Source organism: Duganella sp. BJB1802 (assembly GCF_013369445.1).
Lineage (GTDB): Bacteria > Pseudomonadota > Gammaproteobacteria > Burkholderiales > Burkholderiaceae_D > Rugamonas > Rugamonas vulcania_A.
The window spans coordinates 1-54,616 of record NZ_JABWEF010000026.1 but is presented as its reverse complement, the minus strand read 5'-3'; the positions used below and the strand labels follow the sequence as shown (position 1 = coordinate 54,616).

Here is a 54,616-nt window from a genome sequence, read left to right as displayed (position 1 = left end):
CAGCCGGTCGAAATATGGCGGCACTACGAAGTCGCCCCAAAGGTCAGCGCCCATCTCTTCAGCACGATTACGGGAAAAAGCTTTGACAAGGCTACTCATACTTATCGATCCAGAAGGGTTGTCCAGTTTTCGGTTTCATACCAATAAATCGGTAGCGTATTGTTGGGCGTGCTATGTTCAAATGCATAACACACTCCTTGCTGCTTATAGCCGAAGGGATGAACCTTTCCATTTAGAGGCATCCCAGCTTTTCTAAGCAACTCCAAATATTGTTCTTTCAATTGTGCGGCTACATTCGTCCGATAGCGCGAGTTGAGCCTGGTTCCGTCAAATAGGTGAAAATCGTCCGTAAGCACATCGCCGCAGATGATTTCGACAAACGAGAAATCTCGACGAAGTATGTCGATTCCCGATTGATGTGCGGCTGCGACCAGATAAACTATCCTCAACTCTGGTCGATCCTTGTGCAATTGGCTCAGGTTACTGAGACTGACGAAATCCGAGAACTGGTCGCCGGAACCAAGGAAATCGTCGACGACGATCAGGGTCTTGACGCTCTTCGGTATTTCCGCGAATCGCTGTGGCCAGGCCAGCCAGTCGTCTTTAATGCGATACATGCGCTGCAGCAGTCGTAGCACGTAAAATCCACTCTTTGTGGGCGGCTGCTCCAGTGAAATGGCCGGCGCTAGCCGTACCCCGGGATCTTTTGACCTACTTAAAATCCCAACAAGCTCGCGGTCGTGTTGCATGTCGACGCACAATTCGGCGCATGTCATCAACGTCGACAGCATTGCCTTGAATTGTGGTTTTGATTTGAGGATCAGATTGTCCAGCAGGACCGCTCCAAGCAACTCAGCATCGTATTGTTCGAACTGGCGAATCCAGTTTGTGAGTCTTGCCTCTTCTACACTTTGCCAGATGCCTGACTGAATGAAATGATGCGCGCGATTGTGTACCTGCGAAATAAATAAGCTCGAATCCTGTAACACACTCATGCACTTCCTCGCATTGGTTTCCGACGGCGTTGTTTGCTTGATTATCTTAGCGTCAAATAGAACGGATACATATTGAACGAATTATGCTGCTGAAAATGCGTAAAATGTAACAACTATGTGCGTATCGCAATTTTTTGCATAAGCGATAGTTCTTGTTGTCCTGTTAGAACCTCAATCATCTAGCGGGTTAGCTAGAGTCCTTCAACTCTGCCTCCACCTGGCGCAGGATTTCTGAAGGATCTGTACCAAGTGCAGCAGCCAGCTTGAAGATCATCCTCAGCGCCGGTTGGTTGATGCCTCGCTCGATCAGGCTGACATAGTTCCGCTCGATCCCGGCCGCAAGAGCAAGTTGCTCCTGTGTTAACCCAGCTTCCTTGCGAAGCTGGCGAAGAACCCGACCGAATAAGACCAATGGATCCAAAATTTCTCCCAATATATTGGGAGAAATGGTGGCCTCACAGTATCATTAAGTCTTCACAGTATATTGTGAATTTTTAAGGAAAATACAATGACGGCAAGCGATTGGGTTTGGTACTTCGTGATGTATGGAGGCGGGGGAGCGCTAGTTTTATGGATTATTTGGGCGTTTATCCGGCATGATCTGGCGCAGCGGCGCCTCCTTGCAGAGCTCCTTGCTGGTGGTTTTAGGGTTGATCATCGAGTCGGCAGCACAACCGTCGTGGTTTTTGATGACACCCTCCGTGAGATGGCGATCATCGTCGGGCCAATGTTGCACCGTTACTCTTATGCCCAGATCGATGGCTGGACTTATGAGTACCTCGACCGAAACGGTAGACAGATTCGAAACAAGCTCGTGATCACCGTGCTCGACACCCAACATCCCCGGCATGAAATTGACGTCTCCGCAACAGAGGCCAAGTTGTGGCTTGCCAAGATGCGCGCTATTCTGGTCCAGTAATTCTACGTACCTGATCGGTCTCGTCATCATGCGCCTACTCATTCTCTCTGACCTACATCGCGAATTCTGGAAGAAGTACCAGGTTACATTCGCACTCGCCGAAAGCTCGCCGGACGTCGTTATCCTGGCTGGCGATATCGATACAAGTGGTGTGCGGGCGGTGCAATGGGCGGCTGAGGCGTTCCATGGTACTCCTGTTATCTACGTACATGGCAATCATGAGGGTTACGGCCATAACCTCGATGACGAAATTGAGAAGATCAGGGCAGCTGGTGTCGCCACCGACAATGTCAAGTTTCTCGATTGCGATGAGCATGTCGTCGGCAATGTACGCTTTCTGGGCGCCGCCCTATGGACGGACTTCAAGTTATTCGGTGATGACCGGCGATACTTTGCCATGACAAAGTCGGAAGAAGTGATGACGGACTACCGCCGCATCAGACTTGCCAGCAAAGGGTATGGCAAGCTGCGAGCGAAGGATACGGCGTTTTTTCACGAGAAGCATAAAAGGTGGATCGCTGAGAAGCTTGACGAGTCGCACGCAGGACCAACTGTGGTAGTCACCCACATGGCGCCCTCCATGCAATCGGTACCAGGCCAGTACGCGAACGATCTAACTTCGTCTGCTTACGCATCGAACCTGGACGATGTGGCCTCGAAGGCGAATCTATGGGTGCATGGGCATATGCACGAATCTTTCGACTATAGGATTGGCCAGTGCCGCGTAGTGTGCAATCCCTTCGGATACATGGCTAAGGATGGAAGCCCAGAAAATGAAAGCTTTAACGCGAGCCTTATTGTTGAAATTTGACGATCGTCGGTAAGCAGAGAGATCGTCACCGATTTCTAATCAGCCTTAGCTTCCGTAGTTGAATCCTATTTCGCGTCCTACTGATCCCGGCGGTATCCGACCAGAGAACGCCTTCGCCAAAATTGTCGGAGTGATTGAAAAGCTCTAAGCCTAGGTCGAAAACGAGCGGACCGACTGGCGCGACTGCAGCCACCGTCGTGTGCAACGGGCATCGGTTCTATTGGGAACACCTGGGTATGCTGGACAGGCGGGACTAAGCTTCTGACTGGCGTCGACGCGTGGCAGGGTATCGTGCGGACGGTCTTGCAGGAGTGCTGATTACCACCGATGACCTCGGGGGGGCTGAGCAATTCGCGTATCAGTTCGGTTATCGACGACCTTGTGAAGGGAACGCTTCAGGGCGACGGTGGCACCGAATTCTCTGACCATCACTATCGTCTGTGATGGCCGAGGTTTCACAGGTATCGTAGGCCAACTGCCCAGACCCGTGGAAGTGGCTAGCCCACGATAGTCAGTGGTAGGTTTTGGTTCCGATACTTTTTTCTGATGGACATGAGAAGATCCAGCTTCGCGCGACGATAAAGGCGCTGCCGGAGTGCTTCAGGGATATGCTTATGCCAGCCTGGAATGGGAATCATCTGTTCGATGGTTTTTTTGTCGAACCGGATGGCAATCATCCGTAGCATATTGGGTTGCGAGCCGCCTCGTATAAAGCACCGCCAGGGGAATTGATTATGGAGCTGGTTGGCGGATAAAGGTGGGGGCGTACTCGGATTGGTTGCTACCACCGGTCCGGCCCATTCTAAGATGAGCCTTGCTCCGCGGTTTTCGATGTTCTGCCCCAAGTTAAAGCCTGGCTGAAAGGCGAAACAATTTAGTCCATTGTCTAGATTTAATGGATTGATGGATGCCGGTCTAAATTGACCTGAATCCATGATGCATTTTGCGAAAAACGGTCCAGTGATGTGATATATCCGCATGTTCCCAACTATTGCTCGATTGCGATCAGGGCTAAATAGTCCCCCTGTTACCAATTTTATTATTGTAACATTGCTTAAACGTTGGGCTCTTGGAAAAATCGTTCATCAGAAGCTGAACTTACCCACGTTTGGATAGCCATTGCCCAGAATGTTGAAGTGTTGCTCAGCAGCGGGCTGGCTGCTGACTACTCGTGATATTTAGCAGGAATTGCCAAATCAGTTCAACCATTATGGGGGCAATTGCGAATGAAGCTGCACAACAAAGCGCCACAAAAGTTCAGTGCAACGGAGGGTACCGGAGCCAACAAGACGCTCCCCAGCAAATTGTTTTGTTTGACTACCAGATGACCCGAGGTGGAGAACATCCGCGCCGGTTCCTTAAGATCGGACAGGATGGGCACTCTCGGGATACATCCACGTGGACGGCTATGCTGGTTACAACGGACTGGATGGCACCGTTCGGGTAGGCTGTATGGCGCACGTCCGCCGGAAGTTTGCTGAAGTCATCAAGTTGCTGCCAGTAGGTATCACGGGAAGCCCGACCCAGATCGCAAATGACCTCATCGGCAAGCTCTACGAAGTTGAGCGCCGGATCAAGGGACTGGACCACCATGTCCGACACAAGGTGCGGACGGAAGAAAGCGTACCGATCCTGCAAAAGCTCAAGGGCTGGTTGGACAAGACATATCCGACAGTGGCTCCGAAATCGGCGCTTGGCCGGGCTATGAGCTATGCATTGGATCAGTGGACGGAAGTCAGCCGGCTTGTTGAGGACGGCCGCCTGTCCATCGATAACAATATCGCGGAGCGCGATATCAAATCAGTCGCCATCGGTCGGAAAAACTGGATGTTCGCGGACAGTATGGAAGGCATGCGCGCCAGCGCAACCATGTACAGCCTCGTTGCGACAGCAAAGGCCAATGGGCTCAACCCGTTTGAGTATCTGCGATATGTGTTCGAGACGATGCCGAAGCTGAAGACTGCCGACGAACCTGAATCGCTGTTACCATGGAATATGCCGCGATAGGGTTGATGAACCCCGTATAAACCGGATTAAGGGCGATGATGTTTGAACTGACACGTCAGGAATGGTTGTCACTGGCAGGCCCCAGCTTAGCGGCAGTTGTCGCTGTAGTCGGATGGCTGATTGCCCACCGGCTTACTGTTTCACGAGACCTATCCAATAAGAGACGCGATCTAATCGCTGCGTTCTTGCTGGAGGCATATCGCCGCTTGGAAGCAGCATCAAACCGCGAGGATAAGACCGAAGACCAAGCAATAGCTTTTGAGTCTGCCATCGCAGATATCCAACTTCTGGGTACGGTCGGTGAGATAGAGGCTATTTCTAGCTGGCTTGATGCGCACCTCGAAAAGAGCATCGATCAGATTTTGAAGCAGCAGCGTGACGACTTGCGGCAAGAGCTGGGGCTCCAACCTATCAATTCAGCTCCGCGATTCTTCCGTTTCACGCGCGAGTATGGTAGTGGTGATTGGCAAGGTTATCCCGTTGCCCGGACAGCGACAGTCCGAGTGGACTGAAACTAAAATCGTCGGAAAGAAAGCGACGACATGGACCAAAAATGAATGAGCTCGACCTGATCAAATCCATTCCACCGGAGGTTGCCAAAGCAGCCTACCATGACGCCGTATCACCGGCTCTAAAGGAAACGGGGAAAATAGGTGAGGACTTAGTGAAGACGGTTCGTCTAGTCCTCTTTCCCTTACAATATGCCGCAACTCTTCAAGATCGGCTGGCAAGGCATTTTCAGAAGTCCATCGAGCGGGTTCCAGAGGAGCGACGGGTCGCGCCAGTGGAGTCACTAGCGCTGCCGATTACCGAGCAGCTCAGATTTCACGACGAAAAGAGCGTTGTCGGAGATATGTTCGTTAGCCTTCTGGCACGGGCAATGGATAAGGAACGCGTCGGCGAAGCGCACCCGGCGTTTGTACAGATCGTTAGCCAGCTTGCCCCCGATGAAGCCGTACTGATCCGGCAAATTGCTGGAGCCCAGCCGTCTGCATATATGCGACCACAGAAGAAGGGAGTCGCCGTTCTTTTAACGGACGAACGAGAGGCGCTGATTGGCGCTTCTGGTATGTCGGAAGATCAGAAGCGCTACCTGCAATCCGTGACGGTGCGTCCGGAAGTATTAGCGCAACCTGAATTGGTCTACACGTATATCGAGCATTTGGTGTCCTTGGGAATTGTCTCTTACACCAACGAGCCTTGGGATGCCGAGTTCAAAAACGCAAACGCATCCGGCTTTGATTTTTGGTTCGTCGCCCTAAATGGTCTTGGCGAGCTGTTTCATCGCGCCTGCCTGTCTGACGATAAAGAAACCATAGCACCAACCCTATAGAAATAAATCGGAAAAAATGGCATTTCAAAGACAAGACGCCGAAGCATTAGAGATCGGTCGGGAACGCGGCCTCGTCCACACGAGCATCAGCAGCACTCAGCATGGATGGAACGAAACTATCTACAAAGTCGAGTTCGGGCCTCATATCAAGCCTGATCTGACTGGTGGCGAGTTCAAAGCGATGCTGGAGGCGCTACTGCGGTTCAGTGGTTCACATTTAACAGTGATATGGATCGACATAACGACAGAAGTAGTGCATGAAGTTGTGATCGAAGCGATCGAGCGACTATGGCATTGCGAGCCGAAGCTCTACGTCACCATGGGGGAGCGGGCATTACATGCTCCGGCGAATCCATTGCCAGATCGATTGCAAGCTGCGGTCGAAAAGTCGGCATCCAACGGTAACATGTGGCACCCGGCATTACAGACCCAAGTCGACGGAAAACCTTCATATGGTCGTTGAGAGTCGGTGGCGGCGGCCGTGATAAGCAGATGGGGAAAATTATGTCATCAAACAGTCAATTCACTATCGGACATGTTGAGCACATCGTGCAGAAAAGCAAGGAGATTGGTAGCGACGCCCTTACCGTTGTCGGCGTTCGGTCCGCCGAGATTTCCTGCGCTTGTGGTCACCATTGGATGGCCAGCGATGGGAACGGTTTGCGCAATGGCGTGATGGGTGGGCCTGTGGTCACGTGCCCATCGTGTGGCGCGTCAGAGCAGGTGCACATCCGACTGTTCCGTGTACCTTAGGAAGAGTGCCTATTAGCTGATCAGAAAACAGGCAGGAAATGACTGCGCTGAAGATAGCAGAACAGCGGCTAAAGCTGGCGGATGAATATCTCGCTGCTGCTAGTACCCTAATGGAAGCTGGCGGCTCGACAATGAATTCTCTTCCAGTGATGTTCCTGCTCGCACATACCCTTGAACTGCTGCTGAAGGCTTACGTCAAGCTAGTGGCACCTAACGATAATAAGAAGTACCGTCACGACTTGAGCCAGCTGTGGAAGCGATCAAAGGCACTTGGTTTGCTGCGCGCGAAGACTGGTGCGCAGGCTGAAGTCGGCGTCATCGTAAACTATTTGAAGGAAGGTCATGAGGGATACCAGTTTAGGTATTCTGAAAAGTCTCTTTCTCATTCCGGGCCTGTCATGACCTTGGACGCAATCCGAAAAGTACGCGAGGCTGTGTGGGCCGAGATCGCTGTTCGCCGTCAGCAGCAAATAGAGGATGCAGAAAGACAAGGGATGCGTATCGTATGGGTCCCCAGCGGGGTTCGAATTTCTATTGAGCGTGATTAGGGAAGGCAAATCATGCGACTACTCACCGTGGCTTTGGCATTGAGTGGCTTCGTTGTTGGCCTCCTGGCCTCGCTCGACTGGTTTCGCGCGAGTCAGATTGACGTTGAGCCAGTATGGGGTGATCGAGAGCCCGTTGATCAGGTGCTGTCGCAGGCTGGTTGGATTGCTGGCATTCTGACTGCAGCATCAGAATCTGGCAGATTGAATCGCAGGGCGGCGCTTTTGACAGGTGTGGCAGTTATCCTGACCACGGGCTCAGGGCTAACGGGCCTATTTGTAAGCTGAAAGAAGAAACTTTAGTTTTAGGGTAGAGGAATCTTGAGCATGGCGGTAAGCAAAATGACTGTCGCAACCGAGTATTTAAATCGCGCGATCGAGTTGTATTTTCGTGGCGACTCAGATTTCTCGGCGCTTCACCTTGCAGGTGCGGCGCAAGAGCTTCTTGGAAAATTTGTTGGGCGTGCTGGCAGGCAGTCCGCTCATAGCCAGCTTGTTGATGGCGCACTTCGCATCGCCAATGTCTTGCCCCCTACAGGCAAGCCTGCGACGGAAAAAGGCATTAAAGGGGTAATTAGCTTTGCAAAAAATCGAGTAAAGCACATGGATGAAACAGGTGACGACATGATTGAATACGACGTTCGCAAGGCGGCGGCGGACATGCTGGATATTGCAATAGCGGAGTTCTACGAGCTATTTGACAGCGGTGCTGAGATTTCCATTTCGCCCGAGATCGAACGCTACAACCATCACAAAGCAGCGTCGGCATAGGAGCCCAAGGTATGAAGAACTGGATCAAAGTCGCCGCCCCTATTCTGACTGGGGCCATTCTCTGGCTGTTGGCGTTGGCATTCTTCAGTCTCGCTATCTGGTTGCTGATCGCGGACAAAACGGCGTCGGCGGGAACCAGCGCAGGGTTTTGAACCATCATCCTTTTTCTGGCGAACTTGGACCGCATCGAATCCTTCAAAGGATTCGGGCTTGAAGCAAAAACCCGTGACCTTCGCGAAGCGATCGATGACGCTGAGAGCACCTTGGCGCGCCTTGAAAAAATGAGTGACGAGGTTACGTCGTTGGCCGAGGCCGTCAGCACAGTGCATGACCAACTCGATGAAACGAGGACGCTGGCAAAGCGAGCACAAGCAATGGCTTTTATGGTCCAGTAATTGTCACTCGCCGCATTAAGAATGCCCTGAGGGAGACTGATCATGACGGTTCCGGTTCTTGATTTCAGCAAATCCGAGGTGGTGATCGGTGAACTGTTTGATCCCGATGAGAGCGTCCGAACAGAATTTCGTAATCGATTTTCAGGTCAGGCTATCGCGTTTACTGAAGCCATATCGCCTGCATTTGCGCGATTCCAACAATTTTCCAGTGATGGACAACACTGTGTCCAAACGGCCCTAGTATGTGGCTTTGTCCATGGCGTGCTTGATGACCTGGTGACGTCAATGAAGCTTCTGCTCACGGGAAAGTTAGCGGCTTCCGGTAATTTGTTTAGGCGGGCAATTGAAGGCATCTGTATGGCGGTCATGTGCGCATCTCAGGGTACACTTTCAATTGGGGACAAGGAGGGCACTTATTGGCAGATGATTGCGGATGAAAAAAAGGAGGTTGAGGGCAATTTGGCGGCTAGGCAGTTCGTTAAAAATTTTGACCGACTGGGCTTAAATATTGAAGGCGCGGAGCAGCTAAAGGCGACCTCGAATACCGGCTGAAGTCCTGCCGGCGTATGTGAAGCACTGACAAACCTTATCGCCGGGCAGTTGAAGTTTGTATGGTCTCGACAGTAAATTTACAAGGACGGTTCGGAAATGGCCATTTTGATTCCTGCCAAACGGCTTTATTATTTGCCGAAAGAAGTGCGCCTAGCGCACGAGTATTGCTTCTTCGTCCATGACGAGTTTGTCAGGATGCTTGCTGAATACGAGGCAGCTGAAGCGCACATCGTTTCATTTGAGTTTGAGAACAAAGCCCAGAGTAAGAGGTTCACAACTCTCGCTAAGAATCGCGATGCTGTGAGCGCGTTGAGAGAGTTGGGACTACATCATCAAGCCCGTAGAGTCGTGCTCAACACTATAACCATGGCTATGGTCGCGGACTGCGGTCACCACATCTATGAATCTCTTCGCTGTTTCGAGAAGCGAAAGATTGTTCCCGCCTTCAATCTTCTGCGCAAGCCGTTGATTGATAACTTGATGTATCTCTCGTGGATGGTCGCGGACGAGGATGGGTTTTACAACGCGTTTTCTTCAGGTGATCCAACAAAGATTACGCAGAAGATTATGGGGAATCGCCGCAAGGAGATACTTGCTAAAGCGATCAGCGAAACAGAACTTGTAGACGTCGTAACCGCTGATGAGATCCTCTCAATCGTTTTCGAGCCTAGCAATAGCTATGGACTCTACGGGTTTTTCCAGCATGCCGTGCATCTGGTTACCACCGACCGAATTGAAATTAGAACTTCGCCTGAAAATTTTAATTTTATATTCAAAGATCCCGCAGACGATGACGTTTATGCGTTGTTATACACCTCGTTACCCACGATGTTGTTGTACATGGCCCATCTGATTTTGGCCTTGTATGAACGAATAAAGCCCATGGATCAGGGTGGAAAAAAAGCTTTCGCATTTCGATCTGTACATGGCCACGGGCTATTGAAATCGGAAAGTTACTTTGATGCTCTCGCCAAAGGCATGAGCAATGCTCTTGGTACTCGCATAAAATGTCCAACCTGTCATACGCCTTTAAAGTCTACTCGACATAATGCCGCGCGGTTACTGCTGAGTGAATCATTTCGATGCACTCGCTGCCGGCGAGTTCAGCCTTTCCCCTTTTCTTGGATAATTTAATTGCGCCAACTTGTCCGGTTTCGCGATGGGTTCTTCAGCGCGAAGATGGGTATAGCGCTGCAGGATTTGCACCGACTTGTGCGTGTTGATAGCAGCTACAGGCTCTACATGGGGAGAAGTGAGGCTAGCCATGGGCTCTATTTTTCTTCCGCCTTCTTACTTCAACATCGCAGCTTCAAATTCCATGCTTCGCGGGGGATTAGTAATACGCTGGCCGTTGGAATGTCTCGATTCATGTTGTCTGCCGACTCTTTTGGGGCGTAGGCCTTCAGCGGCAAATCCAGTACGGCCACGCCTAGATGATGCTGCATCACATTGACAAGCAATGTCGCATCTAGCGGATCTGAAAGTGACAATTCGTGAATTTTTCCTTTACGCAAGATGCTATTCTTCTTATGTTTACGCAACCAACTGTCAATCTCATGACCAATCGGCCTCAATATCTCCAGGGGATAGATCTCGAAGCAACCGTTCGGAAGCTAATCGCGAAGCACGAAGAACTGTTTTGGGCCGTAGCCTGGGGCTCAATGAGTTCGTTGGCAAAGCATCTGCTCAAGCATCAATCGAAGGTCAAACGCTTTGCTGTTGGCACACACTTTCATCAAACAGATCCAGACTTGCTTGAAGCACTGCAAGACGTTCCAGGGGCAAGGGTAGTGCCAAACAGTAGTGCGGGAACTTTTCATCCGAAGATTTATCTGTTTAAGTCTGGCAACGAGTTTTCGCTAGTGCTTGGTAGCCCCAATTTTACGCGTGCCGCGTTTAGTGTGAATCACGAAGCAGCGCTGTTCATTGAGGGCGTAACGTCAGATCAGCTGTTCATTGATGTTCGGGAGAGTATTGAGTCGATTTGGGATGAGGCTAAACCTATCCTCGATGGGTTCTTGCGTGCATATCGGTTAAAGTACAATGCAACACGATCAATGCGGAAAGATCTGGAGGAAGACCTTCCAATCAATTTGCCATCTCCGAATTCAGAGTACAAAAATCTACTCGACGACAACTGGGCCGCATTTGTAGCGCGCGTCAAAGCTGACACCATTCATAACATTGAGGGGCGAGTGGCCATCATGGATCAGGCTAGAGTTTGGTTCTCGCAGATATCTCATTTTGCCGACATGACGGAAGGCCAACGTAAGGCCATCGCCGGCACTTATGCGCGTAATGAAATTAAGCCATCAGAGGCTGGTAACCTCGATTGGGCTTGGTTCGGCTCTATGGTGGGAGCTGGCGTGTTTAAAGGATTGGTTAAGTCGAGTCCCGATAAAATAAGCGCTGCGTTGGATATGATTCCCCGCACAGGTATTGTCAACGAAACGGACTTCGAGGCATTCAAAATTAAATTCATTAATGCGTTCGAAGATTCCGAGCGTGGCGGAGGAGTTGCTACAGCTAGCCGTCTCTTAGCACTGAAGCGCCCCGACTATTTCGTGTGCGTGGACAGCGCCAACAAAAGCAAGTTGTCTGAAGCAATCGGAATCAAGATGAGCCACATAAACCTTGAGTCCTACTGGTCTCATATCATTCGCCCTTTGCTATGTAGCCCGTGGTGGAACTCTGCGCGTCCGAGTGGTGACTTAGACGGCCGAGTATGGGATTCGCGAATGGCCTGCATTGACGCTTTCTGTTACGAGCGATAGTGACGTTAGGAAGACCCGCGGCGCTAGGTCGCGCGTGCACAGCCGCCCTGTGGCCGGCGCGGTGGTGATCAGGCCAATACGGTAGGAGGTGGCGTTGCTAGTACCGTCTGGAGTTTGGTTAACATCCGCCGACTTTCAGGAGAAAACCTCCAAGTGTAAAGCCACTCGGATGCACCACCAGCATCTTGCAAGATGGCGCACGGCGTGGCTCGAACACAGCTCTTGGATCAAAGTGTACTTTATCGTGACAATCAGAGAGAGTTTCAAGATATGTATCGGGTAAGATGCTGTAGATGTACTGGCAGCAACGACGATATACCGCTGTCTCCTTGATATTGGCATTGACGTCACAGGTTCCATCGCACGGACAGCACTTAAAATGCCGCCTTAATTCGATGAATAGACGATTAGCTACGCATCCATCACACGAAGGCGGGCTCCGCAGATTGCCTTGATAGAAAGTGTGGCATGTACAATCTGATCAATTTCTCTCGAACTCGCGCCTTTACTGACTTTATGCGCGGTCTTGATAGTCAAGAAGGCGCAGCACGCTTAGTACACGGCGTCTTCATTGAATACCATCCTATATGGAGAGGGCTGGCGGATATCTATAAAGCTACCGGAATAGTATCGCCCATCCCCCCATGGAATCTTCGTCGAGACTACAACACGCTTCTCATTCAAGGACAACGTCACCAGGGACCTTACGACATCGCCTTTCTTCCGTCGACGTGGACCAATGTTTGCGAGGATTCCAATAAGTCCAGTTCGCCCTTCCTCGTCAAGGTATACGTCGATCCGACTACGGCCGTTAGCAGGTCGCTGCGTCGAGACCTGGAACAATATGTCAGAACAGCGAGCTTGTTCGTAGTTCTAATTGATGCGCCGGTCGGCACACTGACGGCGCAGATCACGGGCGGGGAAGAAATAGTCGTGCCCAGCCAAACTAGCCCAAGCCAAGGCACAGTTGGCGGCTACCTTCAAGACCAACATGGTGACCGCTGGGGAGTCACTTGCGGGCACGTCGCGCAGCAAAAGCAAACAACGATCACGCTCAACGACGTCAAGGGTGCAGTATTGGCCAATGCAGGTACCGTCATTCACACGAACTATGCCGATATCATCGCTCAGGGGGCCAACGGTCCTTGTAACGGCAATGTCCCTGCAATCGCTAACACCTTGAATGTGGATGCGGCGCTGTTTTCACCTGCTAGCGCGCACTCACCGTCTTCGATTGTGCATTCGCTAGGAACTGTTGACCAAATTTATGACAAAGCCGACTTGAACAGTGGCGACCCGGTCTCTATGAGCGCGGCCATCTCCGGCCGCGCTGACTACGTTATCGGCGGCTATGGATTTAGAGCCAGCCTGAAAATGCCGACGACAAACGACCGCTACTGCTTTTCAGATTTGTTTGATTTTTACGATCCGGGAGAATCAGATTTTTGGTCGGCTAAGCTATACCAACTCAAACTGACTTGGCCCTTACCTGGTGACTCGGGAGCGTGGGTGTGCCACCGCCATAGTGCCCAGCAATACGGATATTACGGTACCTTGATAGCTACGCGAGGTCCATCCGGTATTGCAATGTTTGCTGAATCCATGCGCCAATGGGCAGCCAATCAGGGACTGCAGCTTTCTCCCCTTTAATGAAGCGGAAAGCAAATGAAGTCAGTGCGTAAGAAAATAGATCGATGGCTGCTGCGTAGATTCGGCGGCGCAGGAAGCCTCGGCATGTCCATGGCCAGCACATCGGGAAACCCGCCATCGCGCCGCGTTGAAATAGCGTGGCTTGGGGTATTGATCATCGTTGCCATTGTTTCCGTGGCGGTAGTGAGTACAATGCCGCCTTTGGGCGCAGAATGGCTACTTGCAATGGTTTGGGGTATTTTTATAGGCGGAACCCTACTCGTATTCCTGCCATCGAAAGTGCTTATCACTATAGTTGGCGGCCTGTTCGGCGTCGGCGTAGTCGATCTAACCGGCGCTGCGAAGATCGTAGAGAGCTTTGCCAAAGCCGTGGCCAACATCATCAAAACGATAAATTCGGCATTGGCCGGTGAGGTTGTACTGCACGCAGCGCCAGTATGGGTCTTTTTTGTATTCGTGTTCGTGTGCTGCCTGCCGGCATATCGAAGCGAACAATGAGCCGCGACTGCCGGCGATACTTTCAAAAATACCGATTTTGTCCTCGCGCAGCCAGCAAATTTTCCTTCACTCAGGAGAGCGTGCAGTGCGGGATGTTCAGCTTCTTCGCCGTCTCCCTGACCGGATGGCCTGCTGCCACAAGCTCCCGTGCCGTCTCCACCCAGCCCGGCGGCATTGAGCTGCGCCGTCCGCCCATCCTTCAGCGGCCGCTGTCCGCAGCCAGGCCGGCGCGCGCGCCCTGGGCAGGTCGCGCTCCATTTCCCCATTTACGCCATGATGCTGAAAAAGAACCCGCTGGCAGCTGCGTCATCGCGGCCTGACTATGATCGCTTCGAAAAATAATAGGCTCGCCCTTCACTGGCCTCATAACGATCTGTCGTCTTTTCAATTAAAATAACGGGATCGATTTTGCGAACAGCCCCACGACCGCAGCGATCCAACAACGATTTCCCACTTTTTTAGAAGAACAAATGACACAAAAAGACGGCATTACCATTCCAATATTTCATGGAATTTTCAATGGCCACGAGTCGATTACTCATTTCATACACGACTTCGACCCTGCGCTATACGAACTGCTCCCCAATCTTTATGCGACCTGCATTGCGGACAACGGGAGATCACCACGAAAAATTGTCGCGGGGTTTTTTGTGAAAACGTCATACCATCACGACGACGCCGAGTTCAGCGGAGCCCTACATGCCGCGATGATGACCATTCCAGCGCTCACATCCTTTGTCAATACACAATTCAGCCTACTGCCGGCAAGGCTAGAAGTTATTGGCAGCGAGCCGCTATCCGAACAAGAAATGCTTCGCACTCTCTTATCGCAGTCGCTAAAGCACAGCACTTTCGGGCACGCATAGGTATCGTGTAGGTCCGTTCCCACCATTCTATTGGCTGAAGCGCTACACGATGTGATATGTCTGTTGAATCCAATCCTGTGATAGATCGCTGTGCCAGTCTCGCTTTGACGTTTAGCCGTGCGCGGCAATTGGCAATGGAACATGACCCAGACGACCCCAACTCATTGGCGCGAGTGCTTGGTCTGGACATCAATACACATCAGCCAATTAGATCTCGTCGTTGGGTTTGGATGGCTGCCCAGGGAGCCAGTGTCAGTTATCGAGATGCGATGGATGAGCGCGACTTGATCGACGCGTTATCGAGTGGTCACATCGAACGCCGGTACTTTGCACACATTTGCGCCTTCCTTGATGAGGTCCCGCTTCCTATTACGATCATGGCATGCGGCCAGGTCGCACAACTCAGCCAAACCGCAATGACTATGATTTGGAAAAATGTCGCGGTACTGGCGCACCTAGTTGGGAGTCGTCGAGCGACATTCTGGGACTTGGACAACTACTAACCGGTGCTATCGAAACGCATCCCTAGATAAATTTCTCAGGGATGCGTCTCAAAATCTCAGGTTGGGTTCTGCTACAGCCATGCGCGATTGTAAAGTCCCCGGCGTCCGGCGGTTGGGTTCACACAGAACTGGGATTTCCACAGTGCGGCATTACCGCATCCGCCGTATAGCGTTATCAAATTTCTCAAAATTCTCTATTCATACGCAATTATCGGCCCATAGTTGACAAAATTACTCCGGTAATCACCAATGGCTATTGAAAATTCGATACCACATCGCCACTTCAAATTTGTAACAGGCAGTAACCAGCCAAAAGGAAATTGGGCCGTCGAGATTATCACATAACAAGGATAAAAATGACCACACTGGGGAATTCAGCCATACCGGCAGCACCGCCATCCAGCGCCTTGTTGGTGTCGACCGTCGATTTATCGGTGCGTCTGCTGCATCCTGGTGTTTTGATCACGGACGTACTCAAGACTGGCCACGGCCTGCAAGTCCATCCCTGCCCAGCTGGTACGCTCTACTATCACACAACGCAACAGGAGCCGCCTGACTGGGCGAATTTCCTTGAACGCGGTGCACCAGGCATCAAGGCACAGCTGAATAGCCAACACTCGTCCGCGGTGCTGCTGCTCGAAGCCGGCCCGGCGAATGCCAAGCGTTTGTTTGCCTTCTGCTTTGGCCAAGGCCACCATGCTGTGGAACAGGACTTCATCGAACGTCAGTTTGGCATGCGAGTCGTGCTCAACAGTGTCTCGCGTAAGGACCTGCGAGTGCTAGACAGTGCCAGCCTCGACTCGACCGTGATGCAGCGTCGCACCCAGGCTAGCCGTGAAAGCGATCTCAAGGATTTTGGCCTCGACACCCACCGTGAACTACTGCGGCTGGCATCGGGCACGCCCTCGGATACCAGTATCGCAAAGGCTGTTTCCGGCAAGGACGCGCTGCAAATCCGCAAGAAGCTTGCCTTCAACGATCTGCCCGTGTTGTGCGATATGTTGTTAGACCTGTATAACGCGACTGACTATCTAAACGATTTCAAATTTATCGACCAGATCACCCCGGTCTACCGTGGGCAACTGACCGACGCACTCGATGATCTCGTGTTTGCCGAGCTGGAGCGCATGGTTGCTGGCGATGAATCTGAGCTGCACCTCGCTGTTCCCGACATTCTTCCTGCCGGCCCCGGCTCGGTGTTATCGTATTTTGGCGCCAATCTGCCGAGGAAGAAACAGCAATTCGAGGGTTTGTCGATCGCCGACTATGTCACCGAGCTGCAGGCTGGTGACTTTGAGTCAATTCTCAGCTTCGACGATATCCGGAATTCTCACCAGGTTAAGAGCAATAACGATGATGCTGATGCACCGTTCGGGCAATTGAAGGTGTACGACTGCATGGTGTATGAGACCAGCTACCAAAACCAGCAGTATGTCCTGTTTGACGGGCAGTGGTATAAGGTCAGTGACGATTATCACCGGGAGATCGAGCAGTACTATCAAGAGCTTCTTAAGCCGGCATTTCTGGTCGCGTCGAGCGCAGCAAATGAGCAGGAACTGATTGCCGAATTAAGCCAGCCGTCCCATGCCGACCTGCTGTGTATCGACAAGACCAAGGTCAATCCCAGTGGTGTCACGGGGGCCAACCTAGAAGTCTGCGATTTCCTCTCACGTACTAGGCAGTTAATCCATCTGAAGGACTCCGAAACGTCTTCGCCGTTGAGCCACTTATGGAACCAGGGTTTGATTTCGGCAGAAACGCTGAAGCGCGACAGCGTTTTTCGCGCCGGTTTTCGGAGGGTTGCTGGCCGGCGCGAACGCGAGTTCGGTGTCACTGGATTTGTCGAATTGCTGCCGACGATGGGCCGCATCGTTCCTTCGGACTACACCGTGGTGTATGGCGTACTGAAGAAAAAAGGCACCCGCTCCGGTGCGCTCGACATCCCTTTTTTCAGCAAAGTGGCACTGCGAGCGGCGGCAGACCGCATCAGCCTGATGGGTTATCAGGTCGAACTGCATCTGATCGAAAAGCTGTGACGTCGCGTACCCTGACTTCGGCATTTACTGAATGACGAGCACGCCATCACCGCTGTGGTGGCCGCAAGCGTCGGTACAAATTTGTGTTCTCAATCAAAGAAAATCCTAATCATGAACACTACATTACATATTGCAGCAGCCACCTTCGTGGTCTGCATTTTTATGAGTTACTGCGCTTACCAACTTGCTGGGGGATTGATGTATCGTAATCCAGGCTGGCTATTCGGTACCGGATGCGTGGTCGCAGCGCTAGGGGTTGTCACAAAAGCCCTTCCCCTCTTAGCGCAGGAAGGCTGGGTTGGTCCCGGTGCCAAAGGGCTCGATATTGCGGCTGCGGCTGTTGACCCTACCCTCATGGCATTGGCAAGTGGTCTGATCGGCGCTGCATTCGTGCTCAACGTTCAATGGCAGTACGAACACGAACGTGAGAACTTGCTGGAGACGCTGAAAATGGTGGAGGACAATTTGCAGGAAGAATTGCGGCGTGGTTCCATGGGTGAGGAATATCGCGACTCGTGGCACGAGTCAATCGCACTGCGTACTAAACATTTGCGTCAACTCCGTAAGCGTCTCAAGCGGCTGAACGGCGGGCAAAAAGTGAATACTGATTCGTCTCAGAACGTATCCGTGAACATTCCTGCTTGCCGTTGCAATCATGATCGTTCGCAGTGGTCGGATTGATCCGGCATCTGTTCTTACGTTAAGCCCATAATGACCAACCACGTACAGTTCTCGGTTCGTAGCAAAAGCAAGCCCCCTTTCTAGGCAGTTCGATCATTGTTCGAAGATTGCTGCATGCCGTTATGTCTAGGCCAGCCGCCGGATCGACAAAGAGGACTGCACCAAGACCAGGCAGGTCTGGACCGAAATTATCCAGGTTGTCCTCGATTACTATCCAGTGCTCGTTGGTTCTTCAGTGACATTGCTTTGGGAAGTTATATCAAGCCATGCCTTGTACACGTGCACACTGCAATGATCGCAAGTTCCAAGTTGCCTGAGGCAACGAATTCGCGAATACGATCCGCAACCTGTTTCTGTAAATCCTTACTCAGCCGTGATTCAAGGTAGCCGTGGCATTCGCTCATGATGTACTGCACTTGTACCAAGTGCGCCTCCAGCTCCACTCGCTGAGTGAGGTACGCCAAGTAATTGTTGCCATCGAATTGTACGTATTTTGACTCCTCTTCGGCCGTTGTGTGCTGCAAAAAATGCACGCATTCGTGGATGATCGGATCATCGCGCCCCTGTGCTCTGAAACGCTCAGGAATCGTAATCCGATATGCGTCCCAGGCGACTGACTGTCTCCCTGGTATGGAGTAGTTTTTTTTCGCGCCAACGTTGGCATAGCCTGAGGTATCCTCCCAGCCTATAGTGAAAAGCCGTCTTCCGCCGTAAGTGTTCCCATTGCTGTAGTAGTCGTCGAAATTATCTGTCTCCGAGTATGTGTCGCGAACGCGAATTCCCAGTTCGGACATCAGAGCGAGCGTTTTCTTCAGGTAGTGGTCTTCCATTTAGGTCTTGTGAGTTGAGTATTCCCGTGCGGCTAAGTGATCTGACATGGCCCGTCTGCTCTCATGCAAAAGCTCCAACGCGGTCGCGGCAAGGTGACACTCGAATTCCTCACCACGAAGCTCGAAGTGAACAGTAGGACTGCATGAAAGTCAAAAGCCACCCGATGGTGGCTTTTGACTCTATACCAAAGTGGCATCACCGACTTTAGGTCCCTGCAATAAGTAGGGGCGGGAGAGGGATCACGATGGGCTACAGTTTCATTATACAGGTAGCAGGCTGTCCCACTCAGAGCTATCGAGACGCATCTTTGGATGAAAATCTCAACGGATGCGTCCCAAAATCTCAGGTTATGGCTCCTGCTACAAATGACTTAGACGTCGATATTGCCAGCACGCAGCGCATTGTTCTCAATGAACGCCCGGCGCGGCTCCACATCATCACCCATCAATGTAGTGAAGATCTGATCCGCAGCAATCGCATCCTCAATCTGCACCTTCAGCAAACGACGAACCGTCGGATCCATGGTGGTCTCCCACAGCTGATCCGGATTCATCTCACCCAGACCTTTGTAGCGCTGCTTGGACACCACACGCTCCGCCTCATCCCGCAGCCACTGCATCGCCTGGTGGAAGTCGACCACGGCCGATTCCTTGGTGCGCTCGCCTTCGCCGCGGCGCACGTAGGCGCCTTCGCCGATCAGGCCCTTGAACGTGGCTGCCGCGCTGGCCAGCACGCTGTAATCCGCGCCCTGCACGAAGTCCGCGTCGATCGCGCTGACCTTCACGTTACCGTGATGCATACGCTCGATGCGCAGCGCGTGTTTCTCGGACAGCTCATCCGATATCACCGTCACCTTCACGCTGATGTCGCTGATCTCCGACGCCAGTGCGCGCGCCGATGCTTCGGCCTGCTCTTGCGTATCCAGGTTCAGGGTCACGCCGGTCATGATGGCCGTCAGCGCGGCGCGGTCGATCACGCGCGTCAGACGCATCATGATGACGTTGGCCAGGTTGAACTGGCGCACCAGCTCGGCCAGCGGCTCGCCGACGATAGGATCGGCGCCTTCGCGCGGCATCAGCGCGGCGGTGTTCAGCGCCACGTTCATCATGTAGCTCGCTTCTTCCGCGTCATCCTTAAGGTAGCGCTCGTCGCGGCCGGCCTTGACCTTGTACAGCGGCGGTTGCGCGATGTAGATGTGGCCGCGCTCGACCAGCTGCGGCATCTGGCGATAGAACAAGGTCAGCAGCAGCGTGCGGATGTGGGCGCCGTCGACGTCCGCATCGGTCATGATGATGATGCGGTGGTAGCGCAGCTTCTCGACGTTGAATTCGTCCGGGCCGATCGACGTGCCCAGCGTGGCGATCAGCGTGGTGATCTGTTCCGACGACAGCATCTTCTCGAAGCGCGCCTTCTCCACGTTCAGCACCTTGCCGCGCAGCGGCAAAATCGCCTGGAACTTGCGGTCGCGGCCCTGCTTGGCGGAGCCGCCTGCGGAGTCACCCTCGACGATGTACAGTTCGCACAGCGCCGGATCCTTTTCCTGGCAGTCGGCCAGCTTGGCCGACAGGCCCAGGCCGTCCATCACGCCCTTGCGGCGGGTCAGGTCGCGGGCCTTGCGGGCCGCTTCGCGCGCGCGCGCCGCTTCGACGATCTTGCCGCAGATGATCTTGGCGTCGTTCGGTTTTTCCTGCAGGTAGTCCGACAGCGTCTTGGCGACGATCTCTTCGACCGGGCCGCGCACTTCGGACGAGACCAGCTTGTCCTTGGTCTGCGACGAGAACTTCGGCTCTGGCACCTTGACCGACAGCACGCAGGTCAGGCCTTCGCGCATGTCGTCGCCGGAGATTTCCACCTTGGCCTTCTTGGCGAATTCCTGCTCGTCGATGTACTTGTTGATCACGCGCGTCATCGCGGCGCGCAGGCCGGTCAGGTGGGTGCCGCCGTCGCGCTGCGGGATGTTGTTGGTGAAGCACAGCACCTGCTCGTTATAGGCGTCGTTCCACTGCATCGACACGTCCACCGAGATGTTGGTGCCCTGGTCCGACATGCGCTCGCCGGTGGCCTGGAACACGGTCGGGTGCAGCACGGTCTTGGCCTTGTTGATGTACTCGACGAAGCCGCGCGTGCCGCCCTCGAACGCGAAGATCTCTTCCTTGCCGGTGCGCTGGTCGGTCAGCTTGATGTTGACGCCGTTATTCAGGAACGACAGTTCGCGGATGCGCTTGGCCAAAATCTCGTAGTGGAATTCGACGTGGGTGAAGATTTCCTCGTCGGCCCAGAAGTGCACGTCGGTGCCGCGCTTGTCGGTTTCGCCGATGACCTTGATCGGCGAGACGGCGAAGCCGTCCTTCTCTTCCAGTTCGCGGTTCTGCGGCACGCCGCGCACGAACTCCATGTAGTGCACCTTGCCGTCGCGGCGGATGGTCAGCTTGAGCAGCTTGGACAGCGCGTTCACGCACGAGACACCCACGCCGTGCAAACCGCCCGACACCTTGTACGAGTTCTGGTCGAACTTGCCGCCGGCGTGCAGCTCGGTCATGACGATCTCGGCGGCGGAGCGCTTCGGATCGTGCTTGTCGTCCATCTTCAGGCCGGTCGGCACGCCGCGGCCGTTGTCGGTGATCGAGATCGAGTTGTCCGAGTGGATGGTGACGTGGATTTCCGTGCAGTGGCCGGCCAGCGATTCGTCGATCGAGTTGTCCAGCACTTCGAACACCAGGTGGTGCAGGCCGGTGCCGTCCGAGGTGTCGCCGATGTACATGCCCGGTCGTTTGCGTACTGCTTCCAGACCTTCGAGGATCTGGATCGATGAGGCGCCGTATTCTTCGGTTTTGGCCGGTACTGGTACTGGATTCTCTTCTGGGATGGCGGACATGTGCTGCTTTCTCTGTTATCGATTACTGGTGTTCTGACGGCGGCTACAAAAAACTTAGATACGCATCGGCATGACGACGTACTTGAAGTCGGCATTGTCCGGGATCGAGATCAGCGCGGACGAGTTCGAATCGCCCAGCGCGACGTTGACCTGGTCGCACTTCAGGTTGTTCAACACGTCCAGCAGATAGGTCACGTTGAAGCCGATGTCGACGCTGTCGCCGCCGTAGTCGATTTCCAGTTCTTCCACGGCCTCTTCCTGGTCCGCGTTGGTCGAGCTGATCTTCATGCTGCCCGGCGTGATGATGCAGCGCACGCCCTTGAACTTATCGCTGGTCATGATGGCGGCGCGTTGCAGCGAGCGCAGCAGCTCATCGCGGCCGATCGTGAACTCGTTCTTGTAGCCCTTCGGGATCACGCGCGTGTAGTCGGGGAACTTGCCCTCGACCAGCTTGGAGATCAGCTCGATGTCGGCGAAGGTCAGCTTGACCTGGTTGGCGGCGATGTCCAGCTGCACGGTCTCGTCGTTCTCTTCCAGCAGGCGCTGCAGTTCGATGATGGTCTTGCGCGGGATGATCACTTCCTGGCGCTCGAACGATTGCTCGGTCTCGACCTGGCAGAACGCCAGGCGGTGGCCATCGGTGGCCACGGCGATCACGTTCTTGCCGTCCAGGACCAGCAGCAGGCCGTTCAGGTAGTAGCGGATGTCCTGCTGGGCCATCGAGAAGTGCACCATGTTGAACAGGTGCTTCAGGGTCTTTTGCGGCAGGGTGACGGAGGCGCTGTAGCTCTCGGCCTGCTGCACGGTCGGGAATTCCTCGGCGGCCAGGGTCTGCAGCGCGAAGCGCGATTTGCCGGTCTGGACCGTCAGGCGCTTGTTCAGCAGCGTCATCGTCACGTCGCCCGATTCAGGCAGCGCGCGCAGGATGTCGAGCAGCTTGCGCGCGGCCACGGTGGTGCCGGTCACTTCGCTGCCGGAGCCGATCTCGGCGTTGGTGGTGATCTGGACTTCCGTGTCGGTCGACAGGAAGGATACGCTCTCGCCCTCTTTGCGGATGAGGATATTGGCCAGAATCGGCATAGTGTGCCGACGCTCGACAATACCGCTCACGATCTGCAGTGGCCGGAGAAGGGTATCTCGGGTGGTTTTGACCAATTGCATAGATTATCCTCAATAGTAAAGATTAAACGATATTTTTATAACTATATTGCCTTGTGAGCAGCCGTGCTTTTTTGCCTAGATCATAAAGGCATTCCTACCGTCCGGCTAGCCTTTCAGCGTTTGCTCCAGCACGTGCAGCTCGTGGTTGCATTCCGGGTTCTTGGTGCGGTCCAGCGCGATCTTGCGCACGGCGTGCAGCACGGTCGTATGGTCGCGGCCGCCGAACAGTTCGCCGATCTCCGGCAGGCTCTTCTGCGTCAGCTCCTTGGCCAGGTACATCGCGATCTGGCGCGGCCGCGCGATGTTGGCCGGGCGACGCTTGGAGTACATGTCGGCCACCTTGATGTTGAAGAAGTCCGCCACCGTCTTCTGGATGTTCTCCACCGAGATCTGGCGGTTCTGCACCGACAGCAAATCCTTCAGCGCTTCCTTGACGATGTCGATCGTGATGTCCTTGCCGTGGAAGCGCGAGTACGCCAGGATCTTGCGCAGCGCGCCTTCCAGCTCGCGCACGTTGGAGCGCAGGTGCTTGGCCACGAAGAAGGCGACGTCGTCCGAGAACGTGACCCCTTCCTGCTTGGCTTTTTTCAGCAGAATCGCCACGCGCATCTCCAGCTCGGGCGGCTCGATCGCCACCGTCAGGCCGGAATCGAAGCGCGAGATCAGGCGGTCGTCCATGCCGGTGATTTCCTTCGGATAGGTATCCGAGGTGATGATGATCTGCTTCTTGGCCGCGATCAGCGCTTCGAACGCATAGAAGAACTCTTCCTGCGTGCGGCTCTTCCCGCCGAAGAACTGGATATCATCGATCAGCAGCATGTCGAGCGAGTGATAGTAGTGCTTGAAGTCGTCGAAGCCCTTGCGCTGGTAGGCCGTCACCACGTCGCGCACGTACTGCTCGGCGTGGATGTAGCGGATCTTGGCGCCCGGCTGGTCGGCCATCACCTGGTTGCCGATCGCGTGGATCAAGTGGGTCTTACCCAGGCCCACGCCGCCGTAGAAGAACAGCGGGTTGTACGACACGCCCGGGTTGTTGGCCACTTGAATAGCGGCGGCGCGCGCCAGCTGGTTGGCCTTACCGGTGACGAAGCTGTCGAAGGTGAGGTCGGTGTTGATGCGGCTCTGCTCGCGGCGCGGCGCGGCCGAGGCCGGCAGCTCGGGCACCGACGGCACCGGGTCGTTCGCGCGGGCGTTGCCGTTCGGCGCGCCGTCGTTGTAGTCGGGGGCGGGCATCACGGTGGCCGGCTTTTTCGGCAGCGCCAGGCGCGGGTCGAGCACGAACTGCACCTCGGTCGGCGCTTCCCAGTACTGGCACGCCAGCGCGGTGATGCGGCTGGCGAACTGGGTCTTCACCCAGTCCAGCTTGAACCGGTTGGGCGCGGCCACACGCAGCTTGCCCGCCTCGTAGTCGAGGGGGATGAGCGGTTTTATCCACGCGCTGAACTGTTGCGGCGTCAGCTCCAGCTCCAGCTGGGCGGAGCAGGTCTGCCAAAAATTTTCCATGAATCTTTATCTATTCTTTACTGCTGATCAGGGTGTCGGTGAACCTGGGTTCGCCACACGTAACGCGCTATTCTACTCTCGCCGGCGCAAGTTATCCACAGGCACGACGCTTATTTTCGCAGTCCCGGCGGCCGAAGCGCGGCGGCCGGAGGCCATCAGTTGTTGACAAGCGGGAGCTAAATGTTGATAATTCAGGGTTCCCCGCCCGTATTCCTAGTTTATTCACATGAACGTCAATATGGAGTAAGCGTGGATTTAGCGGGCGATGAGATGGACCCAGCTTGTGCCGGTAGCGTTGGCATGGGTGCGCGAAGTGTCATTGGCACCAAAAACTGACGGGGCCACAACCCGATTTTGCATTTTTTTCTGCTTTTAGCGAGACCAACATGAAACGTACTTACCAACCTTCCGTTGTACGCCGTAAGCGTACCCACGGCTTCCGCGCACGTATGGCTACCCGTGGTGGCCGTCAAGTGCTCAACGCACGTCGCGCCAAAGGCCGCAAGCGTCTGGCTGTATAAGCCAACTGCTTGTTAGCTGATCGCGTGGAAAGCTGTATTTCAAGCGGCTCGACAGGCGAAGGTTCACACGACTTCGCGCGCGTTCGGCGTATCGTTAAAACGGATGAATTTTCATCCGTTTTTCGTTTGCGCCCTACCCAAAAAAGCGCGCACTTTGTGCTTTACACCCGTCTGAATGAATTGCCGCATGCGCGGCTGGGCGTCGTTGTGGCCAAGCGGTTTGCGCCGCGCGCCGTCACGCGCAACACGATCAAGCGCGTCACCCGCGAACTGTTCCGCCAGACCAGCCTGCCGGCGATCGATTGCCTGATCCGCCTGTCCAAGCCGGTCAACAGCAAGGACGGGCCGGCCACCACCGCCAAGCTGAAAGCGGCTTTGCGGGTGGAGCTGGCACGCCTGTTCGCGCAGGCCAAGACGGCCAAGCCGCCCAAACCGGCCTTGCCTTCGGCGCCGCCGCCTCCATCTGAGGCCCCATGAAAACTCTGCTACGCTTGCTGCTGCGCTTTTACCAGTTGGCCATCAGCCCGCTGATGGCGCCGAGTTGCCGCTTTCATCCAAGCTGCTCGAACTACGCGCTGGAAGCGTTGCAGGTGCATGGCGCCGCGAAGGGCAGCCTGCTGGCGGTCAAGCGCGTGTGCCGCTGCCATCCGTGGAATCCGGGCGGGCATGATCCCGTCCCTCCTGCGGACGGCAAAACGAATTCCTCTACGACCGCTTGCGGTTGCAACCACTCCTGACAAATAGCCTAATGGATATCAATAAACGTACCATCCTGTGGATCGTGTTTGCCGTGTCGCTGGTAGTTCTCTGGAACAACTGGATGGTCTCGACAGGCAAGCCTTCCATGTTTGCTCCCGCCCCGGCGCAGACCGCCAAGGCCCCGGAAGCGAAGAAATCCGAACTGCCGGCCGCCTCCGCGACCGCGGCTGCCGGCGCCGCCGCACTGCCGGGCGCGCCCGCCGCGGCCGAGCCGTTCAAGAGTGAGCGCATCACCGTCACCACCGATCTGTTCCGTGTCGACGTCGACACGCTGGGCGGCACCATCAAGCGCCTGGAACTGCTGAAGTTCAAGGACGGCGTGGACCCGACCAAGAACCAGGTGCTGTTCGATGTGGACGCCGGCACCGGCAAGACCTATCTGGCCCAAACCGGCCTGATCGGCGCGCCCGGCCTGCCGAACCACCAGACCGGCTTCGTGGCCAAGCCAGGCCCGCGCATGCTGGGCGACGGCAACCAGGTGCAACTGGTGCTGGAAGCGGAATCGGCCGGCGTCAAGCTGACCAAGACCTACACCTTCAAGCGCGGCGACTACGTGATCGATGTGCGCCACGACGTGACCAACGTCGGCGCCGCCCCGGTCAAGCCTGAGCTGTACCTGCAGCTGGTCCACGACGGCAACAAGCCGGCCGGCGACTCCTACTTCAACAGCAGCTACACCGGCCCGACGCTGTACACCGCCGAAGACCACTACAAGAAGCTGAAGTTCGACACGCTGGAAAAAGAAGCCGCCGAAGCCGCCAAGACCGGCAAGGACGCCGTGCAGGATCACCCGACCAAGGCCGATAACGGCTGGTTCGCGATCTCGCAGCACTTCTTCGTCTCGGCCTTCGTCCCGCAGGACAAGCTGGCGCGCACCATCTTCACCAAGAAAGTGACGACCAACCAGTACGCGATCGGCACCATCCAGCAGCTGGGCACGCTGGCGCCGGGCGCCACCGTGAGCAACGAGGCCAAGCTGTACTCCGGCCCGCAGCAAGCCAAGCTGCTGGAGCAGGTCACCCCTGGCCTGGAACTGGTCAAGGACTACGGCTGGCTGACCATCATCGCCAAGCCTATCTTCTGGGTCATGGACCACATCCACCAGGTGCTGGGCAACTGGGGCTGGACCATCATCGCCTTCACCATCCTGATCAAGCTGGCGTTCTTCCCGCTGTCGGCCGCCGGCTACCGCAGCATGGCCAAGGTCAAGCTGGTCACGCCGAAGATGCAGGCCATCCGCGAGCGCTACAAAGGCGATCCGGCCAAGATGAACCAGGCCACCATGGAACTGTACAAGGCCGAGAAGATCAACCCGCTGGGCGGCTGCCTGCCTATCCTGGTGCAGATGCCGGTCTTCATCGCCCTGTACTGGGTGCTGCAGGCGTCGGTCGAGATTCGCGGCGCGCCGTGGATCGGCTGGATCACCAACCTGGCCGCGCCGGATCCTTGGTACATCCTGCCGGTGCTGTACGCGATCTCGATGTTCATCACCACCAAGCTGAACCCGGCTCCTGCCGATCCGATGCAAGCGAAGATGATGCTGTTCATGCCGCTGGCGTTCTCGGTCATGTTCTTCTTCTTCCCGTCCGGCCTGGTGCTGTACTGGGTCGTGAACAACGTGCTGTCGATCGGTCAGCAGTACGTGATCTCCAAGAAGTTCGCGCCGCCTGCGGCCGCCAACTCCTGATCACCAGCTGATGTTGCAGAAAAGCCCGTGTTAATCGCGGGCTTTTTTTTACCTTACAATTCCCCCTATGAATATCGACTCTTCCCCCATCGCCGCCATCGCCACCGCACCTGGGCGCGGCGGCATCGGCGTGGTGCGCGCCTCCGGCAAGAACCTGCAGCCCTTGATCGCCGCGCTGTTCGGCGCCACCGCCCTGCAGCCGCGCCACGCCACCTACATCCCGTTCAAGCAGGCCGACGGCGCGCTGATCGACCAGGGCATCGCCATCTGGTTCAAGGGCCCGCATTCCTACACCGGGGAAGACGTGCTGGAACTGCAGGGCCACGGCGGCCCCGTCGTGCTGCAGCTGCTGTTGGCGCGCGTGCTGGAGGCGGGCGCCGACATGGGCCTGCGCCTGGCCGAGCCGGGCGAGTTCACGCGCCGCGCCTACCTCAACGACAAGCTCGACCTGGCGCAGGCCGAGGCCGTGGCCGACCTGATCGACGCCTCCACCGAAGCGGCGGCCAAGTCGGCGTCGCAATCGCTGTCGGGCGCGTTCTCGAAGACGGTCAACGCGTTGGTGGACGGCGTGACCGGCCTGCGCATGCTGGTCGAAGCCACGCTGGACTTCCCGGAAGAGGAGATCGACTTCCTGGAAAAATCCGACGCGCGCGGCCAGCTGGCCGGCATCGTCGAGGCGCTGGAGCAGGTGTTCAAGCAGGCCTCGCAAGGCGCGCTGCTGCGCGAGGGCTTGAACGTGGTACTGGTCGGCCAGCCCAACGTCGGCAAATCGTCGCTGCTGAACGCGCTGGCGGGCACGGACGTCGCCATCGTCACGCCGATCGCCGGCACCACGCGCGACAAAGTCACCGAGACCATCCAGATTGAAGGTATACCTCTAAACATCATCGACACCGCCGGCATCCGCGCGATCGACGACGGTGTGGACGTGGTCGAGCGCATCGGCATCGAACGCACCTGGGGCGAGGTCGGCAAGGCCGACGTCATCCTGCACCTGCTCGACGCGGACCACGGCCCGTCGCGCGCGGACGAGGGCATCGTCGCCGCCTTCCCGGCCGGCGTGCCGGTGCTGCGCATCTGGAACAAGATCGATTTGTCGGGCCACAAGCCGGGCGTCGATCCGATGGAGGATGCCACGCACGTCTACCTGTCCGCGCACGAGCACATCGGCATCGACCTGCTGCGCGCCGAGCTGTTGCGCATCGCCGGCTGGCAGCAGACCGGCGAATCGCTGTACCTGGCGCGCGAGCGCCACCTGATCGCGCTGAAGAACGCCGGCGCCCACCTGGCGCGCGCCGGCGAGCACGCGGCGCAGAACGACCAGTCGCTGGACCTGTTCGCGGAAGAGCTGCGGCTGGCGCAGGTTCAACTGTCCAGCATCACCGGCGCCTTCTCGTCGGATGACCTGCTGGGTGTGATCTTCTCCCGGTTCTGCATCGGAAAATAAGTAGTTTGCAAGCGATGTCAAAGTTTGCCAATTTTCTGTTTTCTATTCCAGTGAAATCAAAGGCTTATGTGCAAAGTTTGCCAATTCATGCCAATTGACACCAAGAGATTTTAAGTACACACTTCAGTACACAGCTCATTGTGAGCTGAAGACTGTGTACTTATCATGCCCAAAGCAGCCACCCCCCTGAACGACAAGCGCATCAAGGCCATGAAGCCCAGGGCGAAGCGTTACTTGGTCGCCGACGGCGGCGGGCTGGCGCTGGAGGTTATGACGTCCGGCGCGAAGATCTGGCGATATCGCTATTCGCTGCACGGCAGGCAGCAGCCCCTGGTGACGATCGGCGAGTACCCGTCGATCAGCCTGCAGGATGCGCGGGAGCGGGCGCGCAAGTATGCCGAGACTGTGGCCGGCGGCGTCTCGCCGATCGCCGACGCCAGGAAAGACCGCGGCGCCAGCAAGGCGCACGATTCCGTCCGGCCCTTCTCCGACCAGTGGTTCAACTCAGAGATCGCAAATAAATCCAAGTCCTACAGCACTGTGACCCGCCGCGCCTTGGATAAGGACATCCTCCCGGCGATCGGCGCCAAGCCGCTGGCGGACGTCAATGCCGGCGACGTGCTGGCCATCTGCGACAAGGTCAAAGGGCGTGGCTCCCCGCAGATGGCGCTGTTCACCCGCAACGTCATCAAGCGGATGTACGAATACGCCATTTCGCGGCAGGCAGTGGCCATCAACCCCGCTCAGCAACTGGTTGCCCGCTTCATCGCCACGCCGCAGAGCCGCACCCGCGTGCTGGCTCCGGATGAAATCGGCTCCCTCATGCGCGAGGTGTACGCCTCCGACATGAGCCGGGCCTACAAGCTGGCGCTGCACCTGCTGGTGATCACCATGGTGCGCAAGTCCGAGCTGACCGAGGCTGAGTGGAGTGAGTTCGACCTGGACGCCGGTATCTGGCGTATCCCTGCTGCCCGGATGAAGAAGGACAACGAGCACTGGGTTTATCTGTCGGCCCAGGCGGTCGAGATGATCCGCGAGCTGCGAACGCTGTCGCACAGTCAGCGCTTCCTGTTCCCCATGCGGCGAGGGTACGAGGATCGGCCGATTGCTAAGTCCACGCTCAACCAGGCGGTGCGCGCGATGAAGTCCGACATGCAGCATTTCGTCATCCACGATTTTCGCCGCACGGCGTCGACCCACCTGCACGAGATGGGCTTGTCGTCCGATGCGATCGAGAAGGCGCTGGCGCATTCGATCAAGGGCATCAAGGGCGTATACAACCGCGCTGAGTATGCGGACGAGCGCCGCAAGATACTGCAGCTGTGGGCCACCTTCGTGGATGCGCAGATCAACGAGGGCGCTAAAGTTGTCATCGGCCGGTTCGGCCAGGCCGCGTAGGCGCGCCGGCGCCGACCAGCGCCAGAAAAAGTTTAAAGCACCAGCATAGGTTAGCTCCCGAAAAGCGGCTCTTCACCGCCTGGCTGGTGCCCCGATTCCTGAAGACGACACCTTGAAGGGGTGGTTTTGAGAAAGCAATTACCTATTTCCGCCGCCGCCGAGATGGCAGGCGTCAGCGTCAACGATGTATTGCATTGGGCGGTGTCCGACCGTATTTACCTTGGGGCGATGCTCGCCCCATTCACGGCAGATGGACGAGACTATGCGGGCCGCGAGCTAAGTCACGCGCATCGGCGCCAGATTGGAGGCAAGGCGGAAACCTGCATTCTTCCCCATGAGGCGAAGGAAATTCTGCTTTCCGGGACGACCACAATCGCCGTATGGAGGGAGCCGGGCTACGAAAACGGAATATCGATTCCTCAGTTGAGTGATAAGCCGGTGGTGTATTTCCTACGTGAACCGCAGACGATCGGCCGGGATGTCCTGTGGGTCTATGAGGACGAGATGCTGGCCGAAAGCGCAACGCCGGTCACGGCGAGTGAGCCCGCTCCAACTATCGGTACAAGAACGCATGCTCTTAAAAGCCGCGCCCATCCGCTTGATGCGGTCATCGCGCAAGCCGAGGCAAGTGCAGCCGATGCCAGCAAACCTCAAAGCGTTTGGGATGCGTTTGTAGCGATTGCGAGTACCAAATCACCGCCTGCGCCGCTATTGGGCTATGTCGACGGCGAGGGCATCAAATACCGATCGGATACCAATGATGAAGGGTTCGTAATTTACAAGAGAACGGCGTTCATTGCACTGTACAGACGTCGGGCGAGGTAACGCACGGTAACGCACAGTGACGCTTGGTTACGTGGAGAAACGGAAGTATTGGGGATAAGCAGGGTGAGTTAGATAGTTGTGGCACCTAATCACACAAGGGGCCACAAAATGCAAACCCAAGTAGGCGCAGCCATCCGCGAACTGATGACGACGGCCCAAGCCGCCGCCGCGCTCCACCGCCAACCGCGCACCCTGAACAAGTGGGCGTTCACGAAAACCGGACCGGTCCAGCCGATCCGCGTCCACGGCCGTCTGCTCTGGCCGAGCGATGAGATTGCGGCTCTGACACGGGGGGCGCAATAATGGCCGCCCAAACCGTCGCCGCAGCCGCAGCAGCGCCAGCTCTGCCTCCAGTGGGCATGTCGCGCTGGCAGCAGCTCCAGCACATCATTCCTGTGTCCCGCGAGAAGTGGCGCCAGCTCTGCCTGGTCGGCCGCGCGCCGGCGCCGATCCGCATTTCCGAGCGCTGCACCATGTATCCGAACATCGAGGTGCACCGCTGGCTTGCCGATCCGATCGGCTACCGCCAAGTGAAAGGCGGTGCTGCATGACCTCCAAAAAACAAAACGCCTCCGATAAGGGAGGCGCTCGACCTACAAAGCTGGCGGGCGGCGTAGGTGGGCAAATCAAAGTTCTGAAGTGCAGCGATCAGTATATCTCAAAGTTGCGCCGCGAAGTGCGCAAGGCCGGCTTATTCCTGCGTGACACGACCGGCCGTAGCCAGCGCGAGGCGTTGCTGAACATCCTTCAATATCTTGGCGGGCGTGGGTTGAATACACCCGAAGCCGTCGGCCTGGGTGTGTATCGCGTGGCGACCCGTGTCCATGAGCTCCAGGAGGCAGGCTATCTGATCACCTCGCATCCTGAACGGATCGAGGGCCCTGATGGGTTGGTGCACTGCCGGATCGCAAGGTATGTTTTTAGTGGCGTCAAGGCGGATGCGCAAGGCAAGTTGGACTTGGGCGAATGATGCTTGCCGTCCACCGCCTGCGCGCCGCCGTGCTGTGTCCGCTGCCGCCACCACCGCCAAGCCTGATCGTACTGCTGGCGCTGGTGAGCTGCGCCTTGCGGGGCTGCGCATGACCGACTCGCTGTACCTGCGCCTCAAGTGCTTGAACACCCGGACCGTGCGCGGCGTGACGTCGCCCAAGAACATCGTCCGGGTGGCGGCCATGCACAACCTGCGCGAGATTCAGGCCGAGCTGGGCGCCAGTACTGCTAGCGGAATCAATCCCGGCCGCATGCACTTGAATTACCAGTTGCGCGGCCCGGCCACCGCTGACGGAGTGGCCGCCCTCGCGCTGGCGCTGCTGGACAATGCCGGTGTGACCAAGCTCCGCCGCGATGCCTGCATGTGCGTGGAACTGGTGTTCAGCTTGCCGGCCGCCACGGCCATCGACCACCGCGACTACTTCGCCGCCGCCGTCGCCTGGGCAGACGCTTATTTCAGCGTCCCGGTGCTGAGCGCAGCCGTCCACCTGGACGAAGCCGCCCCGCATTGCCACATCCTGCTGCTGCCGCTTATCGCTGGCCGCATGCAGGGCGGCGCACTGGCCGGCGGCCCGGCCAAGATCCGCGCCATGCTGGCCGACTTCCAGCAGCAGGTGGCGCAGCGCTTCGGGATCACCCACCAGCCGCGCGCAAAGCGCCTCAGCAAGCTGAACAGGGACGTGGCCGGAAGCATGGTGCTGGAAGCGCTGCGCGCGCGCCCTGAGCGCCTCCAATCGCCTGGCATGCGCGATGCGCTTATCGCCGGACTGGGTAGCCAAGCGGAGGCGCTGCTGGCGCTGCTGGGCTTGAGCATGCCTACCACCAAGGCGAAGGCCAAGAGCTTTGCGGAGATCATGACCGCGCCGTGCAAGCCCGAGCGGACCTACCGCGCCACAGTGAATGCGAAGCCTATAGACATTGCACAAAATTTGGGCAATCAGGATGGCAAGAAATTCGACAACGTCTATCTCTGTGTAGACGTTGCTCCTTCCTCCTCCCCAAATCCAGCCCATGAGCAGCCGCACCAGCCCGCCGAGGGCATGCAAGCCTCCCAGTGCATCCCGGCGCCAACCGCCGGCCAGGCCGCAGTAGGGGGCGTCCTTAAAGTTCAGGAGGCCCCAGCACCGGACGTCGTCCGGATCGCCGGGCTGACGCATGGGGCCGTCCACCAGCTGGACGCCCCTGCGGTCGACGCCCACCACCAGGACGGCGCCGGCGACCTGGCCAGCCATTCCACCCAGATTCCGGGTGTTTTGGGTCAGCAAGATGCCTTGATATTTCAAGCCATCGCCCCGCGCGCCGCCCGCCACACCAAGCCGACGGATTGCGTCGCGTTGGCCGGCCAGCAAGATGTGAGCAGTCCTGCGCGCATCTCGCTGGAGTGCGCTGCTGCGATCGACGAAACCAGCCCGACGTTTTTCGTCGGCTTGGTCGGGCACCACCAGGACGGCACCCGCCACCCGGCCGCAGAAGATGTACTCAGTTTTGAGTGTATCTCGCCAGCACCGGGCGCCGCCCACCGCACGCCCACTGTGAACGAAATACGTGTGCACAAAGATGTATCCAAAGGTGGATGCATCTCCAAAGGGAGTAGCGTTTCACGACTCCCTGCAGGTGTCCTCGAATTTTGGGATACCCCCACGGTCAGCGGCGACCAGCTCAAAACTGAGCAGGTCGATCCGCAGGCCGGTCGAGCCGACGCACATCGGTGCTCCCCCGCTGGGGGCGGACATCCGGGCCCCCAGCGGGGGATGGCGCCGGAGGCCAGGGAGTATCGACGCCACCGCGACGAAGACCACCCGGCCACTAGCTGGGATGAGCAGCGCGGGGAGTTTGCGCCGACCACCGGCCCGCCGGCCCGCGCCAAGCATCCACATCCATGACCGAAGTGGGATTTTCCCACCTCGACCAAACCTTAAAGAAAGTTAATATTATGAAACTGAAATTGAACAAAGACGGCTCGGCCGTCGTCCGCAACGGCGCGCCCGTCTACGTCATGGACAACGGCACCGAGCGCGAAATCGACGGCGCTGCCGCTTTCAAGCTCGCCCTGAGCAAGCATTTCGAGGCCTCGCCTGTGATGACCGGCCTGAAGTTGCCGGCTGACGTGGCCGCAGCGTTCTTTGGCGACTCGTTCCGCCTCGATGGCGGCAAGCTGGTGGGTGTCGATAAGCATGGCATTACGATGTACTCGCCCACTCGCCACGGCGAGGCCGCCGACTTCAACGAGGCATTTGCTCAGCTGGTCAACGTCTACGAGAAAAAGGGAATGATCCAGCGCGAAGGTGGCGCGGCCAGCGCGCCCGGCACTGCCTCTCCCACCGGTCAACAGCGTACCGGCACTACCATCAATCGAGCGCAATTCGACTCCCTGCCGCAGATGAGCAAGGCCAAGTTTCTCAAGGAGGGCGGGCGCATTGCTGAAAGCGCTGCAGCACCGTCCGGCGGGCCAGCTCCAGCGCCAGCAGCGAACAGTGGTAAGACCATCACGCGCGCGACCTTCGACCAAATGCCGCAAATGGAGCGCCATGCATTCTTCAAGGCCGGCGGAAAGGTCGGCGACTGAGCTGAATCGCCCCGCTGAGCTGCTTTCGTTGCTTGGCCGGGCCAACCACCGCAGGCAAGGTCCGTTCGTGCTGCCACAGCGCGATAAACGGCCTTGCCGGGTAAACGGAGATGAGATGAACGACCGGGAATTGATAAATGCTGCCCTGCAGTGGCATACCGCCCACGCGCGCCGCCTTGCCGTCGGCAAGGAAAAGCGCAGGATCGACGCCCAGATCAAGGCCGGCGGGGATGACGGATGGTGCGTGCAGCGATGCATTCAGCAGAGCGAGGCCGGGCGCCGGGTGACTGAGTTGAGGCGTAAAGAGCTTGGCGCGCTGCGCCTGTTGGCCAAGGCCTGCGCTCGGCAGCGCGGCCAACTGGACATGGCCGACGTCATTGATCTGGACGGTGCCATAACCCTGCTGCCGAGTGAATGAACGGCAGCCAAACTAAACGCCCAAGGGCAAAGGAAACTATGAAAAAGATACGACCAGTAACGATTGAGATGGACGGCGTCGACATGATCACGCCAACGGGGATGTTTTTGCTGGCTGCGAATACCATCTTCACGACGGAATATGAGGCGGCCCCGCATCAAGTGCAGAATGCCCGCTCCCTGATGAACGGGATACTGGCGGCGGCGCAAAAGGCGGGCTGCCGGCAGACCGGCAAATTGCGCAGGCTGGTGAAGAGCGATCGCATGAGCGGCCTTGCGCTGACCATGGCGCAGCGAGCATGCGATGCGATCCCTGCGCCCGTGATGAACGACCTGCTCTTGCGGGCCCACGAGGCGGCCGCTTCCGGGGCATCGCTTTGCTCTCAGCACGGTGCCTATGGCGCTTTCGTGGGGGCCGGTGACCGGGTGGTGTGGGTGACTCCGCAGGGAGTCGCCGAGCCGCCCGTCGTGACTAGCCAGGGGTGACTTTGATTTCCAGCCGCTCCTTGCTGCTTGAGATCTTGGCCGCTACGCAAGCGCTCGACGCTGATCCGGCGGCCAAGAAACGGTTTTGCGAGGCTGTCCGCCAGGTCGGCATTGCCAATGGGGTTTCCTGCCTAGAGCGAGAGGCCCGCGTGCTCTTCGCCGGCCAGTTGCTGGCTCAACGGGTATCGCGGGCGACGGTACGAGATCGGCTGATTGCGCTCTACGGCATATCGCGCTGCCAGGCGTATCGAATAATCGGAGGGGCCTTAACTGTCTCAAAAAACGGCCAAGAATGAGACGTAGGTGGGGTGTAATGTATTTTTACATCCCACCTTCCCCTGAGATATGCAGCCCGAGACTAAAACAACCACCCAGGCCATGCACAAGATGGCCACCGGCGCGTTGATGCGCTTGGCCGAGGTTGGTGCCATTCTTGACTTGGCGCCGGCCACAGTACACAGCCTGCCGCTCACCAGCGTCCGTATCGGCCGTTCCTTACGCTTTGATCCCCTCGACGTACGCAAGTACATAGATTCCTGCAAGGAACCTGCTACTGAGATGGAGGCGTAATTGACGGATTTTGCCTCCCTCGGCATTGAGATTGATACCAGGCCGATCGCCGCCGCCACCTCTGAACTGGATAAATTTGCGGCAGTCGGCAAGCGGGTCGATGCGACGGTAAGTGATGTGCGGCCCAAGATTGATTTGGCCACAAAATCGTTCGATCAGCTCGATCAGGCCAGCGCCCAGGTGACGCAGCGCGCGCGTTCGATGAATGGCCAGATGGACGATACGACCAAGATCATGCGTTACCAGGCTGAGCAGGCCAGGGCCGCAGCGGCTGCAAACATGGTGCTGACGCGCGACCAGTCTGACCTGATCCAGAGTTTCGATAATCTTGCTGCGACAATCGGTCTGACCAGGTCGCAATTGCGTGATCTGCAGGCGTACGAGGCTGGGGTAGTCGCTCAGACGCAAGTGTCCAGGGATGCAATCAATGCGCAGGCCGGAGCGTTCCGCAATGGCGCAGTCGCGATGGATGGGATGAGTTTTTCTTCCGCCGGCGCCACCCGCGAATTGATGGTCCTTGGTCACGAGATCATTTCAGGGAACTTCTCCCGGCTCCCCGGTAGCCTGATCGTCCTGGGGGAGCGTACAAATGCGATGCATGCGGCGATCTCCGCCTTGGGCGCGGGAACGCTGGTCGCCGGGGCGGTCGTCGTTGGCGCTGTCGCGGCCATTGGTTACGCTTTCGCCGAGGGCGCGGCGCAGTCAAGTGAGTTTGCGAAGTCCGTCGCGCTGACCGGGAATGCGGCTGGAGTGACCGAGGGGCAACTGAACGGCATGGCCGCCGCGCTGGGCGCGCTGGAAGATGCTGGTGCCGGGCACGCCCGTACCGTCCTGCAAACACTGATCTCCACCGGCCAATTTACGGGAGAATCGCTCCTGGCGGTAGGGGGCGCCGCTCTTACCATGTCGAAATTGACCGGCCAGTCCGCAGAGGAGGTGGCCAGCGACTTTGCGAAAATGGCCGATGGAGTCGTGAAATTTGTCGACGAACATGAAAAACGCTATCACGCCTTGTCGACTGCGCAGTATCAGCATATCCGCCAGCTGGAGGAGGAGGGAAAGGCGCAACAGGCCATGACCGAGTATGGTCATGCTGTCGACGATGCGTTGAAAAAGAACGAATTGAACCTGGGCACGCTGGAAACAGCGCTGAATGCTGCAAAGCATAAGTGGGATGACTACTGGGATGCCGCGAAGGGGATTGGCCGGAGGGAAACGCCAGATGACACTATCGCCAAGGCGCAGCAGGCGATTATCTCCGCTCGCCAAACCGGTCTCGACCCTACCGGGCCTACGCGCAATGGCGGCATGAACCAGGTCGACATGGATCAGTTCATCCAAAAGCAGAGCGACATCATCATTGCGGCGCTCAAGAAAAAGACCGAAGACGAGCAGAAGGCCGCAGCTGCCAGCGAGACCGCCAGGCGCGATGCTGAAGGGCAGCGTGCTGTGCGTGAGCTGGCCGATATGCAAAAGCGTTACCAGACCAAGCAGCAGGCGGAAACTGATGCCATTCGGAAGTACAAGGAAAATATCGAGAAGGTCATGATCGGCGGCGGGGAAATTCCGAACGATGAGGCCCAGGCGCAAGTCCTTGCCGGCATCCACGCCCAGTACGCTCAGGGCAAGGATGACCGCGCGAAGGTGTTGCAAGATTCCTTGCTGAAGGAGCGCGCCGCTCTTGAGGGAGAGAAATCCATCTACGACGCGCGCGACAATATGCTCGCGCTGTATCACACCAAGTTCGCCACCTCGGATGCCGATTTCTACGCCGGCCGGGCGAACGCGCGCGCCGACTATATCGCGGCCGAGGCGATTTCGTACGCCAAACAGCAGGCCCTGGTGCAAGCAGCTGTAGCGCAAGCCAAAAATCCGGAGGAGGTCGCCGCGGCAAAAAGCAAGTATGACGAGCTGGTAGGCTGCCTCTGTGGCGCTGGGCGGTACTGCCGCCGATGTGACCAAGGTGCTGGACGGCCTGACACTGGAGAGCACCAAGGTCTCGCTCAAGGGCTTGACCGGCACCGCGCTGACCGAGGCGCTGAACTCGGTCATCTCGAAATCGATGGACGAGATCGCGGCCGCCGCCTTCCCGCAGTTCGACCAGTTCCGCAAGGTGGGCGAGGGCTACGCTGAGACGGTGATGCGAATCGCCGGCGACTACGCGAAGCTCGATTCCATCCTGGCGGCGACCGGCACGACGTTCGGGCCGGTGGGAATGGCCAGCATCGCTGCGCGCGAACATCTGATCGAGCTGGCCGGCGGAATCGACAAGATGAACAGCCAAACTAACTCGTTCTCGCAGAACTTCCTGTCGAAGGCTGAGCAGTTGGCGCCGGTGCAAAAGTATGTCACCGACCAGCTGGCGGCCATGGGCCTGCAGAGCCTGACCACGCGCGACCAGTTCAAGGACTACGTGCTGGGCCTGGCCAACTCCGGGAAGTTGGCGACAGACGCCGGCGCCCAGCAGTACACCGCGCTACTCGCCCTGGCCGACGCCTTCGCGAAGACCCATGCCGCTACGGTCGACCTGACCAAGTCGGAGCAGGAAATCGCAGATGAGCGCAAGGACCTGCAGACGCGCTACGACCAGGCGACCCTGACCGAGGCGCAACTGGCTGACAAGGCGCGCGCTGCAATCGACGGCCACAACTTGGCGCTGTACGACCAAACGCTGGCGGCCGAAGCGGCGAAGAATGCTGCGGACGCGCTGGCCAGCGTCAACGCCGACTATCAGAAGCAGATCGACGACGCACGCAAGGCGACGATGTCGGCGGCCGAAGTGCGCGCTATGGAAACGCAAGGCATGGCCGCAAGTACCGTGGCGCTCTACGATCAGTTGGCCGCCGTCAAGGCTTCGAACGACGCGATCAAGAAGGCGCAGGACAGCGCCGCTGTGGCGACGCGCACCTTTGGTGATGCGCTGGTCAGCAGTATGAATGCGGCGCGCGATGCGGCCAAGGCCTTCCGTGATCTGAATGACTCGCTGCTGATTGGCGATTCCTCGGCCCTGTCTCCAGGGGATAAATACGCTGAGGCCAAGCGCCAGTTTGAAACTGCCGACGCGAGCAAGTTGGCCGCCGCTGAAAAAGCCTTCCTCGATGCATCCAAGGCGTGGTTCGGTGGCGGTGCCGGCTATGCCGCCGACTTCGCCGCCGTGCTAGCGCGCAATAGCCGAGAGGCGTCGGATCAGGATGCATCTGCAGCAGCTATGCCTGGAATCTGGAAGTTGTTCCAGCAGCAGATGGCCGGTGCTGGCGCCGCGCACGAGAACGGCGGCGTCGCCTCGGGTTGGTCGCTGGTCGGCGAGAAGGGGCCGGAGCTGGTCAACTTCACCCAGCCTGGCCGCGTGTACACCGCCGGGCAGTCGCGGGAGATGATGGGTGGCTCGTCGACGTCGATGCAGGAAACCAATGCGCTGTTGCGAGAGCTGATCGACAAGGTGGATGCCAGCCTTGGCGCCGACAAGACGCAGCGCGGCGCGGTGGGCACGGCGGTTCTGGAGAAGCTGGACAAGGTTGCCGACAAGTTGGACGCCAACAAGCGGGCGTTGGTGCGGGCGACAACATGATTCCGGTGCCTAACCTTTACCTGGCTTGACGGAGTTGAGCGATGGCCGGCCTGCCTACAGCTGTGAGAATGCATATCCTGACTGAGCTCGCGTGCTTTGCGACGCCCAGCCAGGTGGCCGACTCCGTCAAAGAGCAATTCGGTGTGACGGTCAGTCGCCAATGCGTAGAGGCCCACCACCCCGAGCGCCGGGCCGGCGCCAAGCTGAACCCTGCGTTGCGCGTGCTGTTCTACGAAACACGGGCGAAGCTGCTGGTCGAACTGGACGACATCGGCCTTGCCAGTCGAGCCGGTCGTCTTCGTGCGCTTGATCGGATGGCTGGCACGGCAGAGCAGATGGGAAACTTAGCCCTGGCCGCGCAGCTGATTGGTCAAGCCGCGCGCGAGGTCGGTGGCATGTACGCAGCCAGCCGGCGGACGTAGATTCGGTCGAAATAAGTTCGCAGATGGTTCGCGGATAGTGCGCAGTTTCGACGCGGCTTTGAGGCGACCGAAGAAAGCGCCTCGTCATAGGGGAAATGGCCTGATATTTGAGCCGAAAGCCGGCTGATTGCTGAACGATTTCGAAGCGAATAGGTGCGCAGTTTAGTTCGCAGGCGCGGACTTGAGTCTAAGGGTTGAGCGGGGTGCTAGTATTGGCTTACGGTGCTGCTTGGCATCTGCTCAACTCATCCCGGAGGACGTGTGAAAGTCAAAGACCTGATTGCCCAGCTCAGCAAGCTTGACCAGAATCTTGAGATCTATTGCTATGAAGATGGGCCGGTCCCCATTGAGGGGAGCAATCCTGGTCCGTTCGATATCACGACCGCGAGCGTGGAGTGGGTAGTTCGGTCGCGAGATGACCTTACCAACAAGGCCATAATCAAATTTGAGGGGGAGGTGCCTGGAGCAATCCGGTGCGCCATCGTCGGAATAACCCCTGATGTCTGAACGTGCGCCCATCCGCCAGTGACGGACGGGATACTTCCGCCACCGGCGGGAGTCTTCCTCAAATTGAGGCCGTGTCCCAAAGTGGGATTTTTCCACTTTGCCATCGTCGGCCGCCGCGCCGCTGCCGCGCGCCCAAGTTTTCAGGTCGGCGCCAAACTCCGGGATTTCCCGTAGTTATCAGAAAGCAAAGCCGGAAATCCTGCTTAGCCCGCAAACGCCGACGAAAACGGAAATACCGATAGCGACGGCCACCTCCTGCAATGCAGGACATCAGCCATCGGCGGCGCGGCCCTGAAGTTGAAGGGTGCGCCCACCGGCCGCGACATCGCATTTAAACGAATGAGGTTCACCGACGCCGCACCAGGTACATACCAGCTTGGAGGGTATGTGGAAATCGACCCGCCGCAAATACGGGAAAATCCCGTGTTTGGACGCGGGCGCCGTCATTACCAGAAAATCTGGTAATTAGAAAAAGAGACCTCTGCGACCGACGGAATTTATCGCTGGTCGCGCGCCGGCGCCCGCACACGGCCCGAAAATTTGGGGCGTGGCCGGGTGGGCAGACCATCGGCGCAATTCTGTGCTGATGGTGCAGGTACCACCGTCTGCCCACTTTTCGGCAGACGGGACCGAAGCAGGAAATCCTGTATCGCCCTGGTCACTATGGGAAATCCCGTGCCGGTACTGACGCGTCGCCCACGCGTGTGGGCCGCGCGGCCCGCAATCAAGGGGGTAACGTTTCGTTATACCCTTGCAGCTGGCGCTGGAGAACTACAGGAAATCGTGTAGTTTGCGCGTGACCTTTAGTCACGTGCAAATCAGCGGCTTACATTGGGTATGGTGCAGTTGCGGATAACTTTAAGTTAGTCGCAAATTTGTGAGTAGCTTGAAGATACTCGCAAACAGCGTAGCCCGGAGCGAGGCCGCCTGCCTACCTGGCCTCGTTTGGCGGAACGACACCCCTGAGTCGGGGTTCTCGGTGAATCGTGGTCAGCACGAGCGGGCGGCGGGAGATGCCTTGATATCTCAAGGTATTGATGGCGCCGCCGATTAAATACCGGATTTCCGGTAGTTGCCAAACGCAGGTTGCCAAGCAAGTTGCCAGTGGAAAGCGGTATCCATGCTGGTATCCACGGCGCTGGCGGGTGGTGTTCGAAGTCCACCGCCGGTGTACATGGGCGTGCAGGTCACTTGGGAGAGGCTTTGGAAGGGCATTCCCTGCTCAGATTACTTTTTAGCCTTGAGGCGCGACGCTCCGGCGGAGAGCATCGGTGCGCTTGCATCCCACTCCTCCACCCAGCGCTGTGCCTCTATGAGGTTTATCCACAGGCGTTTGTCTACGACTTTGCATTGAATGCCGTCGAGCCACTTCCCAGCCTTCCTGCGTGACTGCACCGCATCAACTGTATCGCCCGAGAGCTCGACGTAGCGATCGAGCTTCACCCACTTCATAGGGTAGGCTGGAGCTGGAGCTGGAGCTAGAGTTGGAGTTGGTACTGGAATTGGGGATGGAGGTGGAGGTGGAGCTCGAACAGGTGTTCTCGCAGCGATTTCCTTGGCGAGAAGTTCGATGCGTTCCATCAGTTGTTCAATCACATAGCTGTCGCTACTGCGCATATTTTGTCCCCTGGGCGGCGTTTCCGGGCAGCTGAACTAGCCTTGCGCCGGCGCGTGGCTTGCCCAAGTAGTCGGCCCAAGTCTACATCATCTTTCTACGCGCCGACCCACGCCGCTACGCTGGCTTGACCACGCCGAGGATGTTTGCGCGGGAGACGCTGTAGAGCCGCGCCAAGGCACTGACGCTCTCGCCGGCGGCGTACTTGGCGATGATGGCGGCGCGCTGCTCGGCCGTGGTCTTCGATGGCCGGCCCAGCGTCTTGCCTTCGCTCTTGGCGCGGGCCAGGCCGGCGTGCGTGCGCTCCACCAGCAGGTCGCGCTCCATTTCAGCGACGGCGGCCAGCATGGTCAGCATCATTTTGCCGGCCGGCGAGGTCAGGTCCAGCTTGCCCAGCTGCAGCACGATGACGCTGATCTTGCGGCTGGCCAGCAGCTTGACGGTGGCGCCGACGTCCTGCGCATCGCGGCCCAGACGGTCCAGCTTGGCGACGACCAGCGTCTCTCCGTTCCGGATCTGTCCGAGCAGCGCGGCGAACTGTGGTCGCTGCGTGGCGCTGGTCTTGCCGCTGATCGTATCGGCGAACCAGTAATCGACAACATGGCCAGCGGCTTCGATTTCCAGCTTCTGATTGTCGGCGCTCTGTTCGGTGGTGCTGACGCGCCCGTATGCGAAGGTTGCCATGCTGATCTCCCGGTTAAGACTGTTAGAAAACACTGTTAGAATATATCTACCTGTTAGAAATAGCAAGCCCTAGTTTGCTAACATTGGCATAGATGGGCAAACATTGGTGTTGGAAATCGATCGTTTTCTAACAGGCAAGCCGGCATTCCAAATGATGTATTCTGGACATCTTCAACTTTGGGAGCGACGCCATGTGGTTGATTCAAAAAATCGGGCTGAACGAAGCCGGGGAGATTGACCGGGTCCAGTGGCAGCGCGCGGACACGTCACGCAATGCCTGGGTCGGCGCGCCGGAGATTGTGCCGGTCATCGACGTGGTGGATGCCGTCTTGATTAGCAAGGTCGGCTCGTCCTTCGCCTCGGAGGGCGGCCAGGGGCCGTATGTACGCACGACGGTTGGCGCGAATGGAGTCGAGGGCATCGAGGCAGACCCTTCGGATGGTAATACGCGCTCGCTGCTGGACCTGCCGCGCCTTTAATCGCACACACGGTCCACAAAGCAAAAAGCCCGGCGCGCGGCCGGGCTGACATGAGAGTCGGTGATTACTGCGCCATCGCCGGCGGCGCGGTTGCCGGCACCAGACGCAACGCCGGCCTGTCGCAGCGCGGGAGGCTCACCGCCCAAGCCTCGACGATAGGCACGGCGGCTTGCTGACCCTCATCGTTCATCGCACGGTAGGCACGTATCAGGCGCTGCTCTGCATCGCTGAGTGGGGTGACTGGTGGCGGCACGCGTTTCATTTCGCACCTCCCTTCACGATGCCCGGCGCCGGTGCCGTCGCGGGAATGCCTCGGCGATGCCGGCCGCATAGCGCAGCATCTCGCCCTGACGGCGGTCATCCATCATGCCGTACAGGGTCGCAATGGTCTTCTGGCCTGCGGTCAGCGGTGCGGCCTTAGTTGGCTGGGCCTTGGTGGCGCGGCTCGAGCGGCTCGACGCGGCGCCGGCCTTTATTTTGGTGGGCGCGCTCATGCTGCCGCTCCTTGCGTCTGGTTGACGTTCTTGGGGCGACGGGCGCGCTTGGGCTTGATGAGCCCAGGGATGAGCGCCTTGAATGCCTGAAATTTCTCGTCTGCGCAAGCCTCCGCGTAGGAGTCAAAGCTCCTTTGCCACTCGTATTGACCCTTGGCGCTGTTGCGATAGGCGTACTCGGCCAGCTCCCGTTTTTTGCGCTCGAGTTCGAAAGTGACGTGATTTCCATCAATAAGTTGCTGGCGCAGACACCACCAATCGATGGAGACAAACAGCTTGCGCGGGCCTTTCGCGCCATCGGGACGCTGGCGCACCATCCAGTAGCGATACTTTCCATCATCCCACCACAGGTCATCGTAGCCCTCTGGCCACTTGGTGTTCGCTGGAATGATGCCTTCGGCCTCCAGCATGGTGCGCGTGCCTTGATACTCGGCGATGCCGGCGCACACCACGCGGATGGTCGGTTCATCCGGGATAACGATGGGCGAGTTCATGCTGCACCGCCTTCCTGAGCCAATGCGATGATATCGGCGGTGGCTTCCCGGATGAGCTCGACGTTGCGCGCGGCGCAGGTGGTGAAGCAGTTCGCCGCGGCGACCACGGCACCCAGCGAACCGTCGGCGGCGTTTAAGTCGTCCAACTTCTCAAACGTCGCTTGCAGCAGGTGCGCGATGTCCGCAGCCTGTGCTGCAGCGTCGCACGCGCGCGCCTCGATGTCGAGCATGCGCGGAGCGGTGGCGTCGATGCTGGTGGGCGCGGCGGTAGCTACCGCAATGGCAGCCGCGCGCTCCTGGTGGCGTGTCATACCGTCGCCGGCCACGCCCGCCGCCTCCAGCTGCTCGGCGACCTTGGCTTTCTGCTGGATGGTTAGGGCGTTGAGCATGACCTTGATGATGTGGTCGGCGTGGTGGAGCTCGGCCAGGACGGGCGAGATCGCTGGGACGACGAGCGGTTTTTCAGCTTGCAACAATGCCAGAGTGGCATTTTTCGCTTGTGAAGTGCTGGTGCTGGTGTTAACATCGATTTTGTGGTTCATATCTGCTTTCAAAAGGGTGAGTTGATCCACGCGGCCGGAACGTCTTGTACACGCTCCTGCCACAACATCCCCCGGTTTCCGCCGGGTGCGGTAGTTGACTAGAGGGGTTGGCCTTGCCGGGCCGGCCCCTCAATGTCGCAGCAATCGAGCTGCGCTTCAAAATGCCCTGTGTGGGCATTTCTTATTTCTACTTCTTCAAATTCACCTTCTCGGCGATGGCCAGCTCCTTCAGGCGCTGGACGATTTCATTGTTCAGAGAACGGCCGTTTTCTTTCGCGGCTTTCTCCAGCCATTCGCGGATTTCCGACGGCATCCTCAACGGGAATGGCGGCGCCTGCTTGCCCATCGCTCTCTCCTTAAAATTCATGGGTAGAGAATAGAGTCATATGGACTCATGAGTCAAGATGACTCTTTGATTCTTTTTGACTCGGCGTGCAGAATCGCCACATGACCACCAGCCAGATCACCCCTTTCCCATTGCGACTCGCCCCTGACTTGCGACAGAAGCTCGACGCCGCCGCGAAGAAATCCGGGCGCTCGCTTCAGTCGGAGATTGCAGCTCGACTGGCCCGCACGCTGGAGCAGGAAGCAGATTCGCTGGGCGAGGGTGCAAGTGCTGCGCTGGCGCCTGTCACCATCGACATCGCCGAACTCGCGAAGTTGCTGGCTCAGCACCTCAGGCAGGAAACAGCGGTCCTGAAAACCATGCCAGCTACGCCGCGCGCGCGCCGTGCGCCAACAAAGCCCAAAGGCTGACGGCTCATAAAGGTGAGAAATGAGCGATATGTTTTTGACGAAGGATGAGATTGCCACCCTAACGGGGCGCAAGTCGAAGAGCAAGCAGATCGAGGCCCTGCGCACGATGGGGTTGCCATTCTGGGTGAATGCACTCGATGCACCAGTCGTACCGCGCTCGGCGATTGAGGGGCGGCGCGATCTACCTGAACCTAAACCGGAAAAGCTTCCATGGATACCGGCTGTCCTCCGTTGAAATTCGAACGCGATCCGCGCTATCTCAGCGATGAGGATTTGACCATTCTTACTGGGCGGTGCCGAAAGCGCGACCAAGCGACGCAACTACAGAAAATGGATATCCCGTTCGTGTTGAACGGAGTTGGAACTCCCCTTGTTCCAGTTTTAGTAATTGAGGGGAGTCCAGCCCAAGGCCGTCGCGCGATCAAAAACCTTGAGGCGTATTTCGCTGAGCTTCGTCTGAGGGATGAGATGGCGGCCAAGATGCGTCGGCAGCGCTAGTCGACCTGATCTTTTAGTACACAGGTAAGTACACAGATTTTTAATTCTTCGGAATCAGACCTTATCTAAAGGCGCTATTCGAAGTCGCAAGCTTCTGCATCGAAATAAGCAACTCGAGGTTCAGGCCGCCAAGGGGGCGGGCTGAACCTGCATGGGGCATTCCAGGAAGCGTTGCTCGGCTTGCCAGACATCGTAGGCACTTTGCTCCGCCAGCCACAGGCGCGCCTCGCCACCGCGCTCAATGCCGAGCCATGCCTCGATACGTAAAGCCATTTCAGGCGAAATGGCAGCGCGGCCGTTGAGGACGCGGGACAGCGTGACGCGGTTGACGTCCAGTTGCTGCGCCGCTTCGGTAACGGTCAATCCCAGTGCGGGCAAAACGTCATCGCGCAAGGTCAGCCCCGGATGCGGCGGATTAAACATGCGTGCCATGAATGGCGCCCTGTGAAACGTCTTTATCATGAATGAGTGTAGTGCGTTATGTTACGCGCTTCAATACCAAGCGGGCGCGAAAGCGGCCACCGCCACGCCGGTCGCCGCACGGTTGCGAGAATTCGATAGACTTCGAGTTGTTGACTTTCCTATAATACGGCCAAGATCCCACTCGCGAAACGCCCCTCCATGTTCAAACGCCTCCTGTCCGCCCTGTCCGGTAAAAAAGCCGAAGCTTCCGACGCCCCTCCAGTGACGGAAGCCCGCCCGGGCGGAAAGGAGCTGATCACCGTTTATGACGTCTACGGACACGAACTGAACATCACGCGCAACGAGTGGCACGACAAGATGTTCGTGCCGAGCCTGAAGCAGAACTGGAACGACCCGGACGAACTCTACCGCTTGATATTCTCGGGCCTCGACGACGGCTTCCCGGCCGATCTGCAGCGGGCTGCGCAGCGCTTGCTGGAAATCGAGACCATGCCCGAACGCGGCCACACCATGCTGGGTATCGTGCTGTTGAGGAACGGCCAGTTCGACGCGGCCGAAGCCACGCTGCGCGCCGGCATGGAGAAGGTCGGCGAGACCGGCACGCTGCTGACCAATCTGGCCAAGGTGCAGGCCGAGCGGGGCGACGAGGCGCAGGCGGATGAAACGCTGTGGCGCGCGGTCCAGGCCGATCCGAACCAGGAAAACGGCTTGATGTGGTGGGCGTCGATCCAGCGCGAGCGCGATGGCGAGCCCGCTTATTTGAAGGCGCTGCAAACCGCCGCCGCCTTGCCTGGCAGCTGGTGCCCGCAATTGTGGCTGGCGCGCCATCATCTGGAGAAAGAGGAATTCGCGGCGGCACGCGCGCTGTACGAGGACGTGCTGCAAGGCGGCCGATACGATCGCGGCGCGCTGACGATGATGTCCAGCGACATGGGCAGCAGCGGACAAATCCCGCTGATGCTGGAACTGGTGGGCCCGGCCTTCGACGAGCACCACCACGATCCGATGGCCGGCCTCAACCTGCTGCGCGCCTGCCAGGCACTCGGCAAGGTGGAGGCGGGCGAGGCGCTGCTCAACCGCATGTACGCGCTAGGCCATCCGCCCATCAAGCAATACCTGGATCAGTTCGCCGAAGTGTTTGAGCGGATGCGCGCGGAATCCGCGCACGCCACGCCGCTGGACGAAGCGGATATGGAAGTCGTCCACATGTCGTTGACCCGGCCGATCTGGCAATACGGCCTGCGCGATGCGGACTGGCTGTTCGCAGGCAAGCCCGACAGCGCCCCGGAGATCGGCTTCTTCGCGCTCACGAAAATCACCGACGGAACCGGGCGCGCCGAATCCCAGCGCGAAGACGATCTGGGACGCGAGTCCCGCGCGATTCCCCTCTACCTCGCGGAAGCCGCGCATTACTGGAGCGACTACGCAGCCAGCTGCAACATCCTGATCGTGGAAGGCAACGGTCCGGTCCTGTCGGGCACCGAAACCGATGCCCAGGCGCTCTTCGACATCATGCCGGCGAGGATGAAATATATCGTCACCGGCGAAGTCGGCTGCACAGGCGAAGGCCAGTCCGCCCGCTGGAGCCTCGCCCTGCACCTGTGGGACTGCGGCACGCGGACCAAGCAGGTGAGCGAACGCGGCAGCGCGACGGAAGACGAATTGAGCGCCCTGGTGCTGTCGCTGGAAGAGCGCCTGCTGGCGCACATCGGCCACAAGCGCGGGCAGCCGCTGGACGCCTTCTACCAGCGCCCCACGTTCCAAGTCATGGGAGCGTATTTGACCGAGCTGGGCCAGTCCTTCATGCTGCACTTGCTGGCCAGCGGGCACATGCCCAAATCCGCGATGTGGGGCGAACGCTCGATGCTCGACTGGCCGCTCACCATGGCGTTGCACTGGTCCGCGGCCGACGTTCCCAAGCTGATGTACCTGTCCACCCTCGGCAAGGCGCGCGGCTACCAGTCGGACGTGCTGCCGGAATACAAGGAGCGCAGCCTGGAACTGCTGCGCGACGCCGGGCAGGCGGACAGCGTGGCCTCCCGCGTGGCGCCGTTCGTGTGGGCGCTGTTCGGCATGACGGACGAACTCGGGAAAATCATCCAGGACCAGCCAGCCGACGCCAACCCGGCCTACGTGGCCTGGCTGAAGCGCATTGCGGAGTAAGCCATGATCCTCTACCACAGCATCGCCGCGCGTTCCTTCCGTCCCTTGTGGATGCTGGAGGAATTGGAGTTGCCGTACGAACTGCGCATGATGGCCTTCCCGCCGCGCGTGCACGACAAGTCCTACCTCGACATCAATCCCTGCGGCACCGTGCCGGCCTTCTTCGACGGCGACCTGCGGATGACGGAATCGGCGGCGATCTGCCAGTATTTGGCCGAGCGCCATCCGGCGGCGCGGCTGAACGTCGCGCTGGACGAGGCGGACTACGGCGCGTGGCTGAACCACCTGCACTTCGGCGAAGCCACGCTGACCTTCCCGCAAACGCTGGTGCTGCGCTACAGCCGCTTCGAATCGCCGGAGCGGCTGCAGCCGCAGGTGGTGGAGGATTATTCGCGCTGGTTTTTATCGCGCCTGAAAACGCTGACGCCGCGCCTGGAGCGCAACGAATTCCTGTGCGCGGGCCGCTTCACGGCGGCCGACGTCTCGGTCGGCTACGCGCTGCTGCTGGCCGAGCAGTTGGGGCTGCACACATCGTTCACGCCGGCCGTCGCCGCCTACTGGCAGCGGCTGCGCCAGCGTCCCGCCTTCCTGCGCGCGCAGGCCGCCGAGCAGGCCGCCGCGTCGGCGCAGGGCGTGCCGCTGCGGCCGGCAACAGAGCTTCCCGCCTAGGCTGTAGGAACTCTTGCCGAAGGCGCTGCTCAGCAGCGCGGACCAGTTGGACGACAGGGCATTCAGCATCAAGCCGCCTGCTCGGCGGGCTTGTGGACGATCACGCAGTCGCGGCCGGCGTGCTTGGCGGCGTACAGGCAGGAGTCGGCGGCGGCCAGCATGGTGGCGGCGTCGCACAGGCCGTGCTTGTCGTAGCTGGCCACGCCGATGCTCATCGTCACATGCGGGCGGGTGGCGGCCGGCGCGTGGGTGATCTCCAGCGCGGCGATGCGGGCGCGGATCGCCTCGGCGTGCTGGGCCGCCTGCTCGGGGCCGGTGTCCGGCAGCACGGCGGCGAACTCCTCGCCGCCGTAGCGGGCGGCCAGGTCGGCCGGGCGCTGCAGCATGGCGGCGAACGCTTCGGCCACCAGCGTCAGGCAGGCGTCGCCCTGCTGGTGGCCGAAGTGGTCGTTGTAGGCCTTGAAGGAATCGATGTCCATCAGCAGCAGCGACAGCTGGCTGTTGTTGCGCTGGGCGCGGCGCAGTTCGCGGTCCAGCGCGACGTCGAAGTGGCGGCGGTTGGCGATGCCGGTCAGGCCGTCCACGTACGATTGCGCGCGCAGCGCCTCGGCCTGGCCGCGCAGCTGGCGCTCGCGGCCGACGGTGGTGCTGATGTCGCTGACCTCGATCAGGCAGAAACGCTCCTTGCCCTCGGTGAAGGGCGTCACCGACACCGCCTGCTCGACGCGCTCGCCGCCCCAGGTGCCGGCCGGGTACAGCGGGAAGGGCGAGCGGTTCAGCGCCGGCGACAGCTGCTGCGGCAGCTTGCTCTGCATGGCGCTCTGCACCGCCTGCTCCAGGCGCTGGCCGCGCAGCTCGGGGAACAGGTCGAACAGGTCGCTGCCCTGCACGCGCTGGGCGGACAGGCCGGAGTGGCTGGCCAGCCACTGGTTCCACATGACGATGCGGCCGTCGGCGTCGAGCACCATCAGGCCCAGGTTGGCCAGCCCGAGCACGCGCGCGGACAGGTGGGTGTGGCTGCCGGCGGCCGGCGGGGGGGCGATGGGCTTTGCTTGCATGGGCTCTCTTCCTGGCGTGACCGTGGAGTGACCCTGCGATTATAAGCGCAGCCGCGCCGCGCGGGGGGGCTGGTCAGCCGCCCGCCGCCAGCATCGGCGCCGGCTCGGCCAGGCCGTGCAGTTGCCAGTAGTGGCGGAAGGCGGCGCCGATATTCTCGCGCAGCGTGCGGTTGTCCCACGGCTTGGTGTAGAAGCGGTACAGGGCGCCGCGGTGGACAGCCTCCATGATGGCGCCCAGGTCGTTGTGGCCGGTCAGGATGATGCGGAAGGTGTCCGGGTACATCTGCCGGACCTGGTCGAGCAGCTCGGTGCCGCGCATTTCCGCCATGTGCTGGTCGCACAGGATCAGCTGCACCGGATGCCGCGCCAGCAGCGCCAGGGCCTGGGCCGCGCCGTTGGCGGCCAGCACCCGGTAGCCGTCCGCGCGCAGCAGGCGCTGCAGCGCGCTCAGCACGTTGGGCTCGTCGTCGATGATCAGCAGCGTGCGCTCGGCAACGGTGCCGACGCCCTCCGGCACGCCGAGGCGCAGGTCGTCGCGCAGCAGGCCTTCCAGCTGCGCGGCCGGCAGCGGCCGGCTGTAGTGGTAGCCCTGGATCTGGTCGCAGCGCTGGCGCCCCAGGTAGGCCAGCTGGGCTTCCGTCTCCACGCCCTCGGCCACCACCTCCAGCTTCAGGCTGTGCGCCATGGCGATGATGGTGTCGACCACGGCGGCATCGTCGGGATTGCTGGTGACGTCGCGGATGAAGGAGATGTCGATCTTCAGCGCGTCGACCGGGAAGCGCTTGAGGTAGGCCAGGCTGGAGTAGCCGGTGCCGAAGTCGTCGATGGCGATGCGTACGCCCATCGCGCGCAACGCGGCCAGGGTGGCGGCGGTGCGGCCGGGGTCGTCCATCATGGCGCTCTCGGTCACCTCCAGCGACAGCAGGCCGGGGGCGATGCCGTGGCGGGCGAGGGCCTGGGCCACGATGTCCTCCAGCCGGGTGTCGGCGAACTGGCGGCTGGCGACGTTGACGGCGATCCCCAGCGGACGCTCGCCCAGCGCGGCCCAGGCGGCGATCCGGCGGCAGGCCTGGTCGATGACCCAGGCGCCGACCGGCACGATCAGGCCGCTGCGCTCGAGCAGCGGCAGGAACTCGGACGGCGCCACCTGGCCGTGGCCGGGCCGGTTCCAGCGCAGCAGCGCCTCGGCGCCGGTGATGCGGCCGCTGTCGATGCGGACCTTGGGCTGGTAGTACAGCTCGAACTCGCCCTGGGCGCAGGCGTGGCGCAGCGCGTGCTCCAGCTGGTGGTGGTCGCGGGCGTCGCATTGCATGGCGTCGGTGAAATGGCAGCAGCGGTCGCGGCCGGCCCGCCTGGCCTGCTGCAGCGCCAGGCCGGCGTAGCGCAGCAGCGTGGCGGCGTCGTCGGTGTCGGCCGGGCAGGCGGCGATGCCGATGCAGGCCGTCAGCGTGGCCGGGCCGCCGGGCAGGTCGAAGGGCTGGTGCAGCGCTGTGCGGATCAGCTCGGCGACCTCGCCGGCCTGGCGCAGCTGCGCCAGCGCCGGCAGCAGCAGCGCGAACTCGTCGTTGCCGAGCCGGCCGATCGCCGCGCGCGCCGGCGCCAGCAGGCCCAGGCGCCGGGCGAACTGGCGCAGCACGGCGTCGCCGGCGACGTGGCCGTGCAGGTCGTTGATGGCGCGGAAGCCGTCCAGGTCGATCAGCAGCAGGGCGCTGGCGCGCGGCCAGGCGGCCGGCAACTGGCGCGCCAGCGTGTGGGTGAACAGCTGGCGGTTCGGCAGCCCGGTCAGGCTGTCGTGGCTGGCGCCGGCCGGCGGTTGCGCCGGCGTTGGGGGAGACGGGATCATGGTGGCGGTCCTCCGGTGGCGGATGACGGCTTGGCGCAGGCCATGCCGATGGCGTCCAGGATGGCCTGGTCGTCGACGGGTTTGTTCAGGTAGGCCAGCGGCCGGCGCAGTTGCGCCTGCGCCTGCTCGGCGGCGGTCTGGTGGCCGGTGATGATGATCACGCCGACCGCGGGCGCCAGCGTGGCCAGCCGCGCCTGCACCTCCAGCCCGGACAGGCCCGGCATGTGCATGTCCAGCACCACGCAGCAGGGATGGCCATCGTCCAGCGCGGCCAGGAACTCGGCGCCGCCGGCGTAGGCCCGTGCCGCGATGCCGACCGAGCGCAGCAGGCGCAGCAGCGCGCGCCGCACCGCCTCGTCGTCGTCGACCACCGCCACCCAGGGAAGAGAGGTATCCATGCAGCCACGATAGCCCGCCGGCCGCCGCGCGGCTATTGGACCTTGGGCCAACAGCGGGCGGCTAGCCGCGGCGCGCGCGGTCGACCAGCCGCACCAGCGCGGTCGGCGAGCGCACTTGCATCTTCGCCATCACGCGCGCGCGGTGCACCTTGACGGTCTTCTCCACCGTGCCCAGCGCGGCCGCCACCTGCTTGTTCAGCAGGCCTTCCACCAGCAGCTCCAGCACCTCGGTCTCGCGCGGGGTCAGCGTGGCCAGACGCTGGCGGATGGCGGCCAGTTCGGCGTCGGCGTCGCGCTGCCGGCGCTGCTGTGCCAGCGCGGCCTCGATGGCGGCGATCAGGCGCGCGTCGTCGACCGGCTTGGTCAGGAAGTCGGCCGCGCCCAGCTTCATCGCCCGCACGCCGCTGTCGATGTCGCCGTGGCCGGTCAGGAAGATGATGGGCAGGTGCGGTGCGCGCGCGGCCAGCGCCTGCTGCAGCGCCAGCCCGTCCATGCCGGGCATGGACAAATCCAGCACCAGGCAGCCGTCGGCGGCGTCGGCCAGCGCGTCGAGGAAGTCCTGGGCGCCGGCGTAGGCGCGCACCGTGTAGCCGGCCGCGCCCAGCAGCCGCGCCAGCGCCTTCAACACGGCCGGCTGGTCGTCGACCAGGTGGACCAGGCCGCTCATGGCGCGTCCGCCAGCGGCAGGCGCAGGTGGAAGCTGGCGCCGCCGTCCGGGTTGTTGTGCGCCCACAGCGTGCCCTGGTGGGCGGCGGCGATGCCGCGGCAGATCGACAACCCCAGCCCCATGCCGCGCGCCTTGGTGGTGGTGAAGGGGGCGAAGATGCGCGGCAGCAGATCGGGCGCGATGCCGGCGCCGTGGTCGATCACGCTGAACAGCGCGGCGTCGCCGTCGCGCGCGCAGCGCAGCACGATCACGCCGTCCGAGGCCGGCGGCGCGGCCTGGGCGTCGCAGGCGTTCATCAGCAGGTTGATCAGCACCTGCTGCAGCTGCACCGGATCGGCCAGGATGGCCAGCGGCTCGTCGCCCGGCTCGGCGCGCACCGACAGGCCGCGCTGGATCACGTCGTTGCGCACCAGGCGGATCACGCCGTCGGCCAGCTCGCGCGCGTCGAGCCGCTGGCGCGGCATCTCCTGCTTGCCGAACAGGCGGCGCAGGCGCTGGATGATGTCGCCGGCGCGCTTGTCCTCGGCCACGATGTCGATCAGGATCTCGGCCACCTCGGCCAGGTCGGGCTCCGGCTGGGCCAGGAAGCGCCGGGCCGCCTGGGCGTTGCTGAGGATGGCCGTGAGCGGCTGGTTCAGCTCGTGCGCCAGCGCGCCCGACAGCTCGCCCAGCATGGCCACCCGCGCCAGGTGGGTGACCTCCTTCTGCTTTTGCAGCAGCTCGAGCTCGGCCTGCTTGCGCGCCGTGATGTCGAGCGAGACGCCGCGCACGCGCAGCGGCCGGCCCTGCTCGTCGAACTCGACGCTGCCCTGCGAGCCGATCCAGCGCGGTTCGCCGCCGGCCGGCAGCAGCCGGTATTCCATGTCGTAGCGCGGCGCGCCGTGCAGCGTGTCGTGCAGCGTGCGCTGCACGGCGGCGCGGTCGTCCGGATGCACCCTGGCCAGCAGCGCGTCCAGCGTCAGCGGCTGGTCGGCGTCGAAGCCGAACAGCGCGCGCCACTGGTCCGAGGCCCAGATGGCGTCGCCGGGCAGGTCGCGCGTCCAGATGCCGAGGTGGGCCGCGTTGGCCGCCAGCGCCAGTTGCTGTTCGCTTTCGCGCATGCCGGAGCGGGCCCGCTGCACGCTGAGCGCGGCCTCGCGCAGCGCGTTGCCCAGCTGGTTGGCCTCGCGGAAGTGCAGCGGCGGGATGACCGGGCTGGCGCCGGCGCCGCC

General features: G+C 59.4%; 66 protein-coding genes (1 of these 66 cut by a window edge). 45 read left to right on the top strand and 21 right to left on the bottom strand.

Features of this window, described 5'->3' with window-relative positions:
* The 3 genes from HUX88_RS29215 to HUX88_RS29205 form a co-directional block, all read right to left on the bottom strand.
* Window positions 1–99 carry the beginning of a hypothetical protein gene (locus HUX88_RS29215; protein WP_117015686.1) on the bottom strand. It extends 1,866 nt beyond the left edge of the window, so the window shows 99 of its 1,965 coding nt (coding positions 1–99); its start codon is at window positions 97–99; its stop codon lies off the left edge, out of view.
* Between the two features lie 2 nt (window positions 100–101).
* Window positions 102–995, bottom strand: coding sequence for a hypothetical protein (locus tag HUX88_RS29210; RefSeq protein ID WP_117015687.1), 894 nt, complete (start codon window positions 993–995; stop codon window positions 102–104).
* Window positions 996–1,182: 187 nt separating this feature from the next.
* On the bottom strand, window positions 1,183–1,416 hold the full coding sequence (locus tag HUX88_RS29205) for a helix-turn-helix domain-containing protein (protein ID WP_117015737.1): 234 nt from the start codon (window positions 1,414–1,416) through the stop codon (window positions 1,183–1,185).
* Window positions 1,417–1,503: 87 nt separating this feature from the next.
* Between HUX88_RS29205 and HUX88_RS29200 the strand changes: the two genes are divergently transcribed.
* Together HUX88_RS29200 and HUX88_RS29195 are read left to right on the top strand one after the other, a co-directional pair.
* Entirely contained in the window at window positions 1,504–1,914 is a 411-nt protein-coding gene (locus tag HUX88_RS29200) for a hypothetical protein (RefSeq protein WP_117015688.1), read from the top strand.
* A gap of 28 nt (window positions 1,915–1,942) precedes the next feature.
* Window positions 1,943–2,725 (top strand): metallophosphoesterase, encoded by a 783-nt coding sequence (locus tag HUX88_RS29195; RefSeq protein WP_117015689.1) that lies wholly within the window; start codon window positions 1,943–1,945, stop codon window positions 2,723–2,725.
* 497 nt (window positions 2,726–3,222) lie between these two features.
* Here HUX88_RS29195 and HUX88_RS29190 read toward each other — a convergent pair whose 3' ends face one another.
* The gene (locus tag HUX88_RS29190) at window positions 3,223–3,660 is read right to left on the bottom strand and encodes a hypothetical protein (RefSeq protein WP_147330551.1); all 438 of its coding nucleotides are present in this window, start codon (window positions 3,658–3,660) and stop codon (window positions 3,223–3,225) included.
* 457 nt (window positions 3,661–4,117) lie between these two features.
* Here HUX88_RS29190 and HUX88_RS29185 point away from each other — a divergent pair, with 457 nt between their 5' ends.
* From HUX88_RS29185 to HUX88_RS29140, 11 genes are all read left to right on the top strand, one after another.
* A complete protein-coding gene (locus HUX88_RS29185; RefSeq protein WP_117015691.1) occupies window positions 4,118–4,732 on the top strand; it encodes an IS66 family transposase in 615 nt (204 codons plus the stop codon).
* A 35-nt stretch (window positions 4,733–4,767) separates the two neighbouring features.
* A complete protein-coding gene (locus HUX88_RS29180; protein ID WP_147330552.1) occupies window positions 4,768–5,244 on the top strand; it encodes a hypothetical protein in 477 nt (158 codons plus the stop codon).
* Between the two features lie 41 nt (window positions 5,245–5,285).
* Window positions 5,286–6,065, top strand: coding sequence for a DUF4393 domain-containing protein (locus tag HUX88_RS29175; protein WP_117015693.1), 780 nt, complete (start codon window positions 5,286–5,288; stop codon window positions 6,063–6,065).
* 16 nt (window positions 6,066–6,081) lie between these two features.
* Entirely contained in the window at window positions 6,082–6,528 is a 447-nt protein-coding gene (locus HUX88_RS29170) for a hypothetical protein (RefSeq protein WP_147330553.1), read from the top strand.
* A 328-nt stretch (window positions 6,529–6,856) separates the two neighbouring features.
* On the top strand, window positions 6,857–7,366 hold the full coding sequence (locus tag HUX88_RS29165; protein ID WP_117015694.1) for a hypothetical protein: 510 nt from the start codon (window positions 6,857–6,859) through the stop codon (window positions 7,364–7,366).
* A 12-nt stretch (window positions 7,367–7,378) separates the two neighbouring features.
* Window positions 7,379–7,651, top strand: coding sequence for a hypothetical protein (locus tag HUX88_RS31970; protein WP_217916496.1), 273 nt, complete (start codon window positions 7,379–7,381; stop codon window positions 7,649–7,651).
* A 39-nt stretch (window positions 7,652–7,690) separates the two neighbouring features.
* Window positions 7,691–8,134, top strand: coding sequence for a hypothetical protein (locus tag HUX88_RS29160; protein WP_147330554.1), 444 nt, complete (start codon window positions 7,691–7,693; stop codon window positions 8,132–8,134).
* Between the two features lie 11 nt (window positions 8,135–8,145).
* Window positions 8,146–8,286 carry a hypothetical protein gene (locus HUX88_RS29155; RefSeq protein ID WP_158568999.1) on the top strand — a complete coding sequence of 47 codons (141 nt, stop codon included), beginning with the start codon at window positions 8,146–8,148 and terminating at the stop codon, window positions 8,284–8,286.
* 24 nt (window positions 8,287–8,310) lie between these two features.
* Window positions 8,311–8,529: a hypothetical protein gene (locus HUX88_RS29150; protein WP_117015695.1), complete on the top strand. Its 219-nt coding sequence runs from the start codon at window positions 8,311–8,313 to the stop codon at window positions 8,527–8,529.
* 42 nt (window positions 8,530–8,571) lie between these two features.
* The gene (locus HUX88_RS29145) at window positions 8,572–9,081 is read left to right on the top strand and encodes a hypothetical protein (protein ID WP_147330555.1); all 510 of its coding nucleotides are present in this window, start codon (window positions 8,572–8,574) and stop codon (window positions 9,079–9,081) included.
* Between the two features lie 96 nt (window positions 9,082–9,177).
* Window positions 9,178–10,215: a hypothetical protein gene (locus HUX88_RS29140; RefSeq protein ID WP_117015697.1), complete on the top strand. Its 1,038-nt coding sequence runs from the start codon at window positions 9,178–9,180 to the stop codon at window positions 10,213–10,215.
* 161 nt (window positions 10,216–10,376) lie between these two features.
* On the opposite strand, the gene HUX88_RS31965 is transcribed toward HUX88_RS29140, so the two are convergent.
* Window positions 10,377–10,595, bottom strand: coding sequence for a hypothetical protein (locus HUX88_RS31965; RefSeq protein ID WP_217916495.1), 219 nt, complete (start codon window positions 10,593–10,595; stop codon window positions 10,377–10,379).
* 42 nt (window positions 10,596–10,637) lie between these two features.
* Here HUX88_RS31965 and HUX88_RS29135 point away from each other — a divergent pair, with 42 nt between their 5' ends.
* The 6 genes from HUX88_RS29135 to HUX88_RS29110 all read left to right on the top strand — a co-directional run bounded on the left by HUX88_RS29135 (window position 10,638) and on the right by HUX88_RS29110 (window position 18,089).
* On the top strand, window positions 10,638–11,855 hold the full coding sequence (locus HUX88_RS29135; RefSeq protein WP_117015738.1) for a phospholipase D family protein: 1,218 nt from the start codon (window positions 10,638–10,640) through the stop codon (window positions 11,853–11,855).
* A 468-nt stretch (window positions 11,856–12,323) separates the two neighbouring features.
* The gene (locus HUX88_RS29130) at window positions 12,324–13,505 is read left to right on the top strand and encodes a hypothetical protein (RefSeq protein ID WP_147330556.1); all 1,182 of its coding nucleotides are present in this window, start codon (window positions 12,324–12,326) and stop codon (window positions 13,503–13,505) included.
* Between the two features lie 15 nt (window positions 13,506–13,520).
* The gene (locus HUX88_RS29125) at window positions 13,521–14,003 is read left to right on the top strand and encodes a hypothetical protein (protein WP_147330557.1); all 483 of its coding nucleotides are present in this window, start codon (window positions 13,521–13,523) and stop codon (window positions 14,001–14,003) included.
* A gap of 470 nt (window positions 14,004–14,473) precedes the next feature.
* Window positions 14,474–14,869, top strand: coding sequence for a hypothetical protein (locus HUX88_RS29120; protein ID WP_117015700.1), 396 nt, complete (start codon window positions 14,474–14,476; stop codon window positions 14,867–14,869).
* An 859-nt stretch (window positions 14,870–15,728) separates the two neighbouring features.
* Window positions 15,729–17,408 carry a DUF6119 family protein gene (locus HUX88_RS29115; RefSeq protein ID WP_117015702.1) on the top strand — a complete coding sequence of 560 codons (1,680 nt, stop codon included), beginning with the start codon at window positions 15,729–15,731 and terminating at the stop codon, window positions 17,406–17,408.
* A gap of 111 nt (window positions 17,409–17,519) precedes the next feature.
* Window positions 17,520–18,089 carry a hypothetical protein gene (locus HUX88_RS29110; RefSeq protein ID WP_147330558.1) on the top strand — a complete coding sequence of 190 codons (570 nt, stop codon included), beginning with the start codon at window positions 17,520–17,522 and terminating at the stop codon, window positions 18,087–18,089.
* Window positions 18,090–18,343: 254 nt separating this feature from the next.
* Here HUX88_RS29110 and HUX88_RS29105 read toward each other — a convergent pair whose 3' ends face one another.
* From HUX88_RS29105 to dnaA, 4 genes are all read right to left on the bottom strand, one after another.
* The gene (locus HUX88_RS29105) at window positions 18,344–18,919 is read right to left on the bottom strand and encodes a hypothetical protein (protein WP_117015703.1); all 576 of its coding nucleotides are present in this window, start codon (window positions 18,917–18,919) and stop codon (window positions 18,344–18,346) included.
* Window positions 18,920–19,290: 371 nt separating this feature from the next.
* Window positions 19,291–21,795, bottom strand: coding sequence for a DNA topoisomerase (ATP-hydrolyzing) subunit B (gene gyrB, locus HUX88_RS29100; protein WP_176364032.1), 2,505 nt, complete (start codon window positions 21,793–21,795; stop codon window positions 19,291–19,293).
* Between the two features lie 54 nt (window positions 21,796–21,849).
* The gene (gene dnaN, locus HUX88_RS29095) at window positions 21,850–22,956 is read right to left on the bottom strand and encodes a DNA polymerase III subunit beta (RefSeq protein WP_117015705.1); all 1,107 of its coding nucleotides are present in this window, start codon (window positions 22,954–22,956) and stop codon (window positions 21,850–21,852) included.
* 105 nt (window positions 22,957–23,061) lie between these two features.
* Window positions 23,062–24,459, bottom strand: a complete 1,398-nt coding sequence (gene dnaA / locus HUX88_RS29090; protein WP_176364031.1) for a chromosomal replication initiator protein DnaA — start codon at window positions 24,457–24,459, stop codon at window positions 23,062–23,064.
* Between the two features lie 386 nt (window positions 24,460–24,845).
* On the opposite strand from dnaA, the gene rpmH reads away from it, so the two are divergent.
* The 19 genes from rpmH to HUX88_RS29000 all read left to right on the top strand — a co-directional run bounded on the left by rpmH (window position 24,846) and on the right by HUX88_RS29000 (window position 40,622).
* Window positions 24,846–24,980, top strand: coding sequence for a 50S ribosomal protein L34 (gene rpmH / locus HUX88_RS29085; protein WP_040378179.1), 135 nt, complete (start codon window positions 24,846–24,848; stop codon window positions 24,978–24,980).
* Between the two features lie 36 nt (window positions 24,981–25,016).
* Window positions 25,017–25,457 carry a ribonuclease P protein component gene (rnpA, locus tag HUX88_RS29080; protein WP_161096846.1) on the top strand — a complete coding sequence of 147 codons (441 nt, stop codon included), beginning with the start codon at window positions 25,017–25,019 and terminating at the stop codon, window positions 25,455–25,457.
* Window positions 25,454–25,717: a membrane protein insertion efficiency factor YidD gene (yidD, locus tag HUX88_RS29075; protein ID WP_117015707.1), complete on the top strand. Its 264-nt coding sequence runs from the start codon at window positions 25,454–25,456 to the stop codon at window positions 25,715–25,717. Before rnpA ends, yidD begins: the two co-directional genes overlap by 4 nt.
* A gap of 11 nt (window positions 25,718–25,728) precedes the next feature.
* Window positions 25,729–27,426: a membrane protein insertase YidC gene (gene yidC / locus HUX88_RS29070; protein ID WP_176364030.1), complete on the top strand. Its 1,698-nt coding sequence runs from the start codon at window positions 25,729–25,731 to the stop codon at window positions 27,424–27,426.
* 67 nt (window positions 27,427–27,493) lie between these two features.
* The gene (gene mnmE / locus HUX88_RS29065) at window positions 27,494–28,873 is read left to right on the top strand and encodes a tRNA uridine-5-carboxymethylaminomethyl(34) synthesis GTPase MnmE (protein ID WP_176364029.1); all 1,380 of its coding nucleotides are present in this window, start codon (window positions 27,494–27,496) and stop codon (window positions 28,871–28,873) included.
* 165 nt (window positions 28,874–29,038) lie between these two features.
* Window positions 29,039–30,271, top strand: coding sequence for a tyrosine-type recombinase/integrase (locus HUX88_RS29060; RefSeq protein WP_176364028.1), 1,233 nt, complete (start codon window positions 29,039–29,041; stop codon window positions 30,269–30,271).
* 126 nt (window positions 30,272–30,397) lie between these two features.
* Window positions 30,398–31,096: a hypothetical protein gene (locus HUX88_RS29055; RefSeq protein ID WP_176364027.1), complete on the top strand. Its 699-nt coding sequence runs from the start codon at window positions 30,398–30,400 to the stop codon at window positions 31,094–31,096.
* Between the two features lie 108 nt (window positions 31,097–31,204).
* Window positions 31,205–31,399, top strand: coding sequence for a DNA-binding protein (locus HUX88_RS29050; protein WP_176364026.1), 195 nt, complete (start codon window positions 31,205–31,207; stop codon window positions 31,397–31,399).
* A complete protein-coding gene (locus HUX88_RS29045; protein ID WP_176364025.1) occupies window positions 31,399–31,647 on the top strand; it encodes an AlpA family transcriptional regulator in 249 nt (82 codons plus the stop codon). Before HUX88_RS29050 ends, HUX88_RS29045 begins: the two co-directional genes overlap by 1 nt.
* Window positions 31,644–32,066, top strand: coding sequence for a helix-turn-helix domain-containing protein (locus HUX88_RS29040; protein WP_176364024.1), 423 nt, complete (start codon window positions 31,644–31,646; stop codon window positions 32,064–32,066). The genes HUX88_RS29045 and HUX88_RS29040 overlap by 4 nt, the downstream gene beginning before the upstream one ends.
* A 109-nt stretch (window positions 32,067–32,175) precedes the next feature.
* Window positions 32,176–33,969 (top strand): plasmid recombination protein, encoded by a 1,794-nt coding sequence (locus HUX88_RS29035; RefSeq protein ID WP_176364023.1) that lies wholly within the window; start codon window positions 32,176–32,178, stop codon window positions 33,967–33,969.
* On the top strand, window positions 33,966–34,652 hold the full coding sequence (locus HUX88_RS29030) for a DUF6651 domain-containing protein (RefSeq protein WP_176364022.1): 687 nt from the start codon (window positions 33,966–33,968) through the stop codon (window positions 34,650–34,652). The genes HUX88_RS29035 and HUX88_RS29030 overlap by 4 nt, the downstream gene beginning before the upstream one ends.
* A gap of 115 nt (window positions 34,653–34,767) precedes the next feature.
* The gene (locus HUX88_RS29025; RefSeq protein ID WP_176364021.1) at window positions 34,768–35,070 is read left to right on the top strand and encodes a hypothetical protein; all 303 of its coding nucleotides are present in this window, start codon (window positions 34,768–34,770) and stop codon (window positions 35,068–35,070) included.
* Window positions 35,071–35,108: 38 nt separating this feature from the next.
* Window positions 35,109–35,555: a hypothetical protein gene (locus HUX88_RS29020; RefSeq protein ID WP_176364020.1), complete on the top strand. Its 447-nt coding sequence runs from the start codon at window positions 35,109–35,111 to the stop codon at window positions 35,553–35,555.
* Between the two features lie 2 nt (window positions 35,556–35,557).
* The gene (locus HUX88_RS29015; RefSeq protein WP_176364019.1) at window positions 35,558–35,851 is read left to right on the top strand and encodes a hypothetical protein; all 294 of its coding nucleotides are present in this window, start codon (window positions 35,558–35,560) and stop codon (window positions 35,849–35,851) included.
* Window positions 35,852–35,933: 82 nt separating this feature from the next.
* A complete protein-coding gene (locus tag HUX88_RS31960; RefSeq protein ID WP_217916494.1) occupies window positions 35,934–36,125 on the top strand; it encodes a helix-turn-helix domain-containing protein in 192 nt (63 codons plus the stop codon).
* Window positions 36,126–38,258 (top strand): phage tail length tape measure family protein, encoded by a 2,133-nt coding sequence (locus tag HUX88_RS29010; RefSeq protein WP_176364018.1) that lies wholly within the window; start codon window positions 36,126–36,128, stop codon window positions 38,256–38,258.
* A gap of 1,476 nt (window positions 38,259–39,734) precedes the next feature.
* Window positions 39,735–40,115, top strand: coding sequence for a DUF2280 domain-containing protein (locus tag HUX88_RS29005; RefSeq protein ID WP_301549503.1), 381 nt, complete (start codon window positions 39,735–39,737; stop codon window positions 40,113–40,115).
* Between the two features lie 261 nt (window positions 40,116–40,376).
* Window positions 40,377–40,622 (top strand): hypothetical protein, encoded by a 246-nt coding sequence (locus HUX88_RS29000; protein WP_176364016.1) that lies wholly within the window; start codon window positions 40,377–40,379, stop codon window positions 40,620–40,622.
* Window positions 40,623–41,849: 1,227 nt separating this feature from the next.
* On the opposite strand, the gene HUX88_RS31955 is transcribed toward HUX88_RS29000, so the two are convergent.
* Complete coding sequence (locus HUX88_RS31955) at window positions 41,850–42,239, bottom strand: hypothetical protein (protein ID WP_217916493.1); 390 nt, start codon at window positions 42,237–42,239, stop codon at window positions 41,850–41,852.
* A gap of 115 nt (window positions 42,240–42,354) precedes the next feature.
* Window positions 42,355–42,921: a recombinase family protein gene (locus HUX88_RS28990; protein ID WP_176364015.1), complete on the bottom strand. Its 567-nt coding sequence runs from the start codon at window positions 42,919–42,921 to the stop codon at window positions 42,355–42,357.
* Window positions 42,922–43,112: 191 nt separating this feature from the next.
* On the opposite strand from HUX88_RS28990, the gene HUX88_RS28985 reads away from it, so the two are divergent.
* Both HUX88_RS28985 and HUX88_RS33060 read left to right on the top strand, forming a co-directional pair.
* Window positions 43,113–43,400 carry a hypothetical protein gene (locus HUX88_RS28985; protein ID WP_176364014.1) on the top strand — a complete coding sequence of 96 codons (288 nt, stop codon included), beginning with the start codon at window positions 43,113–43,115 and terminating at the stop codon, window positions 43,398–43,400.
* A gap of 50 nt (window positions 43,401–43,450) precedes the next feature.
* Window positions 43,451–43,576 carry a hypothetical protein gene (locus HUX88_RS33060; protein ID WP_301549502.1) on the top strand — a complete coding sequence of 42 codons (126 nt, stop codon included), beginning with the start codon at window positions 43,451–43,453 and terminating at the stop codon, window positions 43,574–43,576.
* A 99-nt stretch (window positions 43,577–43,675) separates the two neighbouring features.
* Here HUX88_RS33060 and HUX88_RS28975 read toward each other — a convergent pair whose 3' ends face one another.
* The 4 genes from HUX88_RS28975 to HUX88_RS28960 form a co-directional block, all read right to left on the bottom strand.
* Window positions 43,676–43,894 carry a hypothetical protein gene (locus tag HUX88_RS28975; protein ID WP_176364012.1) on the bottom strand — a complete coding sequence of 73 codons (219 nt, stop codon included), beginning with the start codon at window positions 43,892–43,894 and terminating at the stop codon, window positions 43,676–43,678.
* On the bottom strand, window positions 43,891–44,388 hold the full coding sequence (locus HUX88_RS28970) for a hypothetical protein (protein ID WP_176364011.1): 498 nt from the start codon (window positions 44,386–44,388) through the stop codon (window positions 43,891–43,893). The genes HUX88_RS28975 and HUX88_RS28970 overlap by 4 nt, the downstream gene beginning before the upstream one ends.
* Window positions 44,385–44,930, bottom strand: coding sequence for a hypothetical protein (locus HUX88_RS28965; protein ID WP_176364010.1), 546 nt, complete (start codon window positions 44,928–44,930; stop codon window positions 44,385–44,387). The genes HUX88_RS28970 and HUX88_RS28965 overlap by 4 nt, the downstream gene beginning before the upstream one ends.
* 187 nt (window positions 44,931–45,117) lie before the next feature.
* Complete coding sequence (locus HUX88_RS28960; protein ID WP_176364009.1) at window positions 45,118–45,276, bottom strand: Arc family DNA-binding protein; 159 nt, start codon at window positions 45,274–45,276, stop codon at window positions 45,118–45,120.
* 101 nt (window positions 45,277–45,377) lie between these two features.
* On the opposite strand from HUX88_RS28960, the gene HUX88_RS28955 reads away from it, so the two are divergent.
* Genes HUX88_RS28955 through HUX88_RS28945 form a run of 3 tightly spaced genes read left to right on the top strand, consistent with a single transcriptional unit; the run spans window position 45,378 to window position 46,184 of the window.
* The gene (locus tag HUX88_RS28955; RefSeq protein WP_176364008.1) at window positions 45,378–45,686 is read left to right on the top strand and encodes an Arc family DNA-binding protein; all 309 of its coding nucleotides are present in this window, start codon (window positions 45,378–45,380) and stop codon (window positions 45,684–45,686) included.
* Between the two features lie 19 nt (window positions 45,687–45,705).
* On the top strand, window positions 45,706–45,921 hold the full coding sequence (locus tag HUX88_RS28950; RefSeq protein ID WP_176364007.1) for a DUF4224 domain-containing protein: 216 nt from the start codon (window positions 45,706–45,708) through the stop codon (window positions 45,919–45,921).
* Complete coding sequence (locus HUX88_RS28945; RefSeq protein ID WP_176364006.1) at window positions 45,918–46,184, top strand: DUF4224 domain-containing protein; 267 nt, start codon at window positions 45,918–45,920, stop codon at window positions 46,182–46,184. Before HUX88_RS28950 ends, HUX88_RS28945 begins: the two co-directional genes overlap by 4 nt.
* Before the next feature lie 120 nt (window positions 46,185–46,304).
* Here HUX88_RS28945 and HUX88_RS28940 read toward each other — a convergent pair whose 3' ends face one another.
* Window positions 46,305–46,616, bottom strand: coding sequence for a HigA family addiction module antitoxin (locus HUX88_RS28940; RefSeq protein WP_117015740.1), 312 nt, complete (start codon window positions 46,614–46,616; stop codon window positions 46,305–46,307).
* A gap of 189 nt (window positions 46,617–46,805) precedes the next feature.
* Here HUX88_RS28940 and HUX88_RS28935 point away from each other — a divergent pair, with 189 nt between their 5' ends.
* The gene (locus HUX88_RS28935; RefSeq protein ID WP_176364005.1) at window positions 46,806–48,770 is read left to right on the top strand and encodes a lipopolysaccharide assembly protein LapB; all 1,965 of its coding nucleotides are present in this window, start codon (window positions 46,806–46,808) and stop codon (window positions 48,768–48,770) included.
* A 3-nt stretch (window positions 48,771–48,773) separates the two neighbouring features.
* A complete protein-coding gene (locus tag HUX88_RS28930) occupies window positions 48,774–49,439 on the top strand; it encodes a glutathione S-transferase family protein (RefSeq protein ID WP_176364004.1) in 666 nt (221 codons plus the stop codon).
* 68 nt (window positions 49,440–49,507) lie between these two features.
* Here the strand turns inward: HUX88_RS28930 and HUX88_RS28925 are convergent, their stop codons facing one another.
* The 5 genes from HUX88_RS28925 to HUX88_RS28905 form a co-directional block, all read right to left on the bottom strand.
* Window positions 49,508–50,497, bottom strand: a complete 990-nt coding sequence (locus HUX88_RS28925; RefSeq protein WP_176364003.1) for a sensor domain-containing diguanylate cyclase — start codon at window positions 50,495–50,497, stop codon at window positions 49,508–49,510.
* Window positions 50,498–50,570: 73 nt separating this feature from the next.
* The gene (locus HUX88_RS28920; protein WP_176364002.1) at window positions 50,571–52,340 is read right to left on the bottom strand and encodes an EAL domain-containing protein; all 1,770 of its coding nucleotides are present in this window, start codon (window positions 52,338–52,340) and stop codon (window positions 50,571–50,573) included.
* Window positions 52,337–52,738, bottom strand: a complete 402-nt coding sequence (locus HUX88_RS28915) for a response regulator transcription factor (protein ID WP_176364001.1) — start codon at window positions 52,736–52,738, stop codon at window positions 52,337–52,339. The genes HUX88_RS28920 and HUX88_RS28915 overlap by 4 nt, the downstream gene beginning before the upstream one ends.
* A gap of 61 nt (window positions 52,739–52,799) precedes the next feature.
* The gene (locus tag HUX88_RS28910) at window positions 52,800–53,405 is read right to left on the bottom strand and encodes a response regulator transcription factor (protein WP_176364000.1); all 606 of its coding nucleotides are present in this window, start codon (window positions 53,403–53,405) and stop codon (window positions 52,800–52,802) included.
* Window positions 53,402–54,616: sensor histidine kinase (locus HUX88_RS28905; protein WP_176363999.1), on the bottom strand; the 1,215-nt coding region annotated here is incomplete at its 5' end. The genes HUX88_RS28910 and HUX88_RS28905, both read right to left, overlap by 4 nt.

Coding starts and splice junctions, on each gene's coding strand:
- HUX88_RS29210 (WP_117015687.1), bottom strand. CDS start 995: ATGAGTGTGTTACAGGATTCGAGCTTATTTATTTCGCAGGTACACAAT.
- HUX88_RS29200 (WP_117015688.1), top strand. CDS start 1,504: ATGACGGCAAGCGATTGGGTTTGGTACTTCGTGATGTATGGAGGCGGG.
- HUX88_RS29195 (WP_117015689.1), top strand. CDS start 1,943: ATGCGCCTACTCATTCTCTCTGACCTACATCGCGAATTCTGGAAGAAG.
- HUX88_RS29190 (WP_147330551.1), bottom strand. CDS start 3,660: ATGGATTCAGGTCAATTTAGACCGGCATCCATCAATCCATTAAATCTA.
- HUX88_RS29180 (WP_147330552.1), top strand. CDS start 4,768: ATGATGTTTGAACTGACACGTCAGGAATGGTTGTCACTGGCAGGCCCC.
- HUX88_RS29175 (WP_117015693.1), top strand. CDS start 5,286: ATGAATGAGCTCGACCTGATCAAATCCATTCCACCGGAGGTTGCCAAA.
- HUX88_RS29170 (WP_147330553.1), top strand. CDS start 6,082: ATGGCATTTCAAAGACAAGACGCCGAAGCATTAGAGATCGGTCGGGAA.
- HUX88_RS29165 (WP_117015694.1), top strand. CDS start 6,857: ATGACTGCGCTGAAGATAGCAGAACAGCGGCTAAAGCTGGCGGATGAA.
- HUX88_RS31970 (WP_217916496.1), top strand. CDS start 7,379: ATGCGACTACTCACCGTGGCTTTGGCATTGAGTGGCTTCGTTGTTGGC.
- HUX88_RS29160 (WP_147330554.1), top strand. CDS start 7,691: ATGGCGGTAAGCAAAATGACTGTCGCAACCGAGTATTTAAATCGCGCG.
- HUX88_RS29155 (WP_158568999.1), top strand. CDS start 8,146: ATGAAGAACTGGATCAAAGTCGCCGCCCCTATTCTGACTGGGGCCATT.
- HUX88_RS29145 (WP_147330555.1), top strand. CDS start 8,572: ATGACGGTTCCGGTTCTTGATTTCAGCAAATCCGAGGTGGTGATCGGT.
- HUX88_RS29140 (WP_117015697.1), top strand. CDS start 9,178: ATGGCCATTTTGATTCCTGCCAAACGGCTTTATTATTTGCCGAAAGAA.
- HUX88_RS29135 (WP_117015738.1), top strand. CDS start 10,638: ATGACCAATCGGCCTCAATATCTCCAGGGGATAGATCTCGAAGCAACC.
- HUX88_RS29130 (WP_147330556.1), top strand. CDS start 12,324: ATGTACAATCTGATCAATTTCTCTCGAACTCGCGCCTTTACTGACTTT.
- HUX88_RS29125 (WP_147330557.1), top strand. CDS start 13,521: ATGAAGTCAGTGCGTAAGAAAATAGATCGATGGCTGCTGCGTAGATTC.
- HUX88_RS29120 (WP_117015700.1), top strand. CDS start 14,474: ATGACACAAAAAGACGGCATTACCATTCCAATATTTCATGGAATTTTC.
- HUX88_RS29115 (WP_117015702.1), top strand. CDS start 15,729: ATGACCACACTGGGGAATTCAGCCATACCGGCAGCACCGCCATCCAGC.
- HUX88_RS29110 (WP_147330558.1), top strand. CDS start 17,520: ATGAACACTACATTACATATTGCAGCAGCCACCTTCGTGGTCTGCATT.
- HUX88_RS29105 (WP_117015703.1), bottom strand. CDS start 18,919: ATGGAAGACCACTACCTGAAGAAAACGCTCGCTCTGATGTCCGAACTG.
- gyrB (WP_176364032.1), bottom strand. CDS start 21,795: ATGTCCGCCATCCCAGAAGAGAATCCAGTACCAGTACCGGCCAAAACC.
- dnaN (WP_117015705.1), bottom strand. CDS start 22,956: ATGCAATTGGTCAAAACCACCCGAGATACCCTTCTCCGGCCACTGCAG.
- dnaA (WP_176364031.1), bottom strand. CDS start 24,459: ATGGAAAATTTTTGGCAGACCTGCTCCGCCCAGCTGGAGCTGGAGCTG.
- rpmH (WP_040378179.1), top strand. CDS start 24,846: ATGAAACGTACTTACCAACCTTCCGTTGTACGCCGTAAGCGTACCCAC.
- yidD (WP_117015707.1), top strand. CDS start 25,454: ATGAAAACTCTGCTACGCTTGCTGCTGCGCTTTTACCAGTTGGCCATC.
- yidC (WP_176364030.1), top strand. CDS start 25,729: ATGGATATCAATAAACGTACCATCCTGTGGATCGTGTTTGCCGTGTCG.
- mnmE (WP_176364029.1), top strand. CDS start 27,494: ATGAATATCGACTCTTCCCCCATCGCCGCCATCGCCACCGCACCTGGG.
- HUX88_RS29060 (WP_176364028.1), top strand. CDS start 29,039: ATGCCCAAAGCAGCCACCCCCCTGAACGACAAGCGCATCAAGGCCATG.
- HUX88_RS29050 (WP_176364026.1), top strand. CDS start 31,205: ATGCAAACCCAAGTAGGCGCAGCCATCCGCGAACTGATGACGACGGCC.
- HUX88_RS29045 (WP_176364025.1), top strand. CDS start 31,399: ATGGCCGCCCAAACCGTCGCCGCAGCCGCAGCAGCGCCAGCTCTGCCT.
- HUX88_RS29040 (WP_176364024.1), top strand. CDS start 31,644: ATGACCTCCAAAAAACAAAACGCCTCCGATAAGGGAGGCGCTCGACCT.
- HUX88_RS29035 (WP_176364023.1), top strand. CDS start 32,176: ATGACCGACTCGCTGTACCTGCGCCTCAAGTGCTTGAACACCCGGACC.
- HUX88_RS29030 (WP_176364022.1), top strand. CDS start 33,966: ATGACCGAAGTGGGATTTTCCCACCTCGACCAAACCTTAAAGAAAGTT.
- HUX88_RS29025 (WP_176364021.1), top strand. CDS start 34,768: ATGAACGACCGGGAATTGATAAATGCTGCCCTGCAGTGGCATACCGCC.
- HUX88_RS29020 (WP_176364020.1), top strand. CDS start 35,109: ATGAAAAAGATACGACCAGTAACGATTGAGATGGACGGCGTCGACATG.
- HUX88_RS31960 (WP_217916494.1), top strand. CDS start 35,934: ATGCACAAGATGGCCACCGGCGCGTTGATGCGCTTGGCCGAGGTTGGT.
- HUX88_RS29005 (WP_301549503.1), top strand. CDS start 39,735: ATGGCCGGCCTGCCTACAGCTGTGAGAATGCATATCCTGACTGAGCTC.
- HUX88_RS31955 (WP_217916493.1), bottom strand. CDS start 42,239: ATGCGCAGTAGCGACAGCTATGTGATTGAACAACTGATGGAACGCATC.
- HUX88_RS28990 (WP_176364015.1), bottom strand. CDS start 42,921: ATGGCAACCTTCGCATACGGGCGCGTCAGCACCACCGAACAGAGCGCC.
- HUX88_RS28985 (WP_176364014.1), top strand. CDS start 43,113: ATGTGGTTGATTCAAAAAATCGGGCTGAACGAAGCCGGGGAGATTGAC.
- HUX88_RS33060 (WP_301549502.1), top strand. CDS start 43,451: ATGAGAGTCGGTGATTACTGCGCCATCGCCGGCGGCGCGGTTGCCGGC.
- HUX88_RS28975 (WP_176364012.1), bottom strand. CDS start 43,894: ATGAGCGCGCCCACCAAAATAAAGGCCGGCGCCGCGTCGAGCCGCTCG.
- HUX88_RS28970 (WP_176364011.1), bottom strand. CDS start 44,388: ATGAACTCGCCCATCGTTATCCCGGATGAACCGACCATCCGCGTGGTG.
- HUX88_RS28965 (WP_176364010.1), bottom strand. CDS start 44,930: ATGAACCACAAAATCGATGTTAACACCAGCACCAGCACTTCACAAGCG.
- HUX88_RS28960 (WP_176364009.1), bottom strand. CDS start 45,276: ATGGGCAAGCAGGCGCCGCCATTCCCGTTGAGGATGCCGTCGGAAATC.
- HUX88_RS28955 (WP_176364008.1), top strand. CDS start 45,378: ATGACCACCAGCCAGATCACCCCTTTCCCATTGCGACTCGCCCCTGAC.
- HUX88_RS28950 (WP_176364007.1), top strand. CDS start 45,706: ATGAGCGATATGTTTTTGACGAAGGATGAGATTGCCACCCTAACGGGG.
- HUX88_RS28940 (WP_117015740.1), bottom strand. CDS start 46,616: ATGGCACGCATGTTTAATCCGCCGCATCCGGGGCTGACCTTGCGCGAT.
- HUX88_RS28935 (WP_176364005.1), top strand. CDS start 46,806: ATGTTCAAACGCCTCCTGTCCGCCCTGTCCGGTAAAAAAGCCGAAGCT.
- HUX88_RS28930 (WP_176364004.1), top strand. CDS start 48,774: ATGATCCTCTACCACAGCATCGCCGCGCGTTCCTTCCGTCCCTTGTGG.
- HUX88_RS28925 (WP_176364003.1), bottom strand. CDS start 50,497: ATGCAAGCAAAGCCCATCGCCCCCCCGCCGGCCGCCGGCAGCCACACC.
- HUX88_RS28920 (WP_176364002.1), bottom strand. CDS start 52,340: ATGATCCCGTCTCCCCCAACGCCGGCGCAACCGCCGGCCGGCGCCAGC.
- HUX88_RS28915 (WP_176364001.1), bottom strand. CDS start 52,738: ATGGATACCTCTCTTCCCTGGGTGGCGGTGGTCGACGACGACGAGGCG.
- HUX88_RS28910 (WP_176364000.1), bottom strand. CDS start 53,405: ATGAGCGGCCTGGTCCACCTGGTCGACGACCAGCCGGCCGTGTTGAAG.